General features: G+C 68.9%; 51 protein-coding genes (2 of these 51 running past the window's edge). 29 read left to right on the forward strand and 22 right to left on the reverse strand.

Annotated elements, in window-relative coordinates; genetic code table 11:
- A protein-coding gene (locus tag E3T54_RS10545; RefSeq protein WP_134475629.1) for a class I SAM-dependent methyltransferase crosses the window boundary here: on the forward strand, position 1 shows a 1-nt sliver of it. 1187 nt of this gene lie to the left of the window's left edge; just 1 of its 1188 coding nucleotides falls inside the window; the start codon falls outside the window, past its left edge; the stop codon is cut by the window's left edge — 1 of its three bases falls inside, at position 1.
- On the opposite strand, the gene E3T54_RS10550 is transcribed toward E3T54_RS10545, so the two are convergent.
- Positions 1–349: the 5' portion of a DUF1622 domain-containing protein gene (locus E3T54_RS10550; RefSeq protein ID WP_134475630.1), read on the reverse strand. Its footprint begins 38 nt before the window's first position; the window shows 349 of its 387 coding nt (coding positions 1–349); the start codon lies at positions 347–349; its stop codon lies beyond the left edge, outside the window. The genes E3T54_RS10545 and E3T54_RS10550 overlap by 39 nt on opposite strands.
- 109 nt (positions 350–458) lie before the next feature.
- Between E3T54_RS10550 and E3T54_RS10555 the strand changes: the two genes are divergently transcribed.
- On the forward strand, positions 459–854 hold the full coding sequence (locus E3T54_RS10555; RefSeq protein ID WP_134475631.1) for a DUF3592 domain-containing protein: 396 nt from the start codon (positions 459–461) through the stop codon (positions 852–854).
- Positions 855–925: 71 nt separating this feature from the next.
- On the opposite strand, the gene E3T54_RS10560 is transcribed toward E3T54_RS10555, so the two are convergent.
- Entirely contained in the window at positions 926–1708 is a 783-nt protein-coding gene (locus tag E3T54_RS10560) for a DNA alkylation repair protein (RefSeq protein ID WP_134475632.1), read from the reverse strand.
- A 138-nt stretch (positions 1709–1846) separates the two neighbouring features.
- Between E3T54_RS10560 and E3T54_RS10565 the strand changes: the two genes are divergently transcribed.
- From E3T54_RS10565 to E3T54_RS10585, 5 genes are all read left to right on the forward strand, one after another.
- Positions 1847–3223 (forward strand): DUF6421 family protein, encoded by a 1377-nt coding sequence (locus E3T54_RS10565; protein ID WP_134475633.1) that lies wholly within the window; start codon positions 1847–1849, stop codon positions 3221–3223.
- Positions 3216–3908: an SDR family NAD(P)-dependent oxidoreductase gene (locus E3T54_RS10570; RefSeq protein WP_241977172.1), complete on the forward strand. Its 693-nt coding sequence runs from the start codon at positions 3216–3218 to the stop codon at positions 3906–3908. Before E3T54_RS10565 ends, E3T54_RS10570 begins: the two co-directional genes overlap by 8 nt.
- Positions 3909–4022: 114 nt before the next feature.
- A complete protein-coding gene (locus tag E3T54_RS10575; RefSeq protein ID WP_241977173.1) occupies positions 4023–5093 on the forward strand; it encodes a low specificity L-threonine aldolase in 1071 nt (356 codons plus the stop codon).
- Positions 5090–6781, forward strand: a complete 1692-nt coding sequence (locus E3T54_RS10580) for a long-chain-fatty-acid--CoA ligase (protein ID WP_134475634.1) — start codon at positions 5090–5092, stop codon at positions 6779–6781. The genes E3T54_RS10575 and E3T54_RS10580 overlap by 4 nt, the downstream gene beginning before the upstream one ends.
- A gap of 192 nt (positions 6782–6973) precedes the next feature.
- Complete coding sequence (locus tag E3T54_RS10585) at positions 6974–7567, forward strand: nitroreductase family protein (RefSeq protein WP_134475635.1); 594 nt, start codon at positions 6974–6976, stop codon at positions 7565–7567.
- 98 nt (positions 7568–7665) lie between these two features.
- On the opposite strand, the gene E3T54_RS10590 is transcribed toward E3T54_RS10585, so the two are convergent.
- Entirely contained in the window at positions 7666–8073 is a 408-nt protein-coding gene (locus E3T54_RS10590) for a hypothetical protein (protein WP_092324036.1), read from the reverse strand.
- Between the two features lie 143 nt (positions 8074–8216).
- Positions 8217–9002, reverse strand: coding sequence for an IclR family transcriptional regulator (locus E3T54_RS10595; protein WP_134475636.1), 786 nt, complete (start codon positions 9000–9002; stop codon positions 8217–8219).
- Between the two features lie 171 nt (positions 9003–9173).
- On the opposite strand from E3T54_RS10595, the gene aceB reads away from it, so the two are divergent.
- Genes aceB through allB form a run of 4 tightly spaced genes read left to right on the forward strand, consistent with a single transcriptional unit; the run spans position 9174 to position 14286 of the window.
- Positions 9174–10772 carry a malate synthase A gene (aceB, locus tag E3T54_RS10600; protein WP_134475676.1) on the forward strand — a complete coding sequence of 533 codons (1599 nt, stop codon included), beginning with the start codon at positions 9174–9176 and terminating at the stop codon, positions 10770–10772.
- 3 nt (positions 10773–10775) lie between these two features.
- Positions 10776–12098 (forward strand): aldolase, encoded by a 1323-nt coding sequence (locus tag E3T54_RS10605; RefSeq protein WP_134475637.1) that lies wholly within the window; start codon positions 10776–10778, stop codon positions 12096–12098.
- The gene (locus tag E3T54_RS10610; protein WP_134475638.1) at positions 12095–12907 is read left to right on the forward strand and encodes a bifunctional allantoicase/(S)-ureidoglycine aminohydrolase; all 813 of its coding nucleotides are present in this window, start codon (positions 12095–12097) and stop codon (positions 12905–12907) included. The genes E3T54_RS10605 and E3T54_RS10610 overlap by 4 nt, the downstream gene beginning before the upstream one ends.
- Before the next feature lie 2 nt (positions 12908–12909).
- Complete coding sequence (gene allB / locus E3T54_RS10615) at positions 12910–14286, forward strand: allantoinase AllB (RefSeq protein ID WP_134475639.1); 1377 nt, start codon at positions 12910–12912, stop codon at positions 14284–14286.
- Here the strand turns inward: allB and xdhC are convergent.
- The 9 genes from xdhC to E3T54_RS10660 form a co-directional block, all read right to left on the reverse strand.
- Positions 14266–15090, reverse strand: a complete 825-nt coding sequence (gene xdhC / locus E3T54_RS10620; protein WP_134475640.1) for a xanthine dehydrogenase accessory protein XdhC — start codon at positions 15088–15090, stop codon at positions 14266–14268. The genes allB and xdhC overlap by 21 nt on opposite strands.
- Before the next feature lies 1 nt (position 15091).
- Positions 15092–17491, reverse strand: coding sequence for a xanthine dehydrogenase molybdopterin binding subunit (gene xdhB / locus E3T54_RS10625; RefSeq protein ID WP_134475641.1), 2400 nt, complete (start codon positions 17489–17491; stop codon positions 15092–15094).
- Positions 17488–18972: a xanthine dehydrogenase small subunit gene (locus tag E3T54_RS10630; protein WP_134475642.1), complete on the reverse strand. Its 1485-nt coding sequence runs from the start codon at positions 18970–18972 to the stop codon at positions 17488–17490. The genes xdhB and E3T54_RS10630 overlap by 4 nt, the downstream gene beginning before the upstream one ends.
- Positions 18973–19051: 79 nt before the next feature.
- Positions 19052–19537: a nucleoside deaminase gene (locus E3T54_RS10635; RefSeq protein ID WP_134475643.1), complete on the reverse strand. Its 486-nt coding sequence runs from the start codon at positions 19535–19537 to the stop codon at positions 19052–19054.
- A 42-nt stretch (positions 19538–19579) separates the two neighbouring features.
- Positions 19580–20494: a factor-independent urate hydroxylase gene (gene pucL, locus E3T54_RS10640; RefSeq protein ID WP_092324051.1), complete on the reverse strand. Its 915-nt coding sequence runs from the start codon at positions 20492–20494 to the stop codon at positions 19580–19582.
- Between the two features lie 2 nt (positions 20495–20496).
- Positions 20497–20835: a hydroxyisourate hydrolase gene (uraH, locus tag E3T54_RS10645; RefSeq protein WP_134475644.1), complete on the reverse strand. Its 339-nt coding sequence runs from the start codon at positions 20833–20835 to the stop codon at positions 20497–20499.
- On the reverse strand, positions 20832–21329 hold the full coding sequence (gene uraD / locus E3T54_RS10650) for a 2-oxo-4-hydroxy-4-carboxy-5-ureidoimidazoline decarboxylase (RefSeq protein WP_134475645.1): 498 nt from the start codon (positions 21327–21329) through the stop codon (positions 20832–20834). The genes uraH and uraD overlap by 4 nt, the downstream gene beginning before the upstream one ends.
- Before the next feature lie 131 nt (positions 21330–21460).
- Entirely contained in the window at positions 21461–22507 is a 1047-nt protein-coding gene (locus E3T54_RS10655; protein WP_134475646.1) for a zinc-dependent alcohol dehydrogenase family protein, read from the reverse strand.
- Positions 22508–22551: 44 nt separating this feature from the next.
- Positions 22552–24744, reverse strand: a complete 2193-nt coding sequence (locus E3T54_RS10660; RefSeq protein WP_134475647.1) for an ATP-dependent Clp protease ATP-binding subunit — start codon at positions 24742–24744, stop codon at positions 22552–22554.
- Between the two features lie 142 nt (positions 24745–24886).
- On the opposite strand from E3T54_RS10660, the gene E3T54_RS10665 reads away from it, so the two are divergent.
- Together E3T54_RS10665 and E3T54_RS10670 are read left to right on the forward strand one after the other, a co-directional pair.
- Entirely contained in the window at positions 24887–28243 is a 3357-nt protein-coding gene (locus E3T54_RS10665; RefSeq protein WP_134475648.1) for a DEAD/DEAH box helicase, read from the forward strand.
- A gap of 83 nt (positions 28244–28326) precedes the next feature.
- Positions 28327–28938, forward strand: a complete 612-nt coding sequence (locus E3T54_RS10670) for a histidine phosphatase family protein (RefSeq protein WP_134475649.1) — start codon at positions 28327–28329, stop codon at positions 28936–28938.
- Positions 28939–28967: 29 nt separating this feature from the next.
- Here E3T54_RS10670 and E3T54_RS10675 read toward each other — a convergent pair whose 3' ends face one another.
- The 5 genes from E3T54_RS10675 to dnaK all read right to left on the reverse strand — a co-directional run bounded on the left by E3T54_RS10675 (position 28968) and on the right by dnaK (position 34122).
- Positions 28968–30104, reverse strand: a complete 1137-nt coding sequence (locus E3T54_RS10675; RefSeq protein ID WP_134475650.1) for a class I SAM-dependent methyltransferase — start codon at positions 30102–30104, stop codon at positions 28968–28970.
- Positions 30105–30232: 128 nt separating this feature from the next.
- Positions 30233–30649: a heat shock protein transcriptional repressor HspR gene (locus tag E3T54_RS10680; RefSeq protein ID WP_134475651.1), complete on the reverse strand. Its 417-nt coding sequence runs from the start codon at positions 30647–30649 to the stop codon at positions 30233–30235.
- 2 nt (positions 30650–30651) lie between these two features.
- On the reverse strand, positions 30652–31650 hold the full coding sequence (locus tag E3T54_RS10685; RefSeq protein ID WP_134475652.1) for a DnaJ C-terminal domain-containing protein: 999 nt from the start codon (positions 31648–31650) through the stop codon (positions 30652–30654).
- Positions 31643–32257 (reverse strand): nucleotide exchange factor GrpE, encoded by a 615-nt coding sequence (locus tag E3T54_RS10690; RefSeq protein ID WP_134475653.1) that lies wholly within the window; start codon positions 32255–32257, stop codon positions 31643–31645. Before E3T54_RS10690 ends, E3T54_RS10685 begins: the two co-directional genes overlap by 8 nt.
- Complete coding sequence (gene dnaK / locus E3T54_RS10695) at positions 32257–34122, reverse strand: molecular chaperone DnaK (protein ID WP_134475654.1); 1866 nt, start codon at positions 34120–34122, stop codon at positions 32257–32259. Before dnaK ends, E3T54_RS10690 begins: the two co-directional genes overlap by 1 nt.
- 241 nt (positions 34123–34363) lie before the next feature.
- On the opposite strand from dnaK, the gene E3T54_RS10700 reads away from it, so the two are divergent.
- The 3 genes from E3T54_RS10700 to E3T54_RS10710 all read left to right on the forward strand — a co-directional run bounded on the left by E3T54_RS10700 (position 34364) and on the right by E3T54_RS10710 (position 37095).
- Entirely contained in the window at positions 34364–34894 is a 531-nt protein-coding gene (locus tag E3T54_RS10700) for a hypothetical protein (RefSeq protein ID WP_134475655.1), read from the forward strand.
- Positions 34895–35037: 143 nt separating this feature from the next.
- Entirely contained in the window at positions 35038–36357 is a 1320-nt protein-coding gene (locus tag E3T54_RS10705; RefSeq protein ID WP_134475656.1) for an MFS transporter, read from the forward strand.
- 57 nt (positions 36358–36414) lie between these two features.
- Positions 36415–37095 (forward strand): FadR/GntR family transcriptional regulator, encoded by a 681-nt coding sequence (locus E3T54_RS10710; RefSeq protein WP_134475657.1) that lies wholly within the window; start codon positions 36415–36417, stop codon positions 37093–37095.
- Between the two features lie 10 nt (positions 37096–37105).
- Here E3T54_RS10710 and E3T54_RS10715 read toward each other — a convergent pair whose 3' ends face one another.
- Positions 37106–37768 carry a transaldolase family protein gene (locus E3T54_RS10715; protein WP_166804896.1) on the reverse strand — a complete coding sequence of 221 codons (663 nt, stop codon included), beginning with the start codon at positions 37766–37768 and terminating at the stop codon, positions 37106–37108.
- Positions 37769–37934: 166 nt separating this feature from the next.
- Here E3T54_RS10715 and E3T54_RS10720 point away from each other — a divergent pair, with 166 nt between their 5' ends.
- The 12 genes from E3T54_RS10720 (at position 37935) to E3T54_RS10775 (ending at position 50056) form a co-directional block, all read left to right on the forward strand.
- Positions 37935–38894, forward strand: a complete 960-nt coding sequence (locus E3T54_RS10720) for a ribokinase (RefSeq protein WP_134475659.1) — start codon at positions 37935–37937, stop codon at positions 38892–38894.
- Positions 38894–39298: a D-ribose pyranase gene (gene rbsD / locus E3T54_RS10725; protein ID WP_134475660.1), complete on the forward strand. Its 405-nt coding sequence runs from the start codon at positions 38894–38896 to the stop codon at positions 39296–39298. The genes E3T54_RS10720 and rbsD overlap by 1 nt, the downstream gene beginning before the upstream one ends.
- Positions 39299–39336: 38 nt before the next feature.
- Positions 39337–40188: a GntR family transcriptional regulator gene (locus E3T54_RS10730; protein WP_134475661.1), complete on the forward strand. Its 852-nt coding sequence runs from the start codon at positions 39337–39339 to the stop codon at positions 40186–40188.
- 84 nt (positions 40189–40272) lie between these two features.
- Positions 40273–40851, forward strand: a complete 579-nt coding sequence (locus E3T54_RS10735) for a glucose-6-phosphate isomerase family protein (RefSeq protein ID WP_092324084.1) — start codon at positions 40273–40275, stop codon at positions 40849–40851.
- 5 nt (positions 40852–40856) lie between these two features.
- Positions 40857–42356 (forward strand): xylulokinase, encoded by a 1500-nt coding sequence (gene xylB / locus E3T54_RS10740; protein ID WP_134475662.1) that lies wholly within the window; start codon positions 40857–40859, stop codon positions 42354–42356.
- Entirely contained in the window at positions 42356–43312 is a 957-nt protein-coding gene (locus E3T54_RS10745) for an NAD(P)-dependent oxidoreductase (RefSeq protein ID WP_134475663.1), read from the forward strand. The genes xylB and E3T54_RS10745 overlap by 1 nt, the downstream gene beginning before the upstream one ends.
- 6 nt (positions 43313–43318) lie before the next feature.
- Positions 43319–43945, forward strand: a complete 627-nt coding sequence (locus E3T54_RS10750) for a bifunctional 4-hydroxy-2-oxoglutarate aldolase/2-dehydro-3-deoxy-phosphogluconate aldolase (RefSeq protein WP_134475664.1) — start codon at positions 43319–43321, stop codon at positions 43943–43945.
- Positions 43942–44856, forward strand: coding sequence for a shikimate dehydrogenase (locus E3T54_RS10755; protein WP_134475665.1), 915 nt, complete (start codon positions 43942–43944; stop codon positions 44854–44856). Before E3T54_RS10750 ends, E3T54_RS10755 begins: the two co-directional genes overlap by 4 nt.
- A complete protein-coding gene (locus E3T54_RS10760) occupies positions 44853–45806 on the forward strand; it encodes a phosphotriesterase (protein WP_092324091.1) in 954 nt (317 codons plus the stop codon). Before E3T54_RS10755 ends, E3T54_RS10760 begins: the two co-directional genes overlap by 4 nt.
- 53 nt (positions 45807–45859) lie before the next feature.
- On the forward strand, positions 45860–46843 hold the full coding sequence (locus E3T54_RS10765) for a LacI family DNA-binding transcriptional regulator (protein ID WP_134475666.1): 984 nt from the start codon (positions 45860–45862) through the stop codon (positions 46841–46843).
- Between the two features lie 31 nt (positions 46844–46874).
- Positions 46875–48389, forward strand: coding sequence for an FGGY-family carbohydrate kinase (locus E3T54_RS10770; protein WP_134475667.1), 1515 nt, complete (start codon positions 46875–46877; stop codon positions 48387–48389).
- Between the two features lie 26 nt (positions 48390–48415).
- Positions 48416–50056: a fucose isomerase gene (locus E3T54_RS10775; RefSeq protein WP_092324095.1), complete on the forward strand. Its 1641-nt coding sequence runs from the start codon at positions 48416–48418 to the stop codon at positions 50054–50056.
- An 85-nt stretch (positions 50057–50141) separates the two neighbouring features.
- Here E3T54_RS10775 and E3T54_RS10780 read toward each other — a convergent pair whose 3' ends face one another.
- The 3 genes from E3T54_RS10780 to E3T54_RS10790 form a co-directional block, all read right to left on the reverse strand.
- On the reverse strand, positions 50142–51131 hold the full coding sequence (locus tag E3T54_RS10780) for an ABC transporter substrate-binding protein (RefSeq protein ID WP_134475668.1): 990 nt from the start codon (positions 51129–51131) through the stop codon (positions 50142–50144).
- Positions 51132–51352: 221 nt separating this feature from the next.
- The gene (locus tag E3T54_RS10785) at positions 51353–52354 is read right to left on the reverse strand and encodes an ABC transporter permease (protein WP_241977174.1); all 1002 of its coding nucleotides are present in this window, start codon (positions 52352–52354) and stop codon (positions 51353–51355) included.
- Positions 52355–52374: 20 nt separating this feature from the next.
- Positions 52375–53886, reverse strand: a complete 1512-nt coding sequence (locus E3T54_RS10790; RefSeq protein WP_092324100.1) for a sugar ABC transporter ATP-binding protein — start codon at positions 53884–53886, stop codon at positions 52375–52377.
- 261 nt (positions 53887–54147) lie between these two features.
- On the opposite strand from E3T54_RS10790, the gene E3T54_RS10795 reads away from it, so the two are divergent.
- On the forward strand, positions 54148–54969 hold the full coding sequence (locus E3T54_RS10795; protein WP_241977175.1) for a sugar phosphate isomerase/epimerase: 822 nt from the start codon (positions 54148–54150) through the stop codon (positions 54967–54969).
- The last annotated feature ends 137 nt before the right edge of the window (positions 54970–55106 follow it).

The raw sequence follows: 55106 nt of genomic DNA on the forward strand, positions 1-55106 counted from the left end.
AGGCCAGGCGCCAGCGCGCCCACGGCCAGACCCCGTCCATTTCGACCTCGAGCGAGAAGCTCAGGAGGATTCGGATCAGCACGATCGCGGCGAGCACCAGCACGCTCTCCACCGTTGTTGTGACGAGGATGGTGCGGATGATGTCCGCCACGATCAGCACTTCCAGGCCGAGCAGGATGGCCCGGCCGAGGTTCCTGCGCAGGCTCTGGTACGCGCCGGCCCTGGTGTCGGCCCGCAGGGCACGCGGCACGGCGACGAGGAAGGCAGCCGCCCCGCCGAACACCATGATGGCGGCGCCGACCGCCTCGACGACCTGCACCAGTGCCGTAATAACCTGCTCGAAGGTCATGGGTCCGCTCTCGCCGTTTCCTGGGACGACGATATCACCGCGCCTCCGGCCAGTATTATCGGCCCATGGACTCCGCGATCGGCGGGCGCCGCAGCAGAGGAGGCCGGGCATGGACGCACATGACATCGCGGGCCTCCTCAGCGAAATCCTGACGCTGGTCGGGCTGCTCGGCGGCGGCGGGCTCTACCTCGCCGGGCTGGCCGTTCGCGACCTGCGCGGGCGCTGGGTGCGCACGGAAGGCGTCATCGCCGGCGCCGGGCCCGGCCCGGTCATCCGGTGGTTCGACCGCACCGGCGAGGTGCACGAGTCGCCGGCGACGACGCAGGAGACCGCCATACTCGAGCCGGGCGATGACGTGCCGGTCTGGTTCCGCGCCCGTTCGCCCTGGCGCTGCCGCACGCACGCTCCGGACCACGACGGCAAGGCCCTGCGCCTGACCGGCCTCGTGCTGCTGGGCGTGGGGATCGCGGCGGCCGTCCTCGGCTTCGTGCTGCTCTTCGTCTAGGCCGCCGGCTCACCCCGTGAGGGGTCGCAAATCGACCTTCGTTGGCCGATTCAAGGTCGATTTGCGACCCCTCACGCAGGCCGGCGGGGGTACGCCCGGTAGCGGGCGCGAACCTCCGGCTCGAGGTATTCGGTGGCGTAGCTGAGCGCGGTGCGCGGCATCCGGCCGGCATGCTCGTCGAGGAAGGCAAGCAGAAGGGGGCGGTCGAGCTTGCCGACCTCGCGCAACATCCAGCCGACGGCCTTGTGGATCAGGCTTTCCTGGTCGCCGAGCAGCCGCTCCGCGAGCTCGAGCGTCGTGGTCGCGTCGCCGTGCGCGATGAAGGCGCTACTGGCGAGCATGGCGACCCGCCGCTCCCAGAGGCTGTCGCCGGCGGCGAGGTCGAACAAGACGTCGCGCGGCCGGTCGACGAGGTACTCGCCGAGCAGTGTCGGCGCGGACGCATCCACGAGGTCCCAGTTGTTGACGAGGCCGCGCCGCACGGCAGCCAGGTAGAACTCGGCGAGCCTCGTGCGTGCGACCTCGTCGCGCGTTCGGGCGCGGCTCGCGCGCCGGAACCGGCCGACCAGGAGCAGCAGGGCCGCGAGCCGGTGCTCGTGCACCTCGCTGGTGAGGAGCGTCTCGACCTCCCGCAGCCCCAGCCCGGCGAACCGCTTCACGACCAGCCGAATGTCGGGCAGCCGCAGGCCGGCGAAGACGTCGCCCTCGCCGTACTGGCCCGGCCCCGTCTGGAAGAAGCGGGCGACCTGGGCGGCGCGGTCGGGGTCGGCGAGCGCGGCGAGCGCGGCGCGCACCGCGGCGGCCGTTGCCGGATCCGTGCTCGCATCGGTGCCTTCGTCCGTAGAATCCGTCATTCCCGCACTCTAACCCGGCGATTTCTTGCAAGAAGTCGTAAGAAACGCCGCTCGCGGCCGGATATTCTGAGGATACGGCGCACCCAACGCGCCGCCCACTGCCGCGACCGCGGCGAACTCAGAGGACGGGAGGTTCCCATGTCGAATTATGTTGCAGAAGCACTGGTCGGTGAGCCCGAGGTTCTCGAGGACGTCGCGACCCACCCCGCCTGGCTGCGCCTCAAGGCCGCCGCGACCGCCCTGCAGGGCGTCCAGGCGCAGAACGGTTCGATCCCCGAGCCGTCGGCGCACCCGGATGCCGCGGCCCGCGTCGCCGTGATCACCGCCGCCATCCGGGAACTCGCCCCGCTGTTCCCGCACGACGCCGCCTATCTCGACGCCGCGGTGGCCGACTTCGACCGCTGGGCGAGCGAAGGCTTCGGCGAGCCCGACTTCTACGACGCGCTGATGGCCTTCCAGCCGCAGCAGCACCGGGTCGACGGCCTCCGCCACCTCGTGGTCTTCCCGATGTACACGCAGAACGGCAGCTCGAACCGCCTGGTCGAGGCCGTTCTGATCGCGGTCATCTGGCCGGCTTTCATTGCCGAGCTGGAGCAGGAATACACCAACGGTTTGTTCGTGCCGATCCGCTTCCTCGACTTCACTCCCGGCTACGACACGAACTCCGCGGTGCTGTTCCCCGAGACGGTCGCCATGCGCGAGATCCCGACGTTCACCTGGGGGGCGATCTTCGCCGACCGCGAGGCCGCCAGGTACCGCCGGGTCGTGCGCGCGGCATCCGAGATCACCCGTCTAGAACTGCCCGACGACGCGGCCGCGCTGCTCGACGATCAGCAGCTGGCCGAGGAGACCTTCGTCATGTGGGACCTCATCCACGACCGCACGCACATGCGCGGCGACCTGCCGTTCGACCCCTTCATGATCAAGCAGCGGATGCCGTTCTTCCTGTATTCGCTGGAGGAACTGCGCTGCGACCTGACCGCCTTCCGCGAGTCGGTCAGGATCGAACGCGACGAATCGGCCAGCCCGGAGGCCCGCAGGCACGCCAAACTCGTTCAGTACGGCGTGATCTTCGACCGGATCTTCCGGTTCTCGATCACCGGCAGCCGAACCCGCAACTACGACGGCCTCGGCGGCCAGCTGCTGTTCGCGTGGATGCACCAGCACCACGTGCTGCACTGGACCGACACCCGGCTCGCCTTCGACTGGGACGCCGTCCCGGACGTGGTGATCGCGCTCGGCGCGCAGATCGACGACCTGTACTGGGCGTCGATCGACCGCCCGAAGAAGGCGCACTGGCTGGCGGCGTACGACATGATCAGCGCCACGTTGACCCCGAACCCGGCTTCGACCTGGGCTCGCGGGCTGCCGCTCGAGGTGCTCGCCGGTCCGCCGAAGGGCTACACCGACCTGGTGCTGGACGACGAATTCCCGCTGTCCATGTTCTTCGAGGCGCTGGACAAGAAGATGAAGTCCGTCATCGAGTCGACCGTCGGGATCACCGCGCGTGGCTGATGTCCCCACCGGGGCGACGGCGCCTGCCGTCGCTGGTCGCACCGTGCTCATTGCCGGTGCGACCAGCGCGGCCGGCGTCGCCGTCTGCGCGGCGCTGTCGGCGGCGGGGGCCACGGTGCTTGCCGTCGGCTCGAACGTGGATCACCTGCAGGCGCTGAAAAGCCAGGTTCCGGATGCCGCCACCTTCGTCTACGACCTCGCCTCCTTCGCCGAGGTGCGCGCCCTGGCCCACACCGTGCACGAGGCGCACGGCCGCATCGACGGCCTCATCCACCTGGTGGGCGGCTGGCGCGGCGGGGGCGGACTGGCCGGCCAGACCGACGAGGACTGGGATTTCCTGCACGGCCGCGTCGTCACCACCCTGCGCAACACGACCCGCGCCTTCAACGACGACCTGCTTGCCTCCCCGGCGGGCCGCCTGGCGATCGTGTCCTCGGTCTCGGTCGACAAGCCGACACCGGGCGGCGCGAACTACGCGACGGCCAAGGCCGCGGCCGAAACCTGGACCCGCGCGGTCGGGCAGGGCTTCGCGAAGGCGGCCCCGGATGCCGCGGCGGTCATCTTCGTCGTGCGCGCCCTCGAGGGCCTCGAAGCCGAGCTCGCCGCGTCGGTGGTCGGCCTGTGGGACGCGCCGGCGGCATCCGTCAACAACACCCGGATCCCGCTCCACACGCGCCCAGATTGACGGTTGCGCTCGAGTTTGCCGGGCGCACCGGTCAATCTCGACCGCAACCGCCAAGGTCGGCGGGACGCGGCGTGACCACTTCGCGGGCTCAGCAGAATGGGCCAAGATGGAGGGGTGACCCAAATCCATGACCTGAACTCCCGCGGCTTCGCCTCAGACAACTATTCGGGCGTGCACCCCGAGATCCTCGAAGCCATCGTGGCCGCCAACGGCGCCCACCAGATCGCCTACGGCGAGGATGTCTACACGGCACGGCTGCAGGAGGTCTTCGCCGAGCACTTCGGCGAGGGCGTCGAGGCGTTCCCCGTGTTCAACGGCACGGGCGCGAACGTGATCGGGCTGCAGTCGATGCTGCCTCGCTGGGGCGCCGTCATCTGCACGGCCACCGCGCACATCCACTCGGATGAGGGCGGAGCGCCCGAGAAGGTCGCCGGCATCAAACTGCTCCCGATCCAGACCCCCGACGGCAAGCTCACCCCCGAGCTCATCGCCCAGGAAGCCTGGGGCTGGGGTGACGAGCACCGCGCCCAGCCGCTGGTGGTCTCGATCACGCAGTCCACCGAGCTCGGCACGGTCTACACGGTCGACGAGGTGCGGGCGATCGCCGACTACGCGCACGCGAACGGCATGAAGCTGCATATGGACGGCGCCAGGATCTCCAACGCCGCAGCCTCGCTCGGCGTGCCGTTCCGCGCCTTCACCCGCGATGCCGGCGTCGACGTGCTCAGCTTCGGCGGCACGAAGAACGGCCTGATGTACGGCGAATGCGTGGTCGTGCTGAACCCGGACGCCTCCGAGGGCCTGATCTACCTGCGAAAGCTGAACATGCAGCTGTCCTCGAAGATGCGCTTCATCTCGGCCCAGTTCATCGCCCTGCTCGGCGGCGACCTGTGGCTGCGCAACGCCGGACACGCCAACGCCATGGCCGCCCGGATGCGACTGGCGCTCGAACACGGGATCGCGACGGGTTCGATCACCGGCGTCAGGTTCAGCCAGCTCAGCCAGGCTAACTCCATCTTCGCGGTGATCCCGCCCGGCATCGGCGACCGGCTGCGCGAGTCCTTCCGCTTCTATGACTGGGATGCGGCGACCGGCGAGGTGCGCTGGATGTGCGGCTTCGACACGCACGAAGAAGACATCGACGCCTTCGTCGCCGCGCTGGAGCGGGAACTCGCGGTCCGATGAGCATCTTCGCCGCCAGGCCGTGGCTCGGCGCCTACGCGCCCGGCGTGCCGACCGCGGTCGAGTCATCGACGCAGACCCTCGTCGACATGATCGACGGCTCGGTCGCCCGGTTCGGCGACCGAGTCGCCCTCGACTTCTTCGGCGCGACCACGAGCTACCGGCGCCTCGGCGACCAGGTAGCCCGGGTGGCGAACGGGCTGCGCCGCCTGGGCGTGAAACCGGGCGACCGGGTGGCGCTCGTGCTGCCGAACTGCCCGCAGCACGTGGTCGCGTTCTACGCGGTCCTGCGCCTGGGCGCGATCGTCGTCGAACACAACCCGCTCTACACCGAGCGGGAGCTCCGCCACCAGTTCGAGGACCACGGCGCACAGGTCGCGATCGTCTGGGACAAGGTCTACGCCACCGTGCGCGACTTCCCGAAGGACATGGGGGTGTCGAAGGTCATCGCCGTCGACCTCACCCAGGCCATGCCCCTGGGCAAGCGGCTGCTCCTGGCCCTGCCGATCCCGAAGGCGCGCGCCTCCCGATCGGCCCTGACCATCGGTCGCCTCCCGTCGGATGCCCTCGACTGGGATTCCCTCGTCGGCTCCCGCCGGCTGCGCCCCTCGCACCCTCGGCCCAGCGTCGGCGACATCGCCGCGCTCCAGTACACCAGCGGCACGACAGGCGCCCCGAAGGGCGCCATCCTCACCCACTTCAACCTCCGCACTAACGCCCTCCAGGGCGAGGCGTGGGTGCAGGGGCTCCGCCCGGGCGAGGAGGTCGTCTACGCGGTCCTGCCGATGTTCCACGCCTACGGGCTGACGCTCTGCCTGACCTTCGCCATGGGCACGGGCTCCCGGCTCGTGCTGTTCCCGAAGTTCGACGAGGGCCTGGTGCTGGATGCCGCCCGGCGCACCCCGCCGACGTTCATGCCGGCCGTTCCCCCCATCTACGACCGACTGGTCACGGCTGCCGCGAAGCGCAAGATGAGCCTGCGCGGCATCCGTTTCTCCATCTCCGGGGCGATGAGCCTGCCCGTGGCGACCGTGCAACGATGGGAGGACGACACCGGCGGCTGGCTGGTGGAGGGCTACGGGATGACCGAGACCTCACCGGTCGCGCTCGGCAACCCGATCGGGCCGAGTCGGCGCCCCGGCACGGTGGGCGTGCCGTTCCCGAGCACCGAGATCCGCGTTGTCGACCCGGACGACCCTACCGTGGATCGCGGATTCGACGAGGAGGGCGAACTGCTCATCCGGGGACCGCAGGTGTTCTCCGGATACTGGAACCGGCCGGAGGAGACCGCCGAAGCGCTTCTTCCGGGCGGCTGGCTGCGCACGGGTGACATCGTCAGCGTCACCCCCGACGGCTTCGTCACGGTCGTCGACCGGATCAAGGAACTCATCATCACCGGCGGGTTCAATGTGGCCCCCTCGGAGGTCGAAGCGGCCCTGCTCTCCCATCCCGCCGTTCAGGATGCCGCCGTCGTCGGGCTGCCGAGCAAGGCAGGCGGCGAGGACGTCGTGGCCGCGGTCGTGCTCAAGCCGGGCGCGAGCCTCGACGTGGACGCCCTGCGGGACCACTGCCGCACCCGCCTGTCCGCGTACAAGGTTCCGAGGAACGTCGTCCAGGTCGAGGACCTGCCGCGTTCCCTGATCGGCAAGGTGCTGCGCCGCCAGGTGCGCGAGAGTCTTTCCGAGAAGTAGGTCGCCCGCGAGGGCGCCTCCCTTTCGCCGAACTGTGAGTTTGGACCCTTCGCGAGGCCAACGAAGGGTCCAAACTCACAGTTCGGCGAGGTGGCTATATGCGGGTGCATGGAATATGGCGACGACGATCGCGTTTAGACAGGTGGGTCAGTGTTGCCCCGCCCCCGTGTTCCAACCGAAGGACAGCACCCCATGACCCTGATCACCGATTCCATCAGCCGCGCCGCCGACACGGCCTCGCCCATCCTCCCGGTTCTCGCCGAGCGCTGGAGCCCGCGCGGCTACGATTCCGCCGCGGTCATCGACGAGACCACCCTGACCACGGTGCTCGAGGCCGCCCGCTGGGCGCCGTCGGCCAGCAACATCCAGCCCTCGCGCTACATCGTCGCCCGTCGCGGCTCGGCGAGCTTCGGCACCATCCACGCCGCCCTGATGGGCTTCAACCGGGCCTGGGCGGATGCCGCCTCCGTCTTGATCGTGAACGTCGCCGAGCTGGACATCGACGACACCCGCCAAAACCCGTGGGCCCGGTACGACCTCGGCCAGGCCGTCGCCCACCTGACGATCCAGGCGCAGCACGAGGGCCTGCACACCCACCAGATGGGCGGCTATGACGCCGCCGCGCTCGCGCTGGCCTTCGGGCTGGCCGACAACCAGGCGATCGTGTCGATCACGGCCATCGGCGTGCTCGCCGATGTCGGCACCCTCTCGAAGGAGCTGCTCGAGCGCGAATCCGCGCCGCGCACGCGCAAGCCCCTCGCCGACCTGCTCCTCGTCAACGACTGACCGGGCCGTTCCACGTTCAGTTGCGGACAACGGACCTTCACTTCGCTGGGGAAGGTACTTTCTCCGCAACTGAATGCCGGGGAGCGTGTCGAGTTTCGCTAGGCGGCCAGGCGCGCCTGGGAACGGCGGGCCAGGCGCACGGCGCCATCCGGCACCTTCGTGTCGCGGTTCAGCCGGGCCCCGTGGCCGATGCGGGCGTCAGCCCCGATCCGAGAGTGGCTGCCGATGCGCACGTCGTTGCCGATGACGGCCCCACGGCCCACGTGCACGTCGTCGCCGATGAAGGCCAGGCTGCCGATCCGCGCACCCTGGTCGATCCAGCTTCCCTGGCCGATCCATCCTCCGCGGGCGACGCGAGCCTCGGCCTCCACATACGTCGTGGACGCGATGAACGTGCTGTCCTCGACGTTCGCCCCCGGCGCCACCAGCCCGCCGCCGTTGGCGTGCCTACGGTACTTCGTGACCGTGCCGGCGGCGTCTTCTACTTCTTCGATCTTCCGTGTCATTGCCTCTCCCCGGACGCGTCATGCGCGTCGTGCGTTCGGACGCGTGGTGCGCGTCGCTGGCTTTAACACGCGGGCGGCACGGTTGATTCCCCGGCCGGCCCGACCTCAACCGGCCGGCCCGACCTCAACCGGCGGGTCTGCCCTCAACCGGCGGGTCTGGGCGAGACGCCGTGGGCTTCCGGGCGGACGTCGTCGCCAATCACCCGCGCGGCGGCGAGCAGCAGGGGAATGGCCCGGGCAGCGAACGCGTCGCCGACGCGGGACACCGGGCCGGAGACCGAGATGGCCGTGGGCGTCGGGGCGCCGGGGACCGCAACGGCAAAGCATCGCACGCCGATTTCCTGCTCGTTGTCGTCAATGGCGTAGCCCCGCTCACGGGTGCGGGCCAGGTCGGCCAGCAGCTCGTCAACGGTGCCGATGCTCATCTCCGTGGGCGTCGGCATGCCGGCCCGGGCGACGATGCCCCGCACCCGGTCGTCGTCAAGCTGGGCCAGGATCGCCTTGCCGACCCCCGAGTCGTGGGTGTGCACCCGACGCCCCACCTCGGTGAACATCCGCATCGAGTGCGCCGAGGGAACCTGGGCGATGTACACGACCATGTCCCCGTCGAGCATCGCCATGTTGGACGTTTCGCCCAGCTCGGAGACCAGGGAGGCCAGTTGCGGCCGGGCCAGGGCGCCGAGCTGCTTGCTCGCCCCGTCGCCCAGGCGAATCAGGCGCGGACCCAGCGCATAGCGCCGGTTGGGCAGCTGCCGGGCGTATCCGAGCGCCACCAGGGTGCGCAGGAGGCGGTGAATAGTGGGGAGCGGCAGATCGGTCGACCCGGCCAGTTCAGACAGGGTCACCTCGCGCCCGGCATCCGTGATGAGCTCCAGGAGTTCGAAGACACGCTCCACAGACTGAACGCCGCCGATAGTCTTTACCGCCATTCCCTGGCCTCCCGTGAGTGTCTGACAGAAATTTACCGCATGGCGAAATTTTTGTCTCAAATCCTAAGATACCTCAGGATTGTGGGGGCCGGCGGGGAGACCTGGGAACGGTTGTGTTTCCGCAGGATAGACAATAATATCCGTAATATGAAAGAACCTAGCGGAACGATGATGCCGCTGACACTCACTGACGCGCGCCCGGTCGCCCGCGCCGAGGAAATTCTCACCCAGGAGGCGCTGGCCTTCATCGAAGACCTGAACCGCCGCTTCGCTCCCCGACGGAGTGAACTTCTCGGCGAACGGAAGGCCAGGCGCGACACCGTGGCCGCCACGGGCAGGCTGGACTTCCTGCCGGAGACCGCCTCGGTGCGCGCCGGCGATTGGCAGGTCGCCGCGGCTCCCGCGGCCCTGCGCGACCGCCGGGTCGAAATCACCGGCCCGGCCTCGCCGGCCAAAATGGCCATCAACGCGCTCAACTCAGGGGCCCGTGTGTGGCTGGCGGACCTCGAGGATGCCAGCTGCCCGACCTGGCCCAACGTGGTCGACGGCATCCTGAACCTGCGCGACGCAGCCGCCGGAACCCTCGCCTGCACCTCGCCGGAAGGCAAGGAATACCTGCTGCGCACCGACGCCTCTCCCGCCGTGGTCATCACCCGGCCGCGCGGGTGGCACATGGTCGAACGCCACGTGCTGATCGACGGCGAGCCCGCGGTGGCAGCGCTCGTGGACTTCGGCCTGCACTTCTTCCACACAGCGAAACTGCTGCTGGCGGCTGGCCGTGGACCGTACTACTACCTGCCCAAGATGGAGAGCCATCTCGAGGCCAGGCTCTGGAACGACATCTTCGTTTTCGCCCAGGACTACCTGGGCGTGCCGCAGGGCAGCATCCGTGCCACGGTCCTGATCGAGACCATCCCGGCGGCCTTCGAAATGGACGAGATCCTCTTCGAGCTTCGCGACCACGCCTCGGGCCTCAATGCCGGACGCTGGGACTACCTGTTCAGCATCGTGAAATACTTCCGCGATGCGGGCCCGGCGTTCATCCTGCCGGACCGATCCTCGATCTCCATGACGGCGCCATTCATGCGCGCGTACACCGAGCTGCTGGTCAAGACCTGTCACCGGCGCGGCGCCTTCGCCATGGGCGGCATGGCTGCGGTCATCCCGAACCGGCGCGAACCCGCGGTCACGGAGGAGGCCTTCCGCAAGGTCAGGGCGGACAAGGTTCGCGAGGCGCTCGACGGCTTCGACGGCTCCTGGGTGGCTCACCCCGACCTCGTGCCCGTCTGCCAGGAGGTGTTCGACGACGTTCTCGGCGAGCGCCCCAACCAGCTCGACAAGGCGCGCCCCGAGGTTACCGTGACGGCGGATCAGCTGCTCGACATTGCCTCCGCGGCCGGCCAGGTGACCGAGGCCGGGCTGAGGCTGAACCTTTACGTGGCCGTGGCGTACACCGCCGCCTGGATCTCCGGAAACGGGGCCGTCGCCATCCACAACCTGATGGAGGATGCCGCGACGGCAGAGATCTCCCGGTCCCAGGTCTGGCAACAGATCCGCAACGGTGTCACGCTCAGTGACACGGGGCGCACGGTGACCCGCGAACTCGTCACCCGGATTCTCGGCGAGGAGACGGAGAGACTTCGCTCGGAAGTGGGCGAGGAGGCCTTCAACGCGTTCTACCGGCCGGCCGGCGAGCTGATTGGGGAGATCTGCCTCTCTCCGGAGTACACGGATTTCCTCACCACGCCCGCCTACGAGCTGATCGACTGACCCGTGGGCGCAGCCACCTCCCTCTCCGCCGCTGATCTGCGGCAGATTGACACCCAGCTGGCCGCCACCGACACCCTGCTGGACACGAACTACCCCGGTGACGACGGCAGCCGCCAGCCGGTGCACACCGTCTACGTCCCGGCGGACCTGTTCGCGCCGGGCCTGGCCGCCGAGTGGGGAGGGCAGGCCCTGCACGCCGCGGCCGCCCGCGGCGGCCTGGCCCGGCTGGGGTCGCTTCTGGGGTTCGCCGATGACCTCGCCGAAGCGATCTCGACTCGCGTCGAGACGAAGCTTTCGAGCGAACCGATCGAGGACCTGCGGCTGGACTTCGAGGATGGCTACGGAAACCGCGGCGACGAGGCGGAAGACGAGGACGCGGCGAACGCAGCGCGGCTGGTGGCCCGGTCGGTGGCCGAGGGCACCGCTCCGCCCTTCATCGGGATCCGCTTCAAGGGCCTGGAGACGTCCACGCGTGCCCGAGGGCTGCGCACCCTGGACCTGTTCATCTCGGGCCTGGTCACGGCGGGCGAGCTCCCCGACGGCCTGGTGCTGACGCTGCCCAAGGTCACGACGGTGGACCAGGTGCAGGCGATGGGCTACGCCGTTGGCCGGCTGGAGGACGTGCACTCGCTGCCCGCCGGCCGGTTGCGCTTCGAGGTGCAGGTTGAGACACCGCAGCTGATCCTCGGCCCGGACGGAACCTCGCCGGTGGCCCGACTGGCGCACGCTGTGCCCGGGCGGATCAGCGGGCTGCACTACGGAACCTACGACTACAGCGCCTCGCTGCAGATCTCGGCCGAATACCAGTCGATGGAGCATCCGGTCGCGGACTTCGCCAAGGAGGTCATGCAGCTGGCGGTTGCCGGCACCGGCATCCGGCTCTCGGATGGTTCCACCAACGTCATTCCGGTGGGCGACGGCGTCGATGACGCCTGGCGCTTGCACGGCCGGCTGGTTCGACGGTCGCTGGAGCGTGGCTACTACCAGGGCTGGGACCTGCACGCGGCGCAGCTGCCGAGCCGATTCGCCGCCACCTTCGGCTTCTACCGGCAGGGACTGCCCGCCGCTGCGCTCCGGCTGCGCGCGTATGCGGACCTGACCGCCCGGGACAGGGCCGCCCCGGTCGGGGCCGGAAGCGGCATCCTGGACGAGCCGGCGACGGCACGCTCCCTGGCGGGGTTCGTGCTTCGCGGTGTGCAGTGCGGCGCAGTCGGCGCCGAGGAGGCCCTGGCCGTGACCGGCCTGGGCCTGGCCAGGCTCACCCTGCTTGCCCATCCGCGATTGGATGCCGGTAGCCTTGCCGGAACTCCGGGAGCAGACGCATGAGCAACTATTATTCCCCAGAGGGCGGCCTGCCCGCCCAGACCGCGCTCCTCACCGACCGCGCGGTGGTCAAGGCGGCGTACACGGTTATCCCGAGGGGCGTGCTGCGGGACATCGTCACCAGCAACCTCCCCGGCTGGGAGAACACCCGGGCGTGGATCCTGGCCAGGCCGATCGCCGGCTTCGCCACCACCTTCGCCCAGTACATCGTCGAGGTGGCGCCCGGCGGCTGCAGCGCGAAGCCGGAGCCAGAGGCCGGCGTCGAATCCGTTCTCTTCCTCACCAGGGGCACGCTCACGCTGACGCTCGACGGCACCGAACACACGCTGGAACCGGGCGCCTATGTCTACACGGCGGCCGGGGCGCGGTGGTCGGTGAGAAACGACGGCGACGAACCCGCGACCTTCCAGTGGGTGCGCAAGGCCTACGAGCCGCTCGAGGGCTACACGGCCACGTCATTCGTCACCAGCGATGCCGCCGTGACGCCCTCGGCCATGCCGGACACGGACAACCGGTGGTCGACCACCCGCTTCGTCGACCCGAACGACCTGGCCCACGACATGCACGTCAATATCGTCACGTTCGAGCCCGGCGCCGTCATCCCGTTCGCCGAAACCCATGTGATGGAGCACGGCATCTTCGTGCTCGAGGGCAAGGCCGTCTACCGGCTCAATGACGACTGGGTCGAGGTGGAGGCAGGCGACTTCATGTGGCTGCGCGCGTTCTGCCCCCAGGCCTGCTACGCCGGCGGCCCCGGGCAGTTCCGCTACCTCCTGTACAAAGACGTCAACCGGCAGATCCGCCTGACCTGACGATGAGCGCCAGGCCTGAAGACACCGCGCCGACGGGCCCCGCGGCCCGCGGGTTCGACCTGGTCATCCGCGCCTCAAGGATCCTGACCCCCGCCGGCATCGTGTCCGCCGAGGTCGGCATCCGCGCCGGAGTGATCGCCCGGATCGAGCCGCTGGGCAGCGGTTTGGACGGGGTCAGCACGATTGAGCTGACGGCCGACGAAACCCTGATCCCCGGCCTGGTCGACACCCACGTGCACGTCAATGAGCCCGGACGCACGGAGTGGGAAGGCTTCGCGTCGGCCACCCGGGCCGCCGCGGCCGGCGGTGTCACCACGATCATCGACATGCCGCTGAACAGCATCCCGCCGACGACGACCGCCCGGGCGCTGGAACTCAAGCGCAGCGTGGCGCAGGGCCAGTGCTTCGTCGACGTCGGTTTCTGGGGCGGCGCCGTCCCCGGCAACACGGCGGAGCTGCGCGGGCTGCACGACGCCGGCGTGTTCGGCTTCAAGTGCTTCCTGCTGCCGTCGGGGGTGGACGAGTTCCCCCCTCTCGAGCCGGCCGAGATGGAGGCGGACATGGCCCTGATCAGCGGATTGAACTCCGTGCTGATCGTTCACGCCGAGGATGCCCGCACGATCGACCGGGCGCCGGCCGCCGCGGGCGACCACTACGACACCTTCCTCGCCTCCCGACCGCGGGCGGCCGAGAACCTCGCCATCGCCGACGTCATCGAACGCGCGCGCCGGACCGGTGCGCGCGCGCACATCCTGCACCTGAGCTCCTCGGACGCGCTGCCGATGATCGCCGGCGCCAGGCGCGACGGGGTGAAGCTGACGGTGGAGACCTGCCCGCACTACCTGACCCTGACGGCCGAGGAAATCCCCGACGGCGCGACGGCGTTCAAGTGCTGCCCGCCGATCCGCGAAGCCTCCAATCGCGACCTGCTCTGGCAGGGCCTGACGGAGGGCGTCATCGATTGCATCGTGTCCGACCACTCCCCGAGCACGCTTGACCTGAAAGACCCGGCGAACGGTGACTTCGCGGTCGCCTGGGGCGGGGTGTCCTCCCTGCAGCTGGGCCTCTCCCTGGTCTGGACAGAGGCCCGGACCAGAGGGATCAGCCTCGAACGGGTGCTCGGCTGGATGTCCACCACCCCGGCGAACCTCGCCCGGCTCACCCGGAAGGGACGGCTCTCCGTCGGATCCGACGCGGACATGGCCATCTTCGGCGCCGAGGACACATTCGTCGTCGACGCCCGGAAGCTCAACCACAAGAATCCGATCACTCCCTACGACGGCCGGACGCTGACCGGCGTCGTGCGCAGGACGTTCCTCTGCGGCCGGGAAGTCGACGGCCGGACGCCGACCGGCAGGCTACTGCGCCGCGGGACCTGAGCCGGCCGGCACGGTTTCGAAGCGCTGGAGCAGCTCGGCCGCCACGCTGACGGCGATGGCCGCGGGATCCTTCGAGGTGATCCCCGGCAGGCCGATCGGAGTGTGGATGCGGGCCAGATCTTCCGGCGTGTGGCCCTCGTCGGCCAGGCGCTGCTGGAAACGCCGCCATTTGGCGCTCGAACCGATCAGGCCGATGGACGCCAGCTCGGGGAACCGGAGCGCGACGTCGCAGAGCGCCACATCCTCCGCATGGTCGTGGGTCATGATCAGGACATGCGTGCCGGCCGGAAGCAGCTCGAAAACCACCTCCGGAACCGGTGCGTGATGCACGCGAAGGCGGGCAGTACTCCCGCCCAGGACGGCGAGTCGATCCTCGGCGAGCTGGTCGGCGCGGGAGTCGACCAGGTGCAGGTCCAGGTCATGGCGGCTGAGAATCCGAGCCAGCTCGAGGCCCACATGCCCCAGACCGAAGATGACGACGGCGGGCACAACCCTGATCGGTTCCACCAGCAGCACCACCTCTCCCCCACAACACTGCACGCCGTGCACGGCCGGGGCCTTGTCGCTCAGCTGGACGGTCATCAACTCCGGCTCGGCGGCATCCGCGGCAATCAGGGTCCTGGCCCGCTCGATCGCGGTTTCCTCGAGGTTGCCGCCGCCGATTGTCCCCCAGGCCTCGTGCGCGGAGACGACCATCTTCGCGCCGCCGTTCCTCGGTGCGTGCCCGCGCACCGCCGCGACCGTGACGATGACCCCGGCCAGCCGGTTCGCACGCAGATGTTCCACCGCGTCGATCCACGCCATGTCAGGTGTCCGTCAGGGCGGGAGCGCGTTCGGCGCCGCTCGTGCCCTGCGTCGGCGCCTCAGCCTCGACGGCCGCGCGCGCCGCCGTCAGGGCCCAGAACACGGCCTCGGGTGTCGCCGGGGAAGCCAGCTCCACGCTGTGCCCGGCCGGCCCGAAGCCGGCAACGGCCTGGCGCAGCGCCTCGCGGACGCTGAGGGCGAGCATCACCGGCGGCTCGCCCACGGCCTTGGAGCCATAGATCGCACCGTCTTCGGTGGCCCGCTCGAACAGCGTGACGTTGAATTCGTCCGGCATCTCCGACAGGCTCGGCAGCTTGTAGGTGCTGGCCGACTGGGTGAGCAGGCGTCCTCGACCCGGGCCGTCGCCGGCATCCCAGCGAAGATCCTCCAGGGTGAGCCAGCCGGCGCCCTGCACGAAGCCACCCTCCACCTGGCCGATGTCGATGATCGGGGACAGGGAGTCGCCCACGTCGTGCACGATGTCGACCCGGCGCACCCGGTACGCCCCCGTGAACCCGTCCACCTCGACCTCGGTCGCGGCGGCTCCGTAGGCGAAGTACTTGAACGGCTCCCCCTGCATCGCCTTCTGGTCCCAGTAGAGCCCCTCCGTTCGGTAGAAGCCGGCCGCCCACAGCTGCACGCGCTGCAGGTACGCCTCCCCCGCCACCTCGGCGAAGCCGATGTCCTGGCCGGCGCCCAGACCCAGGGCGCTCACCCTGCCGCGGGTAAACCGCACGTCCTGGGAGTGCGCGCCGAGCATCCGGCCCGCGACGTCAGCCATCCGCGCAAGAATCTGATCGCAGGCGTTCTTGATGGCGCCACCGTTGAGGTCGGAGCTGGAACTGGCCGCCGTCGCCGAGGTGTTGGGTACCTTGTCCGTGCGAGTGGGCGCCAGCCGCACCGCCGACAGGGGAACGCCGAGGGCGGTTGACGCAACCTGCAGCATCTTCGTGTGCAGGCCCTGGCCCATCTCGGTGCCACCGTGATTGATGAGCACGGATCCGTCCTTGTAGACGTGCACCAGGGCGCCGGCCTGGTTGAACGCGGTGAAGTTGAAGGAGATCCCGAACTTGACCGGCGTCAGCGCCAGCGCGCGTTTCAGGTGCGGACTGGCCGCGTTGAATGCCCGGGCCTCCTCCGTCCTCCGCGCGAGGGCGCTGCTGTGGACCAGCTGGGTCCAGATCGCGCCCAGCCGTTCGGCGTGGCGCACCGGCTGTCCGTACGGCGTCAACTGGCCCGGGGCGTAGAAGTTCTTCCGTCGAAGCTCGGCCGGGTCGATGCCGAGCAGCGGGGCGCACCGACCGAGGATGTCTTCGATCATGAACATGCCCTGCGGTCCGCCAAAGCCCCGGAACGCCGTCTGCGAGGTCTTGTTCGTCTTCACGATCCGGCCGCGGGCTTCGATCGCGGGGATCCAGTAGGCATTGTCGATGTGGCAGAGCGCACGGCTCAAGACGGGTTCGGACAGGTCGAGGCTCCAGCCGCCGTCTGCGGTCAGCGTGGCTTTCAGCCCCAGCAGCAGCCCGTCCTCGGAGAAGCCGACCCGCCAGGAGGCGTGGAACGGGTGTCGCTTGCCCGTCAGGGTCAGGTCCTGGGTTCGGGTGAGCCGCAGCCGCACCGGCCGGCCGGTCAGCAGGGCGCCGAGCGCGGCCACCGCGGCGAATCCGTGCGGCTGCATCTCCTTGCCGCCGAACGCTCCGCCCATCCGCAGGCACTGCACCGTCACCGCGTTGCTGCTGAGCCCGAGCACGTGGGCCACGATTGCCTGCGTCTCGGAGGGGTGCTGGGTGCTGCACTGCACGAACACCCGTCCGTCGTCTTCGACCTGCGCCAGCGCGGCCTGGGTCTCGAGGTAGAAGTGTTCCTGCCCTCCGACCTCACTCTCGCCCTCGAACACCCGGGCGGCCTCGGCCAGTGCCGCGTCGGCGTCTCCGCGTCGCACGGTGCGGGTCTCGCCCTGGAACGACTCGGCCGTGATGGCCTCCGACAGGGTCACCACCGAGGTCAGCACCTCATACTCGACCTGCACGGCGTCGGCGCCGAGCCGGGCGGCCTCAGTGGATTCGGCCAGGACCCAGCACAGCGCCTGACCGTAGAACATGACTTCCGTGGGGAACAACGGCTCGTCGTGCTTGATCCCGGAATCGTTGATGCCGGGCACGTCGTCGGCGGTGAGCACCCGGACGACGCCGGGAACGCCGAGGGCGCCGTCGGTGCGCAACACGCTCACGCGGGCATGGGCATGGGTGGACTGAACCGGCCAGGCGGTCAGCACCCCGGCCGTGCGGGATGCCAGGTCGTCGGTGAAGATCGCCCGCCCGGTCGCGTGCAGGATCGCGCTTTCGTGCGGCACGGGCAGGCCGACCGCCGGGTCGACCGGGCGATCCGAGAGGGCACTCATGACAGGGCCTCCCCGGTGGCTTCGGTGTAGAACTTGAGCATCGCCTGGACGAGCATGGCCTTGCGGTAGGCGGCGCTTGCCCGGTGGTCGTCCAGGGGGGTCCCCTCGTCGCCGAGCGCGGCCGCGGCCCTGCGCACGGCCGGGGCCGCCCACGGTTGGCCTTCCAGGGCCTGCTCGGTTGCCCGCGCGCGCAGCGGGGTTGCCGCCACGCCGCCCAGGCCGATGCGGGCCCGTGTCACCAGGCCGTCGTCGACGTCGATGGCGAAGGCCACGGCCACACTCGAGATGTCGTCGAACCGGCGCTTCGCTATTTTGTGGAACGCGGTGGTCCCCGCCAGCGGCAGCGGTATCCGGATCGCCCGGAGAATCTCGTCCGGGCGGCGCACGGACCTGCGATAGCCGGTGAAGTAGTCGCTGAGCTCGACCTCGCGCTCGCCCACCGTCGAGGCCAGGACGACCACCGCGTCCAGGGCCAGGAGGGCCGGCGGGCTGTCGCCGATGGGAGAGCCGGTGCCCAGGTTGCCGCCGAAGGTCGCACGATTGCGGATGAGCCGGGACGCGAACTGGGGGATCATGTCGCCAAGCAGAGGCACCCGGCCGGCCAGGGCGCTCTCGACCTCAGACAGCGGCACGGCCGCGCCGATCTCGATGAACCGGTCCCCGAATTCCAGGGTGCGAAGCTCCCCGATCGCATCGATGGCGAGCACGAGCGGGCTGCGGCGGCCGCGCAGATTGACTTCCACGCCCCAGTCCGTCGACCCGGCGATCAGCACCGCGGTCGGATTCTCGGCCAGCAGGCCGACCGCCTCGGCCAGCGTCCGCGGGCGCACGAATTTCCCGTCGGGAGCCTCCAGCACCGTTGCCGCCGGCCGCGGGGGCGGGAGGTCCCGCCGGGCGGCGAGCTCGTCGCCGGCCTGCGGGGCGCCGAGGGCGTAGGCGGCGTCGCGGATCGGGCGGTACCCGGTGCACCGGCAGAGATTGCCGGCCAGCGCATGAAGATCGAACCCGTTCGGGCCGCGTTCTCCGCACGGGGCATCGTCGCTGAGGTCGCCTCCCGGCTGCCGGTCCCGCCGGTAGAATTCGGCCGCCATGCTGCAGGCGAAACCCGGAGTGCAGTATCCGCACTGGGAGCCGCCTGCTGCGGCGAGTCCGGCCTGGACCGGGTGAAGCGCTGCCGGCGTGCCCAGTCCCTCTGCTGTCACCAGCTCCTGGCCGTCGAGCGCCGCGACCGGGATCAGGCACGCGTTGACCGCCGCCCAGGCGGTGCCGCCCGAACCGTCGGCCTGGCCGACGAGCACTGCGCACGCGCCGCACTCACCCTCGGCGCAGCCTTCCTTGCTGCCGGACAGGCCGTTCTCCCGCAGCCACTCGAGGGCCGTCGCGTGTGCACGCACACCGGCCAACGAGCGTCGTTGCCCGTTCACAGTCACGCTGGATTCATAGGTCACACTGGATTCATAGTTCACGCTTGGATCATCCATGGTCCCCGCTCCTTTTCGTACCTTCCCCCAGGATGACAATGTAAGCCATCGTGACGACGGGCACACTGACATCCCGGACCTAATATGCGATCCGGTCGGGGGTGCTCAGCCAGACGCTGAAGGGTTCCGTGGCGTCATCGCCGAGGCCGATCCGCTTGATCGGCATGATGCTGTCCTCGCCGCCGGGGTTCTCGAAGTAGTCGTAGAAGACCGCGTCATCGAACCCCGCTCCGGCCGCATCGTCACGGTCGGCCGCGAAGAACACCGTGCCGATGCGCGCCCACAGGGCCGAGGAGAGACACATCGGGCACGGTTCGCAGCTCGCGTACAACGTCGCCCCGGTGAGGTCGAACGTGCCGAGACCCTGGCAGGCCGCCCTGATTGCGGTCACCTCGGCATGGGCCGTGGGGTCCAGGTTCGCGGTGACCCGGTTCACTCCCTCGAACACGCGGCCGTCCGGCGCGACGACGAGGGCCCCGAAAGGCCCGCCGCTGCTCCGGACGTTGTCGGTGGCGAGTTGCACGGCCTGCCTCAGCAGCAGTGCCTCCTGGTGCGATGCATCCATGGGACTGGGCTCCTTAATTCTTTTGAACCGTGAATTCCGGGACTAACAGAAGCCGGCCATGCCCTCCCAGGCGGCTGCGGCATCGGTTGCGTCATCGCGCTGCACGACGGCCTCGATCAGGCCGTACGGGCGGTCGGCGGCGAAGAAGACCTCGCCGGGGTTGTCGAGGTCGAACGGCGAGAGGTCGACCAGGTAATGGTGGCGGTTGGGCATCGAGAACTTGATCTCGTCGATCTCGGGGTGAGCCTCGAGAACGGCCTTGCCCATCTGGAACAGGGTCTGCTGCAGGGCGTGGGAATGCTTGTCGGCGAAGGCCCTGAGCAGCACGCGTCGCACGTCCGCGTAGACCGCGTCGTAATCGAGCCCTGCGGTGTTGTAGCGCCAGCGGGCGGTGACCGAGGTGGCGAGGATGCGATCGGTGGCGTCCTGCAGGGTCGTGTACACGTCGCGGGGGAAGCCGGTGAACTGCGACCCGGTGGATTTGAGCACCGAGAGGTCCTTCAGGCCGGCGATGACCGTGGGTGCGCCGCCTCCGTCGATCGTGACGGTGGCGGTGCGGATTTCGGTGCCGCCACGGACGAAGGCGTGGTCATGGGTGCTTTCGCCGTCTTCGTTGCCCATGTCGATGTGGGCCCAGGAGTACTTTTCGGCCGCCCAGCGGCCGCCGGTGACCCACTCGAAGTCGTCAACGAAATGCCGGGCGAGGCGAAGGAGGAGATCCTCGGGGGCGCCGACGCCGTCCCTGGCGAAGGCGAAGGCCGTGTTCTTCTGGGTGTCCGTGGCAATGACGTGCGCGTTGTCGCCCTCGACGTGGGCCGCCTCGAAGTCGCCGCGCAGCTGGGAGGTGATGCTCAGGTCTTCGATCTCGTGGCGCGCCGTGTCCCTGGTCACCTTGACGAGGCGCACCTCGGCCTTCCCATACTGGTTGGCGCCGAGAACGATGCTGCCGTGTGCCATGGTCAGCTTCCCCTGTAGGTCGAGTATGCGAATGGGCTGAGCAGCAGAGGTACGTGGTAGTGCTGCGCGGGGTCGGTGACCTCGAAATCGATCGACACCACGGGGTAGAACGTGTCTCGGCTGGTTCCGGCGAAGTATTCGCCGGTGGCGAAGCGCAGCCGGTAGGTTCCGCGCTCGAGCAGCTCCGGACCGAGGTCACTCACGCGGCCATCGGCGGCGGTTCGGCCGGCAGCGATCTCGGTGCCGTCCACGTCCAGCAGGGAGACGGCGACGCCTCCGGCCGGACGACCGGTGGCGGCATCCAGAATATGAGTACTGACATGACTACGGAGCTGGCTCACGACGTCAGGATTCCTTCCAGACGGAGCACGGCGATCTCGCGCAGCTGATCCGCGACGACGGGGATCTCCTCCTCGGGTGAGTGCGTCAGCCGGCTCCGCAGCGCAGCAAGGATCTCCTCCGGCGTGCGCCGCGCAGCCCGGATCAGAAAGACTCGCCCGAATCGTTCCTCATAGGCGCGGTTGCCCGCGGCAAGCGCCTCCGCGACGGCGGTGTCCCCTGGATCGATTCCGGCCTGTTCCGAACGGGAGAGCGAGGCTTCGGCGTGCGCGCCGCGCGCCCGCTCCCCGATCCGGGGGTGGCGGGCGAGGGCTCCGTCGATTTCGGCGATCGTCCAGGGCGCTGCGATGTGCCGCGCCACCGTGAGGAGCTCCTCCACGTCGGAGTACGGGCGGGCGTCGACGACGCCATCGACCCACCGGGCGATCTGCACGCACGGGCGCACGGCATCCCGAGCCTGCTCGCGGTCGAGGAGGTTGAACTGTTCAAGCGTCATTGCTTGTTCCCCCTGGCGTAACTTCCACAATGAGAAAGCGCTATGTCATTGCAAGTGAAGTGGCTGGGGGTGGGTCTGTCAAGCATCGACCCGGCCAGGTGCCGCACGAGCGGCACCTGGCTTTCGGGCCGCTAGGGGCGGAGCAGAACCTTGATCGCGCGGCGTTCGTCCATGGCGGCGTAGGCTTCCGCGACCTCCGCCAGCGGCAGTTCGAGGTCGAAGACCCGGCCCGGGTCGATGGCGCCGGAGAGCACCTCGGGCAGCAGCTCCTCGACGTAGCCGCGCACGGGCGCGACGCCGCCGTTGAGGCCGACGTTGCGGCCGAACAGCGGGCGCACGGCGATGGGGCCGCCGGTGGGAACGCCGACGTAGCCGACCATGCCGCCGGGCCTGGCCGACTCGATCGCCTGGTCCATCGACTCCTTCGTGCCGACGCATTCGAGCACGCAGTCCGCGCCGATGCCGTCGAAGAGCTCGCGGATGCGGGCGACGCCGGCCTCGCCACGCTCCTCGACGATGTCGGTCGCCCCGAACTCGCGGGCGACCGCCTGCCGGTCCGCGTGGCGGGACATGGCGACGATCCGGGATGCGCCGAGGCGCTTGGCCGCGATGATGGCGCACAGGCCGACCGCGCCGTCGCCGACGACGACGACCGTGCTGCCCATGGTCACGCCGGCCGAGACGGCCGCGTGGTGGCCGGTGCCCATGACGTCGGAAAGGGCGAGCAGGCCGGGAATCTGGGCGTCGTCCGGCATCGACGGGGTGGCCACGAGCGAGCCGTCGGCGTGCGGCACGCGCACCTTCTCGCCCTGCGCGCCGTCGGCGAAGCCGCCGAGCTGGTCGTCGGATCCCCACCAGCCGCCGTTCAGGCAGGAGGTGCTCACGCCGTTCCGGCAGTTGATGCAGGTGTTGTCGCAGTCGTAGAACGGCGCGATGACGAAGTCGCCCACGGCGACCGTCTTGACATCCGGGCCGATTTCCTCGACCACGCCGACGAATTCGTGGCCGATCCGGTGCGGCTCGGTCGTGGGCTGCACTCCCCGGTAGGGCCAGAGGTCCGAGCCGCAGACGCACGCGGCGACGACGCGCACGATGGCGTCACCCCCGGTGGAGAGGATCGGGTCGGCTACTTCTTCCAGGCGGACGTCTCTCTCGCCGTAAATCACTGTTGCACGCATCCCCCGAGCCTAACCCCCGCGGGCCCGAGGGATCGCTGGACGGTCTAGAGCTCGACGTCGTCGACGTCCTCTTCGCCGGAGGGCACGGGCGGGGCGGCGGCGGATGCGACGGTGAGCGAGTCCCCGTCCGGTGCGAGTTCGACCCGAACCGTGTCACCGTCGCGAACCTCGCCGGACAGCAGCGCCCGGGCCAGCCGGTCGTCGATTTCTTGCTGCATCAGCCTGCGCAGCGGACGCGCGCCGTAGATCGGGTCGTATCCGCGCTCGGCCAGCCAGGCCCGGGCATCCGGGGTCACGGCCAGGTCGAGCCTGCGCTCGGCGAGCCGCCGCTGCAGCCGGTCGACGTTCAGCTCCACGATCCGGCCGAGATCCTCCATCGACAGCGACGAGAACACCACGATGTCGTCGAGGCGGTTCACGAACTCGGGCTTGAAGGACTTGCGCACCAGGTCCCGGACGGCGGTTTCCTTCTGCTCGGGCGAGAGCGTCTGGTCGACCATGAACTGCGAACCGAGGTTCGAGGTGAGCACCATGATCGTGTTGCGGAAGTCGACGGTGCGGCCCTGGCCGTCGGTGAGCCGGCCGTCGTCGAGCACCTGCAGCAGCACGTCGAACACCTCAGGGTGCGCCTTCTCTACCTCGTCGAAGAGGATCACAGAGTACGGCCGCCGGCGCACGGCCTCGGTGAGCTGCCCGCCCTGCTCGTACCCGATGTACCCGGGGGGCGCCCCGACCAGGCGCGATACGGAGAACTTCTCGCCGTACTCGCTCATGTCGATGCGCACCATCGCCTTCTCGTCGTCGAAGAGGAAGTCGGCGAGCGCCTTGGCCAGCTCCGTCTTGCCCACGCCGGTCGGGCCGAGGAACAGGAACGACCCGGTGGGCCGGTCTGGGTCGGAGATCCCGGCCCGGGTGCGGCGCACGGCGTCGGCAACCGCGCGCACGGCATCCTTCTGGCCGATCAGCCGGTGGGCGAGCTCGCCCTCGAGGTTCAGCAGCTTCTCGGTCTCGCCCTGCAGCAGGCGGCCCACCGGGATGCCGGTCCAGGCCGCGACCACGGCGGCGATGTCCTCGGCGGTGACGTGGTCGTTGACCATCCGCGGCCCCTCCGACTCGGTCTTCTCCGCGGCGGCCAGCTCCCGCTGCATCACCGGGATATCGCCGTAGAGCAGGCGGGACGCCTTCTCCAGGTTGCCCTCCCGCTGGGCGCGGTCGGCCTCGCTGCGCGCGGAGTCGAGCCGTTCCTTGAGTTCGCCGACCCGGTTGAGCGAGGCCCGCTCCGTTTCCCAGCGCGCCTGCAGCTCGGAGAGCTTCTCCTGGCGCTCGGCGAGGTCTTCGCGCAGCTTCTGCAGGCGCAACCTGGACGCGTCGTCCTTCTCCTTCTTGAGGGCGAGTTCCTCGAGCCTGAGCCGATCGACGCCGCGCCGCAGCTCGTCGATCTCCACCGGGGCAGAGTCGATTTCCATCCGCAGCCGGCTCGCCGCCTCGTCGATCAGGTCGATGGCCTTGTCCGGCAGCTGCCGGGCCGTGATGTACCGGTTCGACAGGGATGCCGCCGCCACGAGCGCCGAGTCGGCGATCGACACCTTGTGGTGGGCCTCGTAGCGCTCCTTGAGCCCGCGGAGGATGGCCACGGTGTCTTCGACGCTCGGCTCGTCCACGAGCACCGGCTGGAACCGGCGCTCGAGCGCGGCATCCTTCTCGATGAACTCGCGGTATTCGTTCAGGGTGGTCGCGCCGATCAGGCGGAGTTCGCCACGGGCGAGCATGGGCTTGAGCATGTTGGAGGCCGCCACGGAGCCCTCGCCGCCGCCGGCGCCCATCAGGGTGTGCAGCTCGTCGACGAAGGTGATGATCTCCCCCTCCGCGTCGTTGATCTCCTTGAGCACGGCCTTCAGCCGCTCCTCGAACTCACCGCGGTACTTCGCGCCGGCGACGAGCGCGGCCAGGTCGAGGGAGACGAGCTGCTTGCCCTTGAGCGAATCGGCGACGTCGCCGGCTACGATGCGCTGGGCCAGCCCCTCCACGACGGCGGTCTTGCCCACGCCGGGTTCCCCGATGAGCACCGGGTTGTTCTTCGTGCGGCGGGTGAGAACCTGGCTCACCCGGCGAATCTCGGCATCGCGGCCGATCACCGGGTCGAGCTTGCCCGTGCGGGCGATTTCGGTGAGGTTGACCCCGTAGAGCTCCAGGGCGCTCTTCGCTTCCTCCTGGGGCGGCTGCTGTCCGGCTTGCATCGCGAGGGTCTCCTTCAAAGTTGAGTCTGATTGGCTCAGGTTTATCGAGGTTGGGCGATTCCCGCTAGGGCGGACTCTCTCCAGGCCTCCCAGCCGCGCGTGAGAGACTGGACGTCGACTTACGTACGGATTTCCTCCCACTATGGCCCATACCCTCAGCTCGCACGAGATTGCCCTGCTCGTCGGCAGCCAGGCCTTCTCCCGCGGCGAGCGCTACGTGCGCAACGGACACGTGCAAAAACAAACCTGGTTCGGTTCCGGCACCCAGCTCTTCGGACAGGTGCGGGGCACTCGCCCCGAGCCCTATTCGGTGACCGTGTCGTTCACGGTGAACGCCGCCGGGCAGGCCAGCCGGGCCACGGGCGTGTGCACCTGCCCGGTCAAGCGCAACTGCAAGCATGTCGCCGCCCTGCTCCTGGCCAGCCGGGATTCCCCGGCGGACGGCCCCGATGCCCCGATTCAAGAACGCCGGATGCCGGCCTTCGAGCCCGGGGCCCGGCCTGCCGCGCCCAGGGCGCCCTCGCAGCAGGGCGTCTCGGCCGTCCGCGCCAAGCTCGCCCTGCAATTCGAGCTGCTCGCCCCGATCAGCACCGGCTGGTACGCGGCCGGGCGCACGCGTCCGGCGCGGCGCCTGGGCATCCGCCCGATGGTGATGGGCAGCGGCGGCTCCTGGCTCCGCGGCGGCCTGACCTGGGACAACCTGCTCTACTCCCTCGACTCGCTCGATGCCACCCACGTGTCGATCCTGACCTCCCTGCGCGCGCTGTATGCGGCGGGCCGGGGCTACCGCGCCCCGGCCGACAACTGGTTGCACCTCGACGACGCCGGGAACGAGGACCTCTGGGAGATCCTCGACACGGCCCAGGGCGCCCGGATGCCGCTGGTCTACGCCAACCCGGCGCAGGATCCGGTGGTGCTCTCGTCTGCTCCGGCCACCCTGGCGGTCGACATCAGTCGCGGCGAAGCCGGGCTCGCGCTCACGCCGACCGTCACGCTCGCCGGCCGGCGCCTCGATCGGCAGCACCTCGGTTTCCTCGGCGATCCGGCGCACGGGCTGTTCGCCTGGGACGGGCCCGGCGGCGAAGCGGCCCCGGGCGGCGATGTCCGGCTCACCCTCGCGCAGCTCTCCCACCCGGTCAGCGCCCAACTGCGCGCCCTCGCCGAGAGCGCGGACCGTCTGGTGCGTTCGAACGACGAGGATGCCTTCCTCGCCCAGGTCTACCCGTTCCTGCGGCGGCAGGGCGCGGTGACCAGCCGCGACGGGTCGTTCGACCTGCCCGACATCCCTCGCCCCGTGCTGGCGCTGGCGATCACGCACTCCGACGAGACCGCGGCCGGCCCGCGGATCGGCGTGCGCTGGGACTGGCGCTACCTGGCCCCGGGCGACTCGCCCGCGGCGGTGTCCGGTTCCCGGCGCCCCCTGTGGCCGTGGCCGGGCGACACGGCCTTCCGCGACGAGGGTCGTGAGGCGGATATCCTGAACGCGCTGGGCCCCGCGCTCGCCCGGTTCCCGACCATCGCGCCCCAGCACCGCGGCGCGCCCCGGCTGAACGCGTCGGCGGGCCTCGCCGGAGGCGCGATGATCGCGTTCCTGGACGCGGTGCCCGAGTTCACCCGGTCCGGCGACGTGGTCGTAGAGGTGATCGGCGACGCCCCCGACTACCGCGCCGCGGAGCAGCCGCCGGTGATCAGCCTGGCCACGACAGACCGGGCCGACAGCCGCGACTGGTTCGACCTGGCCGTGACGGTGAGCATCGACGGCGAGAGCATCCCCTTCGACGCGCTCTTCCGGGCCCTCGCCGCCGACCGGGACGTGATGATCCTGCGCAGCGGCACGTACTTCAGCCTCGACCGGCCCGAGCTGCACCAGCTCCGGCGCCTGATCGAGGAGGCGCGCGCGCTGCAGGAGCCGGGCTCGGCCGCGCTCGGAATCAGCCGGTTCCAGGTGGACCTCTGGGACGAGCTGCAGGCGCTCGGCGTGGTGGCCGCCCAGGCGGCCGCCTGGCGCGAGACGATGGCCGGCCTGGCCGCGACGGTGTCGACGGATGCGACGGCGCTGCCCGAATGCCCCCTGCCGAGCGGCATCCAGGCCACGCTGCGCGGCTACCAGCAGGCCGGCTACGACTGGCTGAGCTTCCTCTACGACCACCAGCTGGGCGGCATCCTCGCCGACGACATGGGGCTCGGCAAGACGCTGCAGGCGATCGCCCTGATCGCCCGGGCGCGCGAGCAGGGCGCCGGGCGGGACGAGCCGGGTGCCCGACCCCCGTTCCTGGTCGTCGCGCCGACCAGCGTGGTGCCGAACTGGTCCGTCGAGTGCGCCAGGTTCGCGCCGGGGCTCACCGTGGCGACGATCACCCAAACGGCCCGCAAGCGGGGTACCGTCCTGGCGGACGTGATCGCCGGCGCGGATGTCGTGATCACCTCGTACACGCTCTTTCGGCTGGACTTCGAGGAGTACAACGCCCGGGAGTGGGCCGGCCTGCTGCTCGACGAGGCGCAGTTCGTCAAGAACCACCAGTCCCGCGCGCACCAGTGCGCCCGCCGCCTGTCGACGCCGTTCAAGCTGGCGATCACCGGCACGCCGCTCGAAAACAACCTGATGGAGTTTTGGTCGTTGCTCTCGATCACCGCGCCGGGTCTGTTCCCGAGCCCGAGCCGGTTCGCCGAGTACTACCGGAAACCGATCGAGAAGGAGTCCGACGGCGACCGGCTGGACCAGTTGCGCCGGCGCATCCGCCCGTTCATGCTGCGCCGCACGAAGGACGAGGTGGCCCGGGACCTGCCGGCCAAGCAGGAGCAGGTGCTCGAGCTCGAACTGCACCCGAAGCACCGCAAGGTCTACGAGACGCACCTGCAGCGGGAGCGGCAGAAGGTGCTCGGGCTGATCGGCGACCTGGGCGCGAACCGGTTCGAGATCTTCCGGTCGCTGACCATGCTGCGCCAGCTCAGCCTCGACGCCAGCCTCTACGACCCGGCCTACGAGGGAATCCCCTCGACCAAGCTCGACGCCCTGCTCGAACTGCTCGCCGACACCGTGGCCGAGGGGCACCGCACCCTCATCTTCAGCCAGTTCACCCAGTACCTCGGCAAGGCCAGGGACCGCCTGGACGCCGCCGGGATCTCTTACGCCTACCTCGACGGCAAGACGCGCAACCGGGCGCGGGTGATCGCAGACTTCAAGGAGGGCGACGCCTCGGTCTTCCTGATCAGCCTCAAGGCGGGCGGGTTCGGCCTCAACCTGACCGAGGCGGACTACGTCATCCTGCTCGACCCCTGGTGGAACCCGGCGACCGAGGCGCAGGCCGTCGACCGCGTGCACCGGATCGGCCAGAGCAAGAACGTCATGGTCTACCGGCTGGTCTCCAGGGACACGATCGAGGAGAAGGTGATGGCGCTCAAGGCCGCCAAGGCCCGGCTGTTCGACAGCGTGATGACGACCGGCGCCGCCCACGGCACCGCGCTCTCGACCGCCGACATCCGCGAGCTCCTGGCCTGAGGGCGGGGCGCGCCGGTTCCGGCGGGCTTGCCGAGCCGCCGCACGCGGAGCGTCCGCCCAGCCGGCCACGGCAGAATGGTCGGGTGAGCCCCACCACGACCTTCGCCCTGATCCGCCACGGCCAGACCGCCTGGAACGCCCAGCAGCGCATCCAGGGCGCGACCGATATCCCGCTCAACGACACCGGCCGGGGGCAGGCGACGGATGCCGTCACGGCCCTGTCCGGTTACGACTGGGACTTCCTCGTCTCCTCGCCGCTCTCCCGCGCGGCCGAGACGGCCGACCTCATCGCCGCGGGGCTCGAGCTCGACGTCACCCGGCGCATCCCGGGCCTCGTCGAGCGCGACTACGGCCCGGCCGAGGGGCTCCGCGCGGGCGACGAACTCGAGGCGCTCCGGTTTCCGGGCGGCTTCCACGGCGCGGAGAGCGAGTCCGACGTCGCCGAACGCGCAATCGACAGCCTGGAGTTGCTCGCCCGGGAACACCCCGGGGCGCGCATCATCATCGTCACCCACGGCACGCTCATCCGGCTCGCCCTCACGAAGGCGTTCGCCCGGGACGTGGACACCATCGACAATGCCGCGCTCACCCTCGTGCGCCACCACGCCGACGCCTGGCACCTCGACCTCCTGAACGGAATCCCCCTCTCCTCCCCCCGCGAAACCGCAGTTGTGCGCGTTAAAACGCCCGAATAACGCGCACAACTGCGGTTTCGCGGGGTGAGTTAGCGGGTTGAGACGGTGACGGTGAATTTGGCGTTGCGAGCGACCTGGTGCGTCGGGCCGACGATGCGGGTGAGCGCGGGGCGGTAGCCGAGGTGGGTGTTCCAGACGGTCCACAGCTCCCCGCCGGGCCGGAGCACGCGCGCGGCATCCTCGAAGAGCTTCAGCGCGATCCCGGCGTGCACCGACGAGCCGATGTGGAAGGGCGGGTTCAGCACAATCAGCTCGGCCGAGGCATCCGGTCGGCTGCCGAGCGCGTCGTCCCGCACGACACGCACCCGTTCGGTCACGCCGTTGGCCTCCATGGTGGCCCGGGCGGATGCGACGGCCGCGGCCGACTGGTCGGTGGCGATCAGCCGCAGCCCGGGGCGGCGCCGGGCCAGGGCTGCCGCGAGCACGCCGGTGCCGCAGCCGAGGTCGATGGCCGACCCGGCATCCGGCTTCATCCGGTCGAGGAACTCCAGCAGGAATCGCGTGCCGATGTCGATCGTAGTGCCCGCGAAGGCCGCCCCGTGCGCGCAGACTGTGAGCGACAGCCCGGGGGCCAGGTCGTCGTGCCGCGCCACCCGCGGCCAGGCCGGCGCGTCGGTCACCGGCAACGGCGCCGAGGCGATCAGCACCCGGGACTTCTGCCGGGCCGGCGAGACCCGCAGTTCGCCGAAGTGGCGGCCCAGGACCTCGTTCATGGCGATGGTCATGTGTTTGATCCGCCCGCCCGCGAACACGCGCACGTGCGGCGACGCGAACCGGCGCACGGCGTCGGCCAGCTCGTCGAGCGCCGACAGGCTGCGCGGCAATTGCAGCAGCACGACCCGAGCCCCGGCCAGGAGTTCCTCGCCCAGCGGCAGCGAGCGGTAGGCCTCCGCCAACCCGGACTCGGCCGCGTTGCGGGCGAGCGCCTGCTCACCGGAGAGTCCGTCCTGGTGGGTCCGGATGCCCCGCGCGCCGTGCAGCGCCGCCGCACCGAGCGTGAGCGCCCCGTAATGGTCCTCGAGCACGACCACCTCTCCGGGCCCCGCAGCCGCCAGGTCCGCGGCCGCCTCATCGAGGATCAGCCGGTCGCTCGCGTCGACGGCGAAGAGGTTCTCGGCCTCGACATCCGGGTGGCGCCGGAGGCGGTCGAAGGAGAAGTCGGGCATCCCCTCAGGGTAGCCGGGCCAAGGTAGCCGGGACGCTGGGGCGCCCTCCCCGCGGCCGCCAGGTTTGACCTGCGGACAACGAACCTTCGCGAGCGAAGTGAAGGTGCGTTGTCCGCAACTCAGCGCTGTCAGCGAGGTTCGAGCGGCCGCCAGATGACCACCTGGTTCGAGCGGCGGAGGCGCGTTCCGGCCCGCATCGAGGTGACCTCACCGGCCGAGCCGGCCGCGAAAACGCGGCGGCCCGGGCGGTTGAGCATCTCATCGGCCAGGGCCGATTCGAGTTCACGCAGCCGGGACTCGAGTCCACGCACGTGGTCTTCGAGCTCGAGAATGCGCCGGATGCCTTCCAGGCTCACCCCCTGGGCGCCCAGCTGGGCGACCTCCCGCAGCCTGGCCACGTCCCGCACGGAGTAGCGGCGGGACTTCCCGGGCGTGCGCCCCGGGCTGACGAGCCCGAGGCGATCGTATTGGCGCAGGGTTTGCGGGTGCATGCCCGCAAGCTCCGCCGCCATCGAAATCACGAAGACCCGGGTGTTCTCGTCCATGGTCAGCCCTTCGCCCTCGCCAGGAGGTCCTCGCGCGGGTTTTCCCTGGGCAGGGCCTCGGCGAACGCCTCGAGCTTCTCCTGGGCGTCATTCGAGAGGTGCGACGGAACGGCCACCTGCACGACCGCGAGGAGGTCACCGACGCCCTTGGGCGTGGTCACCCCGCGCCCCTTGACCCGGAGCACCCGGCCGCTGGGCGTGCCGGGGGCGACGCGCAGCTTGACCGGGGGGCCGCCGAGGGTGGGCACCTCGATCGTGGCGCCGAGGGTCGCCTCGACAAACGTGATCGGCACGGTGACGCGCAGGTTGAGTCCTTCGCGCTCGAAGACCGGGTGCTTGCGCACCGTGATCGTGAGCACGATGTCGCCCGGCTCGCCACCGTCGGGGCTCGGCTGCCCCTTGCCGCGCAGTTTGATCTTCTGGCCGTCGGCCACGCCCGCGGGAATCTTGACCTTGATCGGCCGGCCATCCTGCGTCTGCAGCGTGATCTGGTCGCCGTGGACGGCGGTGATGAAGTCGATGGTGGCCGTGGCGACCACGTCATGGCCCCTGCTCGGCCCACCGTAGCCGCGGAAGCCGCCGCTGGAGGTGCCGAACTGGCCGCCGCCGCGTCCGAAGACGCCGCCGAGCACGTCGTCGAACCCGCCCTGCTGGAAGCTGTAGCCCTGCTGGCGCCCCCCGCCACCGCCGCCGAACATGCCGCCGAAGACGTCCTCGAACCCGCCGGCCTGTCCGCCGCCGCCCGGGGCGGTGAAGCGTGCTCCACCGCCCATGGCGCGCACGGCGTCGTACTCCTTGCGCTGTTCAGCGTCGCCGATGACGGCATGCGCCTCGCTGAGTTCCTTGAACTTGGCCTCGGCCGCCGCATTGCCCGGATTCGCATCCGGATGGTACTTGCGGGCGAGCTTCCGGTAAGCCTTCTTCAGCTCGGCCGGCGAGACGTCCTTGGAGACGCCAAGGACCTTGTAGAAATCCTTATCGAACCAGTCCTGGCTAGCCATCGCTCGGTACCTGAACGACGACCTTCGCCACGCGCAACAGGCTCGAGCCGAGGTAGTACCCGGTTTCGACGACGTCGCCGACGGTTTCCGTCTGGACGTCCGGGCTGGGCTGCTGGAAGATCGCCTCGTGCATGGACGGATCGAACGGATCCCCGACCGTGCCGAACGGCTTCAGGCCCAGGCGCTCGACGCTCGCCCGGAGCTTGGCCGCGATCGTGGCGAACGCGGTGTCGCCCGCCAGGTCTCCGTGCCTCTCGGCGCGACCGAGGTCGTCGAGCACGGGAATGAGAACCTTGACGACCTCGCCGGTGATGCGCTCGCGTTCCACCTCGCGGTTCGCCTCGGTGCGCTTGCGGTAGTTGGCGTACTCCGCGGTCACGCGCTTGAGGTCGGCGAGGTGCTCGCTCGACGGTTCGGCGATCTCGCGCTCCGCGGCATCCAGGATGTCCTGGACCGTGAGTTCGTCCTCTTCGATCCCGTCGGCCGGGGCCGCCGAGGCGGCACCCTCAGGCGCCACCTCGGCCTCGATGATCTCCTCGACGGTCTCCTCGGTGGTCTCCTCGGCGGAGGCCGGCTCGTCCTCCGGACGCTTGTTGTCGTCTGCCATTACTTCTTCGCTTCGTCCTCGTCGTCGACAACCTCGGCGTCGACAACGTCTTCGTCGGAGTTCTCCGGGGCGGGCTGTTCGGCGCCGGACTCAGGAGCGGCCGAAGCATCCGCCTGGCTCTTCGCGTAGATGGCCTCACCAATCTTGCCCTGGCTCTCGTTGAGCTTGTCGAACGCCGCCTTCACGGCGTCGTCGTCATCGCCGACGAGCGCTGACTTGAGCGCGTCGACATCGCCCTGCACCTCGGACTTGACGTCCTCGGGCAGCTTGTCCTCGTTCTCCTTGATCAGCTTCTCGATCGAGTACGCGAGCTGCTCGGCGGTGTTGCGGGTCTCGGCGGCCTCGCGGCGGCGCTTGTCCTCCGCGGCGTGCTCCTCGCCCTCGCGCACCATGCGCTCGATGTCTTCCTTCGCCAGTGCGGTGCCGCCGGTGATGGTCATCGACTGCTCCTTGCCGGTGCCCTTGTCCTTGGCGGACACGTGCACGATCCCGTTGGCATCGAGGTCGAAGGTGACCTCGACCTGCGGGATGCCGCGCGGGGCCGGCGCGATGCCGGTCAGCTCGAAGGTGCCCAGGTTCTTGTTGTCGCGGGTGAACTCGCGCTCGCCCTGGAAGACCTGGATCGCCACGGACGGCTGGTTGTCGTCGGCCGTGGTGAACGTCTCGCTGCGCTTGGTCGGGATCGCCGTGTTGCGCTCGATCAGGCGCGTCATGATGCCGCCCTTGGTCTCGATGCCGAGGCTCAGCGGGGTGACGTCGATGAGCAGGACGTCCTTGCGCTCGCCCTTCAGCACGCCGGCCTGCAGGGCGGCGCCCACGGCGACGACCTCGTCCGGGTTGACACCCTTGTTCGGGTCCTTGCCGCCGGTCTCGGCCTTGACGAGCTCGTAGACGGCGGGCATGCGGGTCGATCCACCGACGAGCACGACGTGGGCGATGTCGCCCACCTTGACGCCGGCCTCGCGGATGACGTCCTGGAACGGCTTCTTCGTGCGGTCGAGCAGGTCCTCGGTCATCTTCTCGAACTGGGCGCGGGTGAGCGTCTCGTCGAGGTTGGCGGGGCCGTTCTCGGTGAGGGAGAGGTAGGGCAGCTGGATGCTCGTCGACATGCTGCTCGAGAGTTCCTTCTTGGCCTGCTCTGCGGCTTCCTTGAGACGCTGCTTGGCAATCTTGTCCTTCGAGACGTCGACGCCGGTAGTCTCCTTGAACTTCTTGATCAGGTGGTCGACGATGCGCTGGTCCCAGTCGTCGCCGCCGAGGCGGTTGTCGCCGGCGGTCGAGCGCACCTGGATGGTCGAGAACTCGTCGTCCTTGCCCACCTCGAGCAGCGAGACGTCGAACGTTCCGCCACCGAGGTCGAAGACCAGGATGAGCTCGTCTTCCTTGCCCTTGTCGAGGCCGTAGGCCAGCGCCGCGGCGGTCGGCTCGTTGATGATGCGGAGCACGTTGAGCCCGGAGACCTCGCCGGCCTCCTTGGTGGCCTGGCGCTCGGCGTCGTTGAAGTAGGCGGGGACCGTGATGACGGCATCCGTCACGGTGTCGCCCAGGTACGCCTCGGCGTCGCGCTTGAGCTTGGCCAGGATGCGCGCGGAAACTTCCTGCGGCGTGTACTTCTTGTCGTCGACGGCGACGGTCCAGTCGGTGCCCATGTGGCGCTTGACCGAGGCGATGGTGCGGTCGACGTTGGTGACGGCCTGGCGCTTGGCGGTCTCACCGACCAGCACCTCACCGTCCTTCGTGAAGGCGACCACCGAGGGGGTCGTGCGGAATCCTTCGGCGTTTGCGATGACGGTGGGTTCTCCACCCTCGAGGACGGCCACCACAGAGTTGGTGGTTCCGAGGTCGATGCCTACTGCACGAGCCATGTGTGCGTTCTCCTTCAAAGTAATTGTTGCTCAACCCGATTGCACGAACTTGAGCGTTGCAGACTCAAGTGTGACGCGGAACGAAATGAGTGTCAAGCCGCGTGCCTGAAAGTTGAGTGTGAACGACTCAACTTCGTCATGACGGGCGCACCCTGGCTCAATCGTTATCCTGATCGCGGGTCACGGAGCCCCCGTGACCGATAGTTTGTGGCCAACGGGCACCGTCAGCGGGGGGAACCACATGCACATTCGACACGGAAGCCTGATCGCCGGCGCGCTCATCCTCTGCCTGACCGGCTGCGCGACAGCACAAACGGATGCCGTTGGCCCGGCGACCTCCATCCCACCGGCAACGCCAACGTCGAGCCCGGCGACGCCCGCGGCAAGCGCGACGTGCGACACCGTGCTGGCCGACGCCGAGTACGCCTCGCTGGCCACAGACGGAATGGATCTCGCGGCAGACACGTCCGCCCTCGGCCCAGCCATGCAGGCGATGATTGACGACGGCGGCCTGGCCTGCGTCTGGGAAAAGTCGGAGGGCGACGTGCGGGTGTGGTTCGCGCAGGTCGACCTGGATGCGCCGGGCTGGGACGCGAAGCGCGCGGAACTGCTCGCCGCCGGATACACGGAAGGCGACGCCCCGTTCACCGGCACGCTGACCGCGCCGAAGGACTACGACCCCAACTACACGCCGGCCCTCTACCACCGCGACGGCGTGCTGTATTTCGCGAGTTATCCGGAGTTCCTTGGCTCGGTGCTGGCCCTGCAGTAATCAGCGGGTTGAGCGCTCACTCGGGCTCATACCCGGGCCTGAGTTGGATGGACGCCGGGTCCCGTGCGACGCCCGGGAGGTGTTCGCCGAACTCGTCGCCGAGCTTTATCACTGATCGGCGACCCAGCCACTAGCCTGATCGCATGACCGAGCCACTTGTCATCGCCGACAACGACGCCAACCCCGTGCCCGAGCGGGGACACGTGGTTGCCTGGGCCTTCTGGGACTGGGGATCCGCCGCCTTCAACGCGGTCGTCACCACCTTCGTGTTCACCGTCTACATCACCGGTTCGGCCTTCGGCGACAAGGACGTGATCTCGGCGCAGCTCGGCTGGGCGCTGGCGATCGCCGGGTTCCTGATCGCCGTGCTGGCCCCCGTCACCGGGCAGCGCTCCGATACGTCGGGCCGGCGCAAGTTCTGGCTCGGCGTGAACACGTTCATCGTCGTCGCCCTGACGGCGGCCATGTTCTTCGTCGAGGCATCGCCCGCCTTCCTGCTGCTCGGGCTGTTCCTCGTCGCGGCCGGAAACGTGTTCTTCGAGTTCGCCGGGGTCAATTACAACGCCATGCTCGCCCAGGTCTCGACCCCGCGCACGATCGGCAAGGTGAGCGGCTTCGGCTGGGGAATGGGCTACCTCGGCGGCATCGTGCTGCTGCTCATCGTCTACTTCGGCTTCATCAAGCCCGAGGTGGGCTTGTTTGGCGTGACCAGCGAGAACGGGCTGGCCGTGCGCGTCACGATGCTCATCTCCGCCGCCTGGTTCGGGCTTTTCGCCCTCCCGGTGCTGCTCCGGGTGCCCGAATACCGCACGCCGCCGGCCGCCCGGCGCGACCGGGTCGGGTTCTTCCGGTCCTACGCGGTGCTCGGCCACGACATTGCGCGGCTCTGGCGGACCAGCCGGCAGACCGTGTATTTCCTCATTGCCAGCGCCGTCTTCCGCGACGGACTGGCCGGGGTGTTCACCTTCGGAGGCGTGCTCGCGGCATCCGTCTTCGGCTTCTCACCCGGCGAGGTCATCATCTTCGCGATCGCCGCAAACGTCGTGGCCGGTATCGCGACCATCATCTCCGGGTCGCTCGACGACCGGCTCGGCTCGAAACCGATCATCGTGACTGCCCTCGTCGGCCTGATTATCTGCGGCGGACTCGTGTTCTTCCTGCACGACGGGGGGCAGATCGTGTTCTGGACGGCCGGCCTTGCGCTCACCCTCTTCGTCGGACCGGCGCAGTCGGCGAGCCGCACGTTCCTCGCCCGGCTCATCCCGGCGGGACGCGAAGGCGAGGTCTTCGGCCTCTACGCGACCACCGGGCGCGCCGCGAGCTTCCTCGCACCCACCGCGTTCGCACTCATGGTGACGATCTTCGGCGAGACGTACTGGGGCATCCTCGGCATCGTGCTCGTGCTTCTGCTCGGCCTGCTGCTCCTGCTGCCGGTCGTGGCGAAGCAGCAGAAGATCACCTAACCTCGCCGCGCGCCCGCGCCCGTCCGGCCCGCCCGGCCCGAAAGGTAGGATCTTTGCATGGCCGTGACGGATGAAGCGATCTTCAAGATCAAGGAAATGATCCTTTCGGGCGAGATCGGACCGGGCGACCGGCTGCCCCCGGAGAAGGAGCTCAGCGAGCGGCTGGGCTTGTCCCGCAGCTCCATGCGCGAGGCCATCAAGGCACTGGAGGTCATCCGGGTCCTCGATGTGCGCCGCGGCGACGGAACCTACGTCACCAGCCTCGAGCCGCGGCTGCTGCTCGAGGCTCTCTCGTTCGTGGTGGACCTCCACGCCGACAACTCGATCCTCGACCTCTTTGCCGTGCGCAGAATCCTCGAACCGGCCGCTGTCGCGCTGGCCGCGGTGCGGATGGATGCGGCAGCCATCGCCGAGCTGAGGGACCAGATCAGGTCGGTGAGCGACTCGACCAGCGTGGAGGGACTCGTCGCGCACGACCTCGAGTTCCACGGCGCGATCGTTGCCGCCGCGGGCAACTCCTACCTGGCGAGCCTGGTCGACTCGCTCTCCAGCAGCACCGTCAGGGCGCGCATTTGGCGCGGCCTCACCCAGGAGCATGCGGTCGCTCGCACGCTGGCCGAGCACGTGAGCATCGTTGACGCCCTCGAGCGAGGCGATGCCGACCTCGCCCAGGCGCTGACCATCGTGCACATTTCCGGTGTCGAGCAGTGGCTGCGCGACGCGGCCGTCGGTTCGTGAGTCGGTGGCCTTAGTCCTGCAACCCGCGCGCCACGGCAGCCTCGAAGTCCTCGGCTGAGCGGTCGCTGACCTCGCTGTAGAGCGCCGCGAGAATGACCGCCGGTGCGGCGGTGAAGAAGGGCACGCCGACCTCGGCCAGGGACACGATGTCGTCCGGGGTCCGCAGGCTCGCGGCGAGCACGTCCGTGCCACTGCCCTGGACCAGCGACTGCATGGCCGAGATCTCGGCGACGCCCTCTCGCCCGGCATCGTTCAACCTGCCGAGGTAAGGCGCGATGTACCTCACGCCGATCGTGGCGGCGGCCAGGGCCTGCGCCTGCGCATACACGGCGGTCACCAGGACCGTCGCGCCCGCCGAAACGAGGGCGGCCGCGGCGGTGAATCCGTCGCGCGTCGCCGGGACCTTGACCACGACGCGCGACCCGAGCGCGGCCAGGCGTTCCGCATTGCCGATCATCGTCTTCGCGCTGTCGCCCCAGGCCTGGAAGAAGATTTCGCGGGCGCCTTCGGCTTCCCATCGGGCATACAGTTCCGGAATGTCGCGGACCGACCGCCGGCCGCGTTCGAGAATCGTCGGGTTCGTGGTGACTCCATGCACCAGCCCGTCGGCCAGCAGGCCGCTGATCTCCTCGACGTTGGCGCTATCGGCATAGAAACGAAGTTCACGAGTCACTGGTGCTGGCTTTCTTCCCGGGGCGATCGGCAGGTCACACTGTCGTCGATGCGATCCACCGACGAACCGACCCTAGTCCTACCTGTCGGCTAATGTAATTACAGGCAGAAGGGGCGTCGCAGGCGACGACCCCGTGACGGGCGTTCTTCGCCTGCGAAAGGCAAGAATGAGCCAGACAGAGTCGTCGGCATCCTCCTCCGGTGGCGTGCTGATCGTCGGAAGCATCACGGCCGATCTCACCACGTTCTCCCAGCGGCTCCCGGCCCGGGGGGAAACCATCCTGGGCGATGAATTCACGCTCGTTCTCGGCGGCAAGGGAGCAAATCAGGCGGTGGCCGCCGGCCTGGCCGGCGGGACCGCGCACATGGTCGCCTGCGTCGGCACGGACCTCTTCAGCGGGCTCGTCACCGACGGCCTCCGCGCCGCGGGCGTCAACATCGACCACGTCAGGATGGTGGACGGCCCGACCGGGATCGCCCACATCCGGGTGGACGATTCCGGAGAAAACGACATCGTGATGGTGCCCCTGGCCAACACCTCGCTCAGCGAGGCCCAGATCGACGTGGCGTTCGCCGAACGCGGTGCGTCGTCGAAGGTCCTGCTCACCCAACTCGAGATCCCCTGGGCGCTCACCCAGTACGCGATTCGCCGTGGCCACGACGCCGGGCTGACGGTCGTCCTCGACCCGGCCCCGGCCGCGAAACTCGATGAGGCCATCTGGCCGCTGGTGGACATCGTTACCCCCAACGAAACCGAGGCGAGCATCCTCACCGGGATTGTCGTGCATGACCGCGACTCCGCCGTTCGGGCCGGCCGCTGGTTCACCGACCGCGGAGCGCGCTACGCCCTGATCACGATGGCGGCGGCCGGCGCCGTCCTGGTGTCCGCCGGAGACGTCGTGGCGTTCGATTCCATCCCGGTGACCGCCGTTGACACAACAGCCGCCGGGGACGCCTTCGCGGGCTACCTCGGGGCGTCGCTGGCGCTCGGCTACGAACTCCCGGAGGCCATCAGCCGTGCCATCGCAGCGGGCGCGCTGGCCGTCACCAAGCGCGGAGCCTCGCCCAGCCTGCCCGGGCGGGCCGACGTCGACGCCCTGCTCGATGCACAGAAGACGCTTGCCTGATGCGGAGCACGCACACCACAATCAACCCCCAGCTCTCCCGCGTGATCTCGGAAACCGGGCACACCGACCTCATCGTCGTGACGGATGCGGGGCTCCCGATCCCTCCTGGCTCCGAGCGCGTCGACCTGGCCTACCGCCCCGGCGCTCCCACCTTCCTGGACGTGCTCGACACGGTCCTCGCCGAACTCGTCATCGAGGGCGCCACGGCGTCCGCGGAGATCGAACAGCGCAGCCCCCAGGTCCTGTCCGCGCTCCGCGAGCGACTCGACCCGCTCGGTATCGCGATCACGCTCGTCCCCCACCGGGAATTCAAGGAACTCACGCACGACGCTCGCGCCTTCGTGCGCTCCGGCGAGTACACGCCCTACGCCAACGTCATCCTGCACGCCGGCGTCGCATACTGATATCGCCCACCGAGGCAACGAAAGACCTGGAAGACACAATGGCCGCCCACTCACACACCCCCGCCCTCACCGGACAGTCCGGGGCCCGCGACATCGACCGCAAGGCGCCCGTACCGATGTACCACCAGCTCAAGCGCCGGATCATCGAGGACATCAACCGGCTCGGCATGCGACCGGGCGACCTGCTGCCCGGCGAGCACAAGCTCTGCGAGCGGTTCGGCGTCTCCCGCACGGTCGTTCGGCAGGCGTTGCTGCAGCTCGAGCACCAGGGGGTCATCGAACGGGTCAAGGGCAAGGGAACCTTCGTCGCTCACCAGAAGACCGCCGAAAGCCTCGTCCACACGCTCACGGGACTCTACGAAGAGGTCGCCGCGCGCGGCGGCCACGTGCACAGCGACGTTCGCCGGCAGGAGACCATTCCCGCCGAGGACGACGTCGCGGATGCGCTCGGCGTCGCCCCTGGGACCCCCGTCGTCGTCATCGAGCGACTCCGGTACGTCGACGACGAACCGTGGTCCTGGACCACGACCTACCTGCCGCACGAGGTTGGCTCGTTGGTGCTCCACGACGACCTGCGCGACCAGTCCCTCTATGCGTTGCTGGCCACGCACGGGATCCGCGCGGTGCGCGGCATGCGCTCGGCCGAGGCCACATCGGCCGACGCCGCGCAGGGGGCCCTCCTCGCCGTCGGCGCCGGGCAGGCACTGCTCGTGCTCAAGAGCGTCAGCTACGACGAGACGGACCGGCCGATGGAGTACTTCGTCGCCTACCATCGTGGCGATCGCAGCCGATTCGAGTTCCAGCTCCGGGCGTCATCGACGGACGAGAGCACCGCATCCCTGCGCCACACGGGCCTGCAGGGGGCCGAGGCTCCCCCGCCCACGCTCTGACCTTCCTGTAATTACATGTCACCTGTAAGTACAGGTAGTCTGAGAGGGCAGCAAAGCAGCTGACTCTAAACCAAGGAGACCGCCGTGTCCCAGTACCACGCAGTGCCCGTGCCCCCGATGAGCATCCGTTTCGACCAGGCAGCGGGGACGCTCAGCCCGGAAGGGCCCACGCTCACCCGCCGCATGTCCGACCTCGAAGGCCTGTTCCGGGACCACGAGGCGTGGGAAAAGGCGGTCGCCGACGGCGACCCGGTGGTCTACTCCGTCATCTCCTCGCCGGTACCGGAAATCGACCGCGAGCTTCCGCAGTCGATCACGACAATCCAGCCGGGCACGACCGGCGGCGAGCTGTGGATGACGAAGGGCCACCAGCACCCCAATCACCAGGGCGAAATCTATCTCGGCATCTCCGGCCGCGGCGGCCTGCTCATGTTCGACGGCACCGAAACCCGCTGGGTCGAGATGACCCCCGGTACCATCGGCTACATGCCGCCGGGCTGGGCGCACCGCAGCGTCAACATCGGCGACGAGCCGTATTCCTTTCTCGCCGTCTACCCGGGCGGCGCCGGCCACGACTACGGGTGGGTGCTCGAGCACGGCATGGGCCTCCGGGCGCTCAGCGGCGCCGACGGTGTTGAGCTCGTCGATTACGTCGAAGGCTGACCCTCGTGATCATCGCCCACGATCTCGGCACGACCGGAAACAAGGCGTCGCTTCACCACGACGACGGGCGCCTCGTGACGGCGGTCACCGTGGCCTACCCTGCGCGCTTCGCTGACGGCGGCGTCGCCGAGCAAAACCCGCAGCACTGGTGGAACGCCGTCGTCGAGGCCACGCGCTCCCTCGTCGCTCGTTCGGGCGTTGATCCGGCGGTCGTCACCGGCCTGACCGTGAGCGGCCAGATGATGGGCGCGGTCCTCCTCGACGCCGCCTACCAGCCGGTGCGCCCGGCGATCATCTGGGCCGACACCCGAAGCGCGGCCCAGACGGCACAGCTCGAGGCCATCATCGGCCAGGACCGGGCCTACTCGCTGCTCGGCCACCGCCTCAATCCCACCTACTCGCTCGAAAAGATCATGTGGGTGCGCGACAACGAACCGGAGACCTTCGAGGGAGTCCGCCACTTCTGCGTCGCCAAGGACTTCGTCGTGCACCGGCTGACCGGGCGCCTCGCCACGGACCGGTCGGACGCCTCCGCCACCAACGCGTACGACCAGGGGCGCGGAATGTGGTCAGCGGAGATGCTGTCCGCCGCGGGCCTCGATGCATCGATCTTCCCCGAGGTGCTCGAATCGACGGCCATCGTCGGCCGGCTGACCAGTGACGCGGCCAACGCCACCGGGCTGAGCCGGGACACCCGGGTCGTCATGGGCGGAGGCGATGGCCCCGTCGCCGCCGTCGGCGCCGGGATCGTGGCGCCGGAGGACGGCGCCTACGTCTCCCTGGGCACCTCGTCCTGGATTTCGTTCGCCAGCGACACCCCCGTCTACGACCCCCTGATGCGCACCATGACCTTCGACCACGTCGTGCCGGGCAGCTACGTTCCCACCGCGACGATGCAGGCCGGCGGCGCCGCGCTGCAATGGGTGTCGGAACTGCTGACCCCCGAGCCGTCCGGCGCCAGCCTGTCGGCCCTCGTGGCGGATGCGTCCACCGCGGACGCCTCCTCGAGCGGGCTCTACTTCCTGCCGTACCTCCTCGGCGAGCGCTCGCCCTATTGGAACCCCAATGCCACCGGGTCATTCATCGGCATCGGGCGTCATCACGGCCGTGCGGAGATGACCCGCGCGGTCCTGGAGGGCGTCGCCTTCAACCTCCTCACCTGCCTCCAGTCGTTCCGGGAATCGGGTGCCACCATCGACCGGATCGACGCGATCGGCGGCGGCGCCGCGAGCGATGTCTGGCTGCAGATCATGGCGGATGTCTGGGGACTGCCGGTGCGTCGCCGCACCATCGTCGAGGAAGCCAACAGCCTGGGCGCCGCGGTGACCGCAGCGGTCGGCCTCGGGCTCGTCGACGGCTTCCGCGCCGCCCGCGACCTCTCCGAGGTCACGGCGGAATTCACCCCGGACTCGGGGCGCCACTCCGACTACCTCACTCGCCATGCCGTCTTCGTCGACGGCTACGAGAGCCTCGAACCCTGGTTCGCGAAGCGCGCGGGTCGCTGATGGGATCGATCCTCGCCACCAGCCGCTCGTTCTCGTCGGGATCCGTCGACCTGGTGGCGCGCCTCGCCGAGCGCGGCCACACCGTGGAGACGGGACCGTCCGACCACGCGCTGGATGCGCTGCGCCCGCTGCTCGCGACGGCCGTCGGCTGGATCGCCGGCACCGGTCCGGTCACCGCCGAACACCTCGACGCCGCGCCGCTGCTGCGCGTCGTCGCCCGCTACGGGGTCGGCTTCGAAGCGGTCGACCTGGAAGCCGCCCGCGACCGGGGCATCATCGTCACGAACACTCCCGGAGCGAACAGCGCGGCCGTTGCCGACCACGCGGTCGGCCTCATGCTCGCCGTGCTCCGCGGCACGACCGAAGGCGACCGCCGGGTGCGCGCCGGCGACTGGTCGGTGCTCCGCGGCCGCGAACTCGGCTCGCTGGCAGTCGGGATCGTCGGCTTCGGCCGGATCGGCCAGGGAGTCGCCCGGCGACTGTGCGGATTCGGCTCGCGGATCCTGGCCCACGATCCGTGGATGTCCGGCGAACAGATCGAGGCCGCCGGGGCATCCCCGTTCGACCTGGCCCGGATGGCTGCAGAATGCGACATCGTCACCCTGCACTCCCCCGGGGGCGCCACGATCGTCGATCGCGACTGGCTGGCCTCGGCCCGCCCCGGGCTGGTGGTCATCAACACAGCCCGGCCTGAACTGGTCGACGAAGACGCCCTCGCCGCCGCCCTGCGCTCCGGCCTGGTCTCCGGCTTCGGCGCCGACACTCTTGTCGGAGACACGAGCGGAGCTGCCTCCCCGCTCCTTGCCGCCGACCTTGCGGCGCGAGTGATCGTGACGCCGCACTTCGGCGCCCAGACCGTCGAAGCCGTTGACAACATGGGCTCGATGGCCGTGACCAACCTGCTCGCGGTGCTCGCCGGCGAGGCCCCGCCCCACCCCATTTCGACGAAAGCCTGAAACCCCATGACCCTCGCCCCCCTTATCAACGCCCGCGTGCTCGCCGTCGTACGCGCGCCCAGCGCCGAGTCGGCCCTGCTCGCCGCCGACGCACTGGTCGCCGGCGGAATCTTTGGGCTGGAGATCACCTACTCCACCCCCGACGCCCCCGCGGTCATCCGTGAGCTCGACGCTCGCTACGGCGAGCGCATTTACCTCGGCGCGGGCACGGTCACGACCCCGGAGGAAGCTTCTATGGCAGCGGCTGCCGGAGCCCGCTTCCTGGTCAGCCCGGGCACGCGCCCGGGACTCACCGCAGCGATGAAGGCCACCGGCCTCGTCGTCCTTACCGGCGCACTCACCCCGAGCGAGGTGATGGCCGCGATCGAATACGGCGCCGACGTCGTGAAGATCTTCCCGGCGTCGCTGGGCGGCCCTCCGTTCCTCAAGGCCCTGCGTGGGCCGTTCCCCGACGTGGCCCTCATGCCCACCGGCGGCGTCACTCCCGAGAACCTCGACGCCTGGTTCGCTGCCGGCGCGGTCGCGGTCGGAGCCGGCGGGGACCTCGTCTCCGGGGCCGACCTCGCCTCGGGGCGGTACGACGAGGTCGAGCGCAAGGCTCGCCTGTTCGCGTCGGCCGGGGCCCGCGGATGAGCGGCTACATGGGATTCGTCGGCGTCAGCACGGCGCAGTCGTCGATCATGAACGTCTTCCCGATCTGGGCCGAGATCCTCGGCCTGCCCACCCGCACCCTGATCGGACACGACCTCCCCGTCGACGCGACGCCGCAGGAGTACCGGCGGCTCGTCGAAGCGATCAGGGATGACCCCGACCATCGCGGCGCCCTCGTCACGACCCATAAGATGGGGCTCTACGCCGCGGCGAGCGACCTGTTCGACTCGCTGGACGAGTTCAGCACGCTGTGCGGAGAGATCTCGAGCATCTCCAAGCACGACGGCCGGCTCATCGGCCATGCGAAGGACCCGATCACGGCGGGACTCGCCCTCGGCGAGTTCCTCCCCGCCGACCACTTCGGGCGCACGCGCGCCCACGCGGTCTGCCTGGGCGCGGGCGGCGCCGGCACCGCCCTCACCTGGAACCTCGCCGAGCGCGATGACGCGCCGGAACTCATCGTCGTCACCGACACCAGCCGGGAGCGACTCGACCACCTGCGCGGAGTCCACGAGCGACGCGGCACCCCGGGCGGACTCATCCGTTACGTGCTGGCGGCTAACCCCGCGGACACCCGTGACGTGTTCGCGGCCGCGCCGCAGGGCAGCCTCATCGTCAACGCCAGCGGCCTCGGCAAGGACCGGCCCGGTTCGCCCGTGCCCGACGGCACGTGGTTCCCGGAGCAGTCCTACGTGTGGGAGTTCAACTACCGGGGAACCCTCGAGTTCCTGGGCCAGGCACGAGCGCAGGAAACGGCATCCGACCTCGTCGTCGTGGACGGCTGGCGCTACTTCATCCACGGCTGGTCGCAGGTGATCGCTGAGGTGTTCGGGGTCCGGCTGACCGAGGAACTCGTCGCCCGGCTCTCCGAGGCAGCCCTGGCCTCCCGATGAACCAGGTGCGCACGGTTCTCGGCGACCTTGACCCGGCCCGGCTGGGCCGGGTCAACTATCACGAGCACCTGTTCCAGGTCAGTCCGCTCCTCCCGGGCGACGAGTTGGACGACGAGGGATCGTCCCGGCAGGAAGCGTGTCTGCTCGCCGCCAGCGGCTTCGACGCCATGGTGGATGCGACGCCAATCGGCCTGGGCCGCGACCCGGAGGCCGTCGCCCGAATCAGCCTCGCGTCCGGCCTCGGCGTCATCGCGACAACGGGGGCGCACCACGAGGGCCACTACCCGGCCAACCACTGGCTGCGCGACCTCCCTGCCGAGCCCCGTTCGCGTGCCTTCCTGGCCGACCTGACCCTGGGCATGCCCCGACGGGACGGAGACCAGGACCGTGGCCTGGCGGCCGGGCCCGATAGCGGCCCCGTTCGGGCCGGGCTGCTGAAGGCCGCAATCGGCTATTGGTCGATCACACCCTTCGAGCGGATCACCCTGGAAGCGGTCGCCCTGGCCCACGCTGCAACCGGCGCGCCGGTCATGGTGCACCTGGAGTTCTGCACCGCAGCCCACGAGGTGCTCGATCTGCTGGACGCCGCCGGTGTCCCGGCGCACCGCGTGCTGCTCGCGCACGCCGACCGAGACCCGAACCCCGCCCTGCACCTCGACCTCGCCGCCCGCGGTGCGTGGCTCGGCTACGACGGCATGGCCAGGCCGCGCACCCGCAGCGACGCGGAGCTCCTCGACCTCACCGAAGCCGTCGTGTCCGGCGGCGGCGCCGACCATATCCTGCTCGGCGGCGACGTGGCACGGCGAAGCCGCTACAGCGCCTACGGCGGCATGCCGGGGCTGGCCTACCTCGGCGAGCGCTACCTCCCCCAACTTCGCACCCGGATCGGTTCCGAGGTCGTGGAGGGGATGCTCACGAGGAACGCCCAACGCTTCCTCACCTGGAGCTAGCCGGCGGGATGTCCCGGCGTCGCCGGCAAGGCGATATCGGTAGGGTTGGCAGAATGTCAACGATCTACGACGTCGCGACGCTGGCCGGAGTGTCCCCCGCGACGGTTTCGCGCGTGTTGAACGGCATTGCGGTGTCACCCGAGAGAGCGCAGCGGGTGCGTGAAGCCGCTAAAGAGCTGTCGTTCACCCCGAATCGCACGGCGCGGAGCCTGCGGAAGCAGCACTCCGAGGTCATCGCCCTGGTCATCCCCGACATCGAGAATCCCTTCTTCACCTCGGTTGCCCGCGGCGTGGAAGACGTAGCCCAGGCCGCCGGTTTCTCGGTCGTGCTCTGCAACACCGACGATGATCCCGAAAAAGAGGCTCGGTACCTCCGGATCGCCGTTTCGGAGAACATGGCCGGCGTCATCCTCGCCACCGCCGGGGGGCAGGCGGACCTGGCCCCGCTTCTGGGTCGAGGACGCCCGATCGTCGCCGTCGACCGGCGCCCGCATGGCCATGACATCGACAGCGTCCTACTGGACAGCGTGGCGGGCGGACGCGACGCGACGCTGGCCCTGTACGCCCAGGGTTTCGAGCGCATTGCCTGCATCACCGGGCCGAGCACGGTGGAAACCGCCGAGCGGCGGGCGCAGGGTTGGCACGAGGCCGTGCGCGAGAACGGCGGGGACCCGGGCGGTTACCTGCGTTACACCGATTTCCGGGTCGCCGGCGGACGCGCAGCCATGACCGATCTGCTGGCCATGGAGACGCCGCCCGATGCGGTGTTCGTTGCCAACAACCTGATGAGCGTCGGAGCCCTGCAGATTCTCGCCGAGCACGGCCTGACACCACCACGAATCGGCGTGGCCGTCTTCGGCGATCTGCCCTTCCTGGTGCAGCCTCCGATCGGAGTGACTGTCATCCCGCTGCCCGCGCGGCGCCTCGGCGAGAGGGCCGCTTCGCTTTTGCTCGAGCGCCTCGAGGGCGACGACCAACCGGCTCGAACCCTCGTCCTGTCCAACAATCCCGGCTCGGACGACCGCTCGGTCACTTGACCCTGAAATCGATTTCTGCAACGCTGGGGGCATGGGCACAAGTGCGGTCATCGGCGTGGATATCGGCACTTCCAGCAGCAAGGGCGTACTGGTAACCATGGACGGCCGGGTACTCCGCACCGCGACCCGTGCCCACGCTGCGTCCCGCCCCCAGCCGGGCTGGGTGGAGATGGATGCGTCACTCTGGTGGCGGGAATTCGTCGAGATCACCCGCGAGCTCCTCGAGGAACGAGGCGTCACGGTCCAAGCCGTCGGCGTGAGCGGTATGGGACCGTGCGTTTTGCTCACGGATGCCGATGGCGCACCGCTGCGGCCGGCCATCCTGTACGGCGTTGACACTCGCGCAATCGAGCAGATTGCGGCCCTCACGGCGACGCTGGGCGGAGACGACGCCGTCATGGCCCGCGCCGGCTCGGCACTGTCGACCCAGGCGGTCGGCCCGAAACTGGCCTGGCTGGCCGAGCACGAACCGGACACCTTCGCGCAGGCGAGGCGCCTGTTCATGCCCAGCTCCTGGCTCCTCTGGAACCTGACCGGGGAATATCGGCTCGACCATCACTCCGCTAGCCAGTGCACGCCGCTCTACGACGCCGGTTCTCAGGCCTGGTTCGAGCCTTGGGCCCGCCCCCTGGCCGGGCCGATCGGCCTGCCCGACTTGTGCTGGCCGGGCGACGTGGGCGGCCGCGTTTCGGTGGCGGCCTCGGCCGAAACCGGGCTACCCGTCGGCATCCCGGTCATTGCCGGCACGATCGACGCCTGGTCGGAGGCGGTCAGCGTCGGAGCCCCGCGTCCGGGCGACCTCATGTTGATGTACGGCACCACGATGTTTCTCATCAACACCGTGCCCGGCCCGCTCTCGGCCACCGGGCTGTGGGGAACGGTGGGCGCGTTCCCCGGAACGCACAACCTGGCAGCGGGAATGGCGACGTCCGGAGCCATCACCGGATGGCTCCGGGACTTGCTGGCCGCGGGGGACTTCACCGAGCTTCTCGCCCTCGCCGACGAATCCGGCGTCGGCGCGGGCGGCCTCCTCATGCTGCCGTACTTCGCCGGCGAACGCACGCCGATCCAGGATCCGCTCGCCCGCGGCCTGATCGCGGGGCTCACGCTCTCCCATACCGCGGGCGACCTCTACCGTGCCGCACTCGAGGCGACGGCATTCGGAGTGCGGCACAACATCGAAGCGATGACGGCCGCCGGCGGCACGATCGAGCGGATCGTGGCGGTCGGCGGCGGCGCCCGGGGTGCGCTCTGGACACAGATCGTCAGCGACGTGACCGGGCTTCCGCAGGTGATTCCCACGACCACCGTCGGCGCCAGCTTCGGGGCTGCCTTCCTCGCGGCGTCGACCGTTACCGACGCCGATATAGACATCGACGCGTGGAATCCGCCGGCCGACATCCGCCATCCCGAGCCGAAAAGGACCGCCGAGTACGACGAGTTGTATGCCCTGTACCTGGCGCTCTACCCGGCAACCCGCCGGATCTCGCACGCCCTCGCCATCCGGCAGGCGCGACTCGGCACCCCGCAACCAGCCCACCAGTAGATCGAATGAAAAGAAGGACGCATCGAATGACCAGCTACACCCTTCCCGTCCCCCTCAGCCAGGCACCGGCGCCCGAGCACACAATCGTCACGGTGGCCAGCGGCGACCTCCGGCACAGCGCGAACGAGAAGTGCTGGCCGACCCAGCAGCGCCTCGAGACCGATTTCGCTGCGGCCGTGGAGGCGCTGGGCTGGGGCGTGCAGCGCGGGCACGCCGTCGACCCCGTCAAGGGTCACGGCTTCATCGACGGCCAGCGCATGGGCATCGAAGTCTTCAAGACGATCCCGGCCGACGCGCCTCTGGTCGTCGTCGAGGCCGTGTGGCAGTACAGCCACCACGTCCTGGCCGGCCTGCGGTCCCACCGCGGCCCCATCCTCGTCGTCGCGAACTGGGCCGGCGACTATCCCGGCCTCGTCGGCCTGCTCAACCTCACCGGCAGCCTCACCAAGGCCGGCGTGGCATACTCGGCACTGTGGAGCAAGGACTTCACGGATGAGTGGGCCGTTGCCAAGCTGCGGTCCTGGCTCGAGACCGGCGCGATCGAGCACGACCAGAGCCACGTGCGCGACCTCCCCGCCCTCGACCCGGCGAGCCCCGAGGTCGAGCTGGGCGTCGCGCTCGCCCGGCAGCTCCAGCAGGAGAAGGCCATCATCGGCATCTTCGATGAGGGCTGCATGGGCATGTACAACGCCATCATCGACGACGAACTGCTCAACCCGCTCGGCATCTACAAGGAGCGCCTCTCGCAAAGCGCGCTCTACGCCGAAATGAACCGGGTCAGCGATTCAGAGGCCGACGAGATCAAGTCCTGGCTGGATGCCGCCGGCTTCACCTTCCATTTCGGCCAGGACGAGGCCACGGAACTCACCCCCGCCCAGGTGCGCAGCCAGTTCAAGATGTACATCGCGGCGCTCCGCATCTCGGACGACTACGGGCTCGATGCCGTGGGAATCCAGTACCAGCAGGGGCTGAAGGACCTCGTTCCGGCCAGCGACCTGGCCGAGGGCCTGCTGAACAATGTCGAGCGGCCCCCCGTGTTCTCTCGCGACGGCGGCCGTGAGCTCTATGCCGGGCTCGCGCTGCCGCACTTCAACGAGGTCGACGAGGGCGTGGCCGTGGACGCCCTGGTGACCAATCGCGTGTGGACGGCGATGGGGCTCGATCCGGCCAACACGCTGCACGACGTTCGCTGGGGCGAGGAATACGACGGGGAGTTCGTCTGGGTCTTCGAGATCTCGGGCTCGGTCCCCGCCTCGCACAACGGGGGTTACGACAAGAGCTACAGCATGCGCCAGCCGGCGATGTTCTTCCCCCTCGGCGGCGGAACACTGAGCGGGGTGTCGAAGCCGGGCGAGATCGTCTGGTCGCGGGTGTTCATCATGGACGGGGTGCTCCACGTCGACCTCGGCCGGGGGCACGTGGCCGATCTCCCGGCGGAGGAGACGCAGCGCCGTCTCGACGCGACCGACCCGCAGTGGCCCATCATGCACGCGGTACTCGACGGCGTCTCCCGCGACCAGCTGATGGCCAGGCACAAGGCCAACCACGCCCAGGTCGCTTACGCGCCCGATGCAGACCTGGCCGATCGCGCCGTGCTCGCCAAGGCCGCCCTGTTCCAGGAACTCGGCGTCATCGTGCACCTCTGCGGGGATGTTGCCATTCGTTAGTCCCCCACCTGACAAGCCAGAGCCCCTGCCCCGACTAGTCGGGGCAGGGGCTCTGGCTTGTGCGCTCCTCGCGGAGGACGTGGTGTTACTTGTAGAGGACGGCAGCGATCTCGGCGTCTTCCATGTTGGTCTTGTCGTACCAGAAGAAGCCGGTGTCGATGACCTTCTCCGGGGTCTTGCCCTTGATGGCGTCGTAGGCAGCCTGCACGGTCTGCTCGCCGATACCGATGGGGTTCTGCGTGATCGCTCCGGCCATCATGCCGTTCGTGATCGCGTCGATCTGCGCCTGGCCGGAGTCGAAGCCGATGACGGTCAGGTCGCCGGCCTTGAGGCCCAGCTCGCCGACAGCGCCGACGATGCCGATGGCGGATCCCTCGTTGGTGCCGTAGAGGCCCTTGAGCTTCGGGTGCGCCGCGATCATGGCCTTGGCGATGTCGGCCGACTTCAGGTGGTCGCCGTCGCCGTACTGGATGTCGACGATCTTGATGTCCGGGTGGTTCTTCTTGATCTCCTCGACGAAGCCGTCACGACGCTCGACACCGGTGGAGTTGATCTGGCTGTGGCCGACAATGCCGACCTCGCCCTTGTCGCCGATCAGTTCGGCCATGTGGGTGGCCGCCAGTGCGCCGGCGCCGAGGCTATCGGTCTTGGCGATGCTCAGCGGGTAGTCACTGTTGCAGCCCGCGTCGAACTGGATTACGGGGATCTCGGCGGCCTCGGCCGCCTCCATCAACGGGATGCAGGCTTCGGGGTCGAGAGCGGCGTAGCCGATGGCATCCGGCTTCTTGTCGATCGCGGCCTGGAACATCTGCAGCTGGTTGTCAACCTCGGTCTCGGAGGCGGGGCCTTCGAAGGTGACCTTGACGCCGAGCTCCTTCGCTTTGCTCTCCGCACCCGTCTTGACGGCCTGCCAGAACTGGTGCTGGAAGCCCTTGGACACGAGGGCGATGTACAGCTCGTCGCCGCCGCCGTTCGCGCTGTCGTCGGTGGACCCGGCGCTCGTCGAGCAGCCGGCCAGCATGAGCGCAACCGCGGCAGCGGCGGCGACGAACGCGACCTTTTTACCTGTTTTCATCGAGTAACTCCATTGTTTGATCGGCGGCCAGCAGCACAGCTGACACCGCCACGATATCGATTTCGAGCGGCCAAACACAGCGATAATACATGCAGATACAGGATCGTTACCTAACGCGTATTCTCGGGGATGTAACCGATTTCAGGATCGGTTGAGGAAGGGCTGCCCGGCCTCTCGGGAAACGCAGCTCTTCCTGGCTTGTTGGGCGCCCGCGGCGCGGCCTAGGAGCCGGCCCTGCGCTGGCGGAGCGCGTCGGTGAAGACGGCGACCAGGATGACGGCGCCGACCACCACGTTCTGCCATTCGGTCTGGATCGACATGATGCGCAGGCCGTTGATGAGCACGCTCATGATCAGGGCGCCGATCAGGGTCCCCATGATCGACCCCCGGCCACCCAGGAGGGAGGTTCCGCCGATGATCACCGCGGCGATCGCCTGCAGCTCGTACCCGGCGCCGAGTTGCGGCTGGGCCGAGTTGAGCCGGGAGGCGATGACGACGCCGGCGATTCCGGTGAAGAGGCCGGCCACTGTGTAGATCATGATCTTCCACTTGCGGGTGTCGACCCCGGAGAGCCGGGTCGCCTCTTCGTTGCTGCCGATGGCGAAGGTGTACCGACCCAGGATCGTCTTGCTCAGCACGAGGTAGGCCGCTCCCGCGAGCGCGAACAGGATGAGCACGGCGTTGGGCAGTCCGGGGACGAGCGTGCCGAGCGCGATGTCCCGGAAGCCCTCGACGCTGCTGAAGTAGATCGGGCGGACGCCGGAGATGACGAGCGCGAGGCCCTGGGCGATCAGCATCATTGCCAGGGTGGCAATGAACGGGGGGAGCCGAAGCACGGCGATGTTGAACCCGTTGATGAAGCCCATCAGCGCTCCGGTCGCGATGCCGCCGAGCACGCCCACGACCAGGGGCAGTTGCATGTTCACCAGGAAGATCCCGGTCATCACCGAGGCGAGCGTCATGCCCGTTCCGATGGACAGGTCGATACCGCCCGTGATGATCACGAAGGTCGTACCCAGGGCGAGGATCCCGATCACCGCTGTCGAAAGCAGGATTCCGGAGATGTTGCTCCAGGTGAAGAAGGCGTCGTTGGCCAGGGAGAAGAAGGCCAGGAGGACGACCAGGGTGGCAAAGGCGAGGGATTGCTGGAGCTTGGCCCGGAGGAAGCTCTTGGTCGAACCCGCGGCGCGCCCATCGGGCTTCAGGGGGGACTTTTCCGTCACAGGAGATGCGTTCATTTGCTTCACTGCTCTTTCTCGTCGCCCATGCGGGTTGCGTAGTCCATGATTTTCGCCTGGCTGGCGTCTTCGTTATTGAGAACACCGGTGATGCGGCCGCCCGCCATCACGACGATGCGGTGGGAGAGTCGCAGAACCTCGGGAAGCTCGGAGGAGATCATGATGATTGATTTCCCCTGCGCCACGAGCTCGTTGAGCAGCCGGTAGATCTCTTCCTTGGCCCCGACGTCGATCCCTCGGGTCGGCTCATCGAAGATGAGGATGTCGCAGTCGCGCGCCAGCCACTTGGCGATGACGACCTTCTGCTGGTTGCCGCCCGACAGGTTCTTCGTGGTTGCGTGGATCGATGGCGTCTTGATCCGCAGTGCCTTCACGTAGTCCCGGGACGTCTGCTTGCCCTTATCGGTGTTCACGAAGCCGAAACGGTTCGTGTAGTCCGCCAGGGAGGCCAGCAGGATGTTCGTGTTCACGTCCTGCTCGAGCAGGAGCCCGAACAACTTGCGGTCCTCGGAGAGGTAGCCGACGCCGTGCGCCACCGCCTCGGAGGGCTGCGAGATCTTCACCGGCTTGCCGTTGATCTGGATGACCGTGCCCTCGGACGGGTCGGCTCCGATGATCGCCCGGGCGACCTCGGTTCGTCCCGCGCCCATCAGCCCGGCGAAACCGAGGATCTCGCCCCGGCGGAGCTCGAAGTTGATGTCCTTGAGGAGGTGGCGGGTGTTCAGCCCCTCGACCTTGAGCACGACGTCGTCGTGTGCGTGCTGGCGCGCCTCGGGCCGAGCGCCCTCCTCGATGTGGCGGCCCACCATCATTTCGATGATGGTCGGGATGTCGATCTCGGCCTTGTCGAGCGTGCCGATGTAGGCACCGTCGCGCAGCACCGTGACCCGGTCGGAGAGCCGGCGCAGCTCGTCCATCCGGTGCGAGATGTAGATCACGCCGGTTCCGGTCTTCTTGAGGTCCTCGATCAGGGCGAAGAGGGTTTCCGTCTCGGCCTCGGTCAGGGCGGAGGTGGGCTCGTCCATGATGAGCACCTTCGCGTCGAACGACAAGGCCTTGGCGATTTCCACCATCTGCTGCTTGGCCACCGTGAGGTTCTCAATGAGTTCCCGCGGGTCGAGGTCGATCCCCAGGCGCGTCAGAAGCTCGGAGGCGAGAAGGTTCAGGGCACGTGCCCGGACGAACAGCCCGCTCCTCGGCTCGCGTCCGATATAGATGTTCTGCGCCACCGTGAGGTGCGGCATCAGGTTCATCTCCTGGTGGATGATGCTGATGCCCAGTTCCTGGGCAGCCTTGGGGCTGTCGATCTCGACCTCACGGCCTTCGAGAACGATGCTGCCGGAGTCCTTCGAGTAAATCCCGGACAGGATCTTCATCAGGCTGGACTTACCCGCCCCGTTCTCCCCGACGAGGGTGAGAACCTCGCCTCGGTTCAGTTCGAATTGAACGTCTTTAAGCGCCTGCACGCCGGGGAAGCTCTTGCTGATCCCGCTGACTTTCAAAAGCTGGGTTGTCACACACTCACCTACTTCGTCGGAGGATGGATTTGGAAAAACGCGTGAGCATGATCATGCCACGAAAAACGTCAAAGATCCGACCAATCTGCGAAATCATTTGACCGGCGGTACAAGTTGTATCCTAATGTATCTATGCGTGCCGAATGGTAACAATGTGAATCCGAGCGGCCTCGCACCAGCACTCCCGAATCCCCAACGAAAGCGAGACTTCCCATGCAGATTGGCGCCCACGCTCTTGTTTTTACAGGGTCTTTCGACGAAATGGGTCTGACCCACGCCATCCGCGAAACCAAGAAAGCGGGCTTCGATCTGATCGAAATCCCGCTCATGGACCCGGCCGGATTCGACCGCAAGCTGGCCGCGCGACTGCTGAAGGACTATGACCTCGCGTCGACCGCGTCACTCGGCCTCAGCGAATCAACCGACCTAACGAGTCCCGATTCCGCCGTGGCAGCCGCCGGCGAGCGGATGCTCACCGACTGCCTCGAGATCGTGCACGCGATGGGCGGAACACACCTGTGCGGCGTGATCTACAGCGCGATGAAGAAATACATGGAGCCCGCGAGCGCCGCCGGACGGGCGTCCAGCGCGTCCGCCCTGAACCGGCTCGCCGGGCGAGCGGCAGACCTCGGCATCCACCTGTCCCTTGAGGTCGTCAACCGCTACGAGACAAACCTGCTTAACACCGGCCGCCAGGCGCTGGCCTTCCTCGACGAGGTCGACCACCCCAACGTCTCGGTGCACCTCGACACGTATCACATGAACATCGAGGAATCGGATCTGTTCTCCCCCGTGCTCGACGCCGCCGACCGGCTCGGCTACGTGCACATCGGCGAGAGCCACCGCGGGTACCTGGGTTCGGGCACCGTGGACTTCGACTCCTTCTTCCGCGCTCTGGCGCGAATCGACTACGACGGCCCCGTCGTCTTCGAATCGTTCTCCTCTGCCGTCGTCAACGAGGACCTGAGCCGGATGCTCGGGATCTGGCGCAACCTCTGGCAGGACTCCGGCGACCTGGCCGCCCACGCCAACACGTTCATTCGCGGGCGGCTGCACGGCGTCGAGTCCATCGCCCGGCACTAGCACGGGCAGCGTGGTGCTGACGGGCTGTGCTCAGCCGCGCGGAAGCGCGTTGCCGTCGGCGTCGAGGTAGTCGCGCCACGACCGCTTCGGGGTCCAGCCGAGCATGCGCTGCGCCTTCGCGCTGGAGATTCCCGAGG

The organism is Cryobacterium sp. Sr8, from assembly GCF_004403225.1.
Taxonomy (GTDB): Bacteria; Actinomycetota; Actinomycetes; order Actinomycetales; family Microbacteriaceae; genus Cryobacterium; species Cryobacterium psychrotolerans.

Bases quoted from the DNA above. Each gene is read 5' to 3' on its own strand.
- dnaK (WP_134475654.1), bottom strand. From the start codon at position 34,122: ATGGCTCGTGCAGTAGGCATCGACCTCGGAACCACCAACTCTGTGGTG.
- E3T54_RS10635 (WP_134475643.1), bottom strand. From the start codon at position 19,537: ATGGATGCATCGCACCAGGAGGCACTGCTGCTGAGGCAGGCCGTGCAA.
- rbsD (WP_134475660.1), top strand. From the start codon at position 38,894: ATGCGGAGCACGCACACCACAATCAACCCCCAGCTCTCCCGCGTGATC.
- E3T54_RS10555 (WP_134475631.1), top strand. From the start codon at position 459: ATGGACGCACATGACATCGCGGGCCTCCTCAGCGAAATCCTGACGCTG.
- E3T54_RS10730 (WP_134475661.1), top strand. From the start codon at position 39,337: ATGGCCGCCCACTCACACACCCCCGCCCTCACCGGACAGTCCGGGGCC.
- E3T54_RS10775 (WP_092324095.1), top strand. From the start codon at position 48,416: ATGACCAGCTACACCCTTCCCGTCCCCCTCAGCCAGGCACCGGCGCCC.
- xdhC (WP_134475640.1), bottom strand. From the start codon at position 15,090: ATGGCGTGGATCGACGCGGTGGAACATCTGCGTGCGAACCGGCTGGCC.
- E3T54_RS10565 (WP_134475633.1), top strand. From the start codon at position 1,847: ATGTCGAATTATGTTGCAGAAGCACTGGTCGGTGAGCCCGAGGTTCTC.
- E3T54_RS10760 (WP_092324091.1), top strand. From the start codon at position 44,853: ATGAACCAGGTGCGCACGGTTCTCGGCGACCTTGACCCGGCCCGGCTG.
- E3T54_RS10795 (WP_241977175.1), top strand. From the start codon at position 54,148: ATGGGTCTGACCCACGCCATCCGCGAAACCAAGAAAGCGGGCTTCGAT.
- E3T54_RS10690 (WP_134475653.1), bottom strand. From the start codon at position 32,257: ATGGCAGACGACAACAAGCGTCCGGAGGACGAGCCGGCCTCCGCCGAG.
- E3T54_RS10660 (WP_134475647.1), bottom strand. From the start codon at position 24,744: ATGCAAGCCGGACAGCAGCCGCCCCAGGAGGAAGCGAAGAGCGCCCTG.
- E3T54_RS10780 (WP_134475668.1), bottom strand. From the start codon at position 51,131: ATGAAAACAGGTAAAAAGGTCGCGTTCGTCGCCGCCGCTGCCGCGGTT.
- E3T54_RS10580 (WP_134475634.1), top strand. From the start codon at position 5,090: ATGAGCATCTTCGCCGCCAGGCCGTGGCTCGGCGCCTACGCGCCCGGC.
- aceB (WP_134475676.1), top strand. From the start codon at position 9,174: ATGCCGCTGACACTCACTGACGCGCGCCCGGTCGCCCGCGCCGAGGAA.
- E3T54_RS10675 (WP_134475650.1), bottom strand. From the start codon at position 30,104: ATGCCCGACTTCTCCTTCGACCGCCTCCGGCGCCACCCGGATGTCGAG.
- E3T54_RS10755 (WP_134475665.1), top strand. From the start codon at position 43,942: ATGAGCGGCTACATGGGATTCGTCGGCGTCAGCACGGCGCAGTCGTCG.
- E3T54_RS10765 (WP_134475666.1), top strand. From the start codon at position 45,860: ATGTCAACGATCTACGACGTCGCGACGCTGGCCGGAGTGTCCCCCGCG.
- pucL (WP_092324051.1), bottom strand. From the start codon at position 20,494: ATGGCACACGGCAGCATCGTTCTCGGCGCCAACCAGTATGGGAAGGCC.
- E3T54_RS10630 (WP_134475642.1), bottom strand. From the start codon at position 18,972: ATGGATGATCCAAGCGTGAACTATGAATCCAGTGTGACCTATGAATCC.
- E3T54_RS10745 (WP_134475663.1), top strand. From the start codon at position 42,356: ATGGGATCGATCCTCGCCACCAGCCGCTCGTTCTCGTCGGGATCCGTC.
- E3T54_RS10655 (WP_134475646.1), bottom strand. From the start codon at position 22,507: ATGCGTGCAACAGTGATTTACGGCGAGAGAGACGTCCGCCTGGAAGAA.
- E3T54_RS10610 (WP_134475638.1), top strand. From the start codon at position 12,095: ATGAGCAACTATTATTCCCCAGAGGGCGGCCTGCCCGCCCAGACCGCG.
- allB (WP_134475639.1), top strand. From the start codon at position 12,910: ATGAGCGCCAGGCCTGAAGACACCGCGCCGACGGGCCCCGCGGCCCGC.
- uraD (WP_134475645.1), bottom strand. From the start codon at position 21,329: ATGACGCTTGAACAGTTCAACCTCCTCGACCGCGAGCAGGCTCGGGAT.
- E3T54_RS10710 (WP_134475657.1), top strand. From the start codon at position 36,415: ATGGCCGTGACGGATGAAGCGATCTTCAAGATCAAGGAAATGATCCTT.
- E3T54_RS10680 (WP_134475651.1), bottom strand. From the start codon at position 30,649: ATGGACGAGAACACCCGGGTCTTCGTGATTTCGATGGCGGCGGAGCTT.
- E3T54_RS10685 (WP_134475652.1), bottom strand. From the start codon at position 31,650: ATGGCTAGCCAGGACTGGTTCGATAAGGATTTCTACAAGGTCCTTGGC.
- E3T54_RS10665 (WP_134475648.1), top strand. From the start codon at position 24,887: ATGGCCCATACCCTCAGCTCGCACGAGATTGCCCTGCTCGTCGGCAGC.
- E3T54_RS10560 (WP_134475632.1), bottom strand. From the start codon at position 1,708: ATGACGGATTCTACGGACGAAGGCACCGATGCGAGCACGGATCCGGCA.
- E3T54_RS10750 (WP_134475664.1), top strand. From the start codon at position 43,319: ATGACCCTCGCCCCCCTTATCAACGCCCGCGTGCTCGCCGTCGTACGC.
- xdhB (WP_134475641.1), bottom strand. From the start codon at position 17,491: ATGAGTGCCCTCTCGGATCGCCCGGTCGACCCGGCGGTCGGCCTGCCC.
- E3T54_RS10585 (WP_134475635.1), top strand. From the start codon at position 6,974: ATGACCCTGATCACCGATTCCATCAGCCGCGCCGCCGACACGGCCTCG.
- E3T54_RS10595 (WP_134475636.1), bottom strand. From the start codon at position 9,002: ATGGCGGTAAAGACTATCGGCGGCGTTCAGTCTGTGGAGCGTGTCTTC.
- E3T54_RS10700 (WP_134475655.1), top strand. From the start codon at position 34,364: ATGCACATTCGACACGGAAGCCTGATCGCCGGCGCGCTCATCCTCTGC.
- E3T54_RS10720 (WP_134475659.1), top strand. From the start codon at position 37,935: ATGAGCCAGACAGAGTCGTCGGCATCCTCCTCCGGTGGCGTGCTGATC.
- E3T54_RS10590 (WP_092324036.1), bottom strand. From the start codon at position 8,073: ATGACACGGAAGATCGAAGAAGTAGAAGACGCCGCCGGCACGGTCACG.
- E3T54_RS10705 (WP_134475656.1), top strand. From the start codon at position 35,038: ATGACCGAGCCACTTGTCATCGCCGACAACGACGCCAACCCCGTGCCC.
- E3T54_RS10770 (WP_134475667.1), top strand. From the start codon at position 46,875: ATGGGCACAAGTGCGGTCATCGGCGTGGATATCGGCACTTCCAGCAGC.